The organism is Rhizobium sp. PP-CC-3G-465, from assembly GCF_004343445.1.
In the GTDB taxonomy this organism is placed as follows: Bacteria; Pseudomonadota; Alphaproteobacteria; order Rhizobiales; family Rhizobiaceae; genus Ferranicluibacter; species Ferranicluibacter rubi.
Genome location: NZ_SLYH01000001.1, coordinates 624,187 through 681,058 on the forward strand (window position 1 = coordinate 624,187; position 56,872 = coordinate 681,058).

51 protein-coding genes and 1 riboswitch (1 of these 52 cut by a window edge) are annotated in these 56,872 nt (G+C 64.3%); of the genes, 34 read left to right on the top strand and 17 right to left on the bottom strand.

The annotated features are described in order from the left end of the window. Positions 1-408: 408 nt before the first annotated feature. Together C8J33_RS02830 and C8J33_RS02835 are read right to left on the bottom strand one after the other, a co-directional pair. Complete coding sequence (locus tag C8J33_RS02830) at positions 409-615, bottom strand: hypothetical protein (protein ID WP_110799113.1); 207 nt, start codon at positions 613-615, stop codon at positions 409-411. Positions 616-718: 103 nt separating this feature from the next. Next, a complete protein-coding gene (locus C8J33_RS02835; protein ID WP_110799112.1) occupies positions 719-940 on the bottom strand; it encodes a hypothetical protein in 222 nt (73 codons plus the stop codon). A 106-nt stretch (positions 941-1,046) separates the two neighbouring features. On the opposite strand from C8J33_RS02835, the gene C8J33_RS02840 reads away from it, so the two are divergent. Then, positions 1,047-1,931, top strand: coding sequence for a LysR family transcriptional regulator (locus C8J33_RS02840; protein WP_110799465.1), 885 nt, complete (start codon positions 1,047-1,049; stop codon positions 1,929-1,931). A 3-nt stretch (positions 1,932-1,934) separates the two neighbouring features. Here C8J33_RS02840 and C8J33_RS02845 read toward each other — a convergent pair whose 3' ends face one another. Further along, positions 1,935-3,080, bottom strand: a complete 1,146-nt coding sequence (locus C8J33_RS02845) for a DNA topoisomerase IB (protein WP_110799111.1) — start codon at positions 3,078-3,080, stop codon at positions 1,935-1,937. A 127-nt stretch (positions 3,081-3,207) separates the two neighbouring features. Between C8J33_RS02845 and C8J33_RS02850 the strand changes: the two genes are divergently transcribed. Further along, complete coding sequence (locus C8J33_RS02850) at positions 3,208-3,366, top strand: entericidin (protein WP_110728095.1); 159 nt, start codon at positions 3,208-3,210, stop codon at positions 3,364-3,366. Between the two features lie 85 nt (positions 3,367-3,451). Then, on the top strand, positions 3,452-4,228 hold the full coding sequence (locus C8J33_RS02855; protein WP_132664426.1) for a phosphodiester glycosidase family protein: 777 nt from the start codon (positions 3,452-3,454) through the stop codon (positions 4,226-4,228). A gap of 3 nt (positions 4,229-4,231) precedes the next feature. On the opposite strand, the gene C8J33_RS02860 is transcribed toward C8J33_RS02855, so the two are convergent. Beyond that, on the bottom strand, positions 4,232-4,600 hold the full coding sequence (locus tag C8J33_RS02860) for a hypothetical protein (RefSeq protein ID WP_245419858.1): 369 nt from the start codon (positions 4,598-4,600) through the stop codon (positions 4,232-4,234). Between the two features lie 90 nt (positions 4,601-4,690). Then, positions 4,691-5,716, bottom strand: coding sequence for a glycine betaine ABC transporter substrate-binding protein (locus C8J33_RS02865; RefSeq protein WP_132664427.1), 1,026 nt, complete (start codon positions 5,714-5,716; stop codon positions 4,691-4,693). Between the two features lie 565 nt (positions 5,717-6,281). On the opposite strand from C8J33_RS02865, the gene C8J33_RS02870 reads away from it, so the two are divergent. Next, the gene (locus C8J33_RS02870; protein ID WP_132663076.1) at positions 6,282-7,739 is read left to right on the top strand and encodes a cobyric acid synthase; all 1,458 of its coding nucleotides are present in this window, start codon (positions 6,282-6,284) and stop codon (positions 7,737-7,739) included. Between the two features lie 30 nt (positions 7,740-7,769). On the opposite strand, the gene C8J33_RS02875 is transcribed toward C8J33_RS02870, so the two are convergent. Next, positions 7,770-9,575 carry a chloride channel protein gene (locus C8J33_RS02875; protein WP_132663077.1) on the bottom strand — a complete coding sequence of 602 codons (1,806 nt, stop codon included), beginning with the start codon at positions 9,573-9,575 and terminating at the stop codon, positions 7,770-7,772. 107 nt (positions 9,576-9,682) lie between these two features. Beyond that, a riboswitch (cobalamin riboswitch) is annotated at positions 9,683-10,082 on the top strand. A gap of 186 nt (positions 10,083-10,268) precedes the next feature. Here C8J33_RS02875 and cobU point away from each other — a divergent pair. The 4 genes from cobU to cobO are packed head-to-tail and all read left to right on the top strand — an operon-like array spanning position 10,269 to position 16,310. Further along, complete coding sequence (gene cobU, locus C8J33_RS02880; protein WP_110799108.1) at positions 10,269-10,793, top strand: bifunctional adenosylcobinamide kinase/adenosylcobinamide-phosphate guanylyltransferase; 525 nt, start codon at positions 10,269-10,271, stop codon at positions 10,791-10,793. Positions 10,794-10,796: 3 nt separating this feature from the next. Continuing rightward, positions 10,797-11,879, top strand: coding sequence for a cobalamin biosynthesis protein CobW (cobW, locus tag C8J33_RS02885; protein ID WP_110799107.1), 1,083 nt, complete (start codon positions 10,797-10,799; stop codon positions 11,877-11,879). A gap of 21 nt (positions 11,880-11,900) precedes the next feature. Then, a complete protein-coding gene (cobN, locus tag C8J33_RS02890; protein ID WP_132663078.1) occupies positions 11,901-15,662 on the top strand; it encodes a cobaltochelatase subunit CobN in 3,762 nt (1,253 codons plus the stop codon). 18 nt (positions 15,663-15,680) lie between these two features. After that, complete coding sequence (gene cobO, locus C8J33_RS02895) at positions 15,681-16,310, top strand: cob(I)yrinic acid a,c-diamide adenosyltransferase (RefSeq protein WP_132663079.1); 630 nt, start codon at positions 15,681-15,683, stop codon at positions 16,308-16,310. Here cobO and C8J33_RS02900 read toward each other — a convergent pair. Then, positions 16,307-17,092, bottom strand: coding sequence for a TSUP family transporter (locus tag C8J33_RS02900; RefSeq protein WP_132663080.1), 786 nt, complete (start codon positions 17,090-17,092; stop codon positions 16,307-16,309). The genes cobO and C8J33_RS02900 overlap by 4 nt on opposite strands. A gap of 456 nt (positions 17,093-17,548) precedes the next feature. On the opposite strand from C8J33_RS02900, the gene C8J33_RS02905 reads away from it, so the two are divergent. The 13 genes from C8J33_RS02905 (at position 17,549) to C8J33_RS02965 (ending at position 29,296) form a co-directional block, all read left to right on the top strand. Continuing rightward, a complete protein-coding gene (locus C8J33_RS02905; protein ID WP_132663081.1) occupies positions 17,549-18,046 on the top strand; it encodes a cobalamin biosynthesis protein in 498 nt (165 codons plus the stop codon). Beyond that, positions 18,043-18,864 carry a uroporphyrinogen-III C-methyltransferase gene (cobA, locus tag C8J33_RS02910; RefSeq protein WP_132663082.1) on the top strand — a complete coding sequence of 274 codons (822 nt, stop codon included), beginning with the start codon at positions 18,043-18,045 and terminating at the stop codon, positions 18,862-18,864. The genes C8J33_RS02905 and cobA overlap by 4 nt, the downstream gene beginning before the upstream one ends. Next, complete coding sequence (locus tag C8J33_RS02915; RefSeq protein ID WP_132663083.1) at positions 18,861-20,186, top strand: cobyrinate a,c-diamide synthase; 1,326 nt, start codon at positions 18,861-18,863, stop codon at positions 20,184-20,186. Before cobA ends, C8J33_RS02915 begins: the two co-directional genes overlap by 4 nt. Continuing rightward, complete coding sequence (gene cobD / locus C8J33_RS02920; RefSeq protein ID WP_132663084.1) at positions 20,183-21,184, top strand: threonine-phosphate decarboxylase CobD; 1,002 nt, start codon at positions 20,183-20,185, stop codon at positions 21,182-21,184. Before C8J33_RS02915 ends, cobD begins: the two co-directional genes overlap by 4 nt. After that, the gene (cbiB, locus tag C8J33_RS02925) at positions 21,184-22,158 is read left to right on the top strand and encodes an adenosylcobinamide-phosphate synthase CbiB (protein ID WP_132663085.1); all 975 of its coding nucleotides are present in this window, start codon (positions 21,184-21,186) and stop codon (positions 22,156-22,158) included. Before cobD ends, cbiB begins: the two co-directional genes overlap by 1 nt. Before the next feature lie 100 nt (positions 22,159-22,258). Next, positions 22,259-22,699 (top strand): L,D-transpeptidase, encoded by a 441-nt coding sequence (locus C8J33_RS02930; protein ID WP_132663086.1) that lies wholly within the window; start codon positions 22,259-22,261, stop codon positions 22,697-22,699. A gap of 150 nt (positions 22,700-22,849) precedes the next feature. Further along, on the top strand, positions 22,850-23,128 hold the full coding sequence (locus C8J33_RS02935) for an acyl carrier protein (protein ID WP_110728080.1): 279 nt from the start codon (positions 22,850-22,852) through the stop codon (positions 23,126-23,128). A gap of 187 nt (positions 23,129-23,315) precedes the next feature. Next, positions 23,316-23,822: a 3-hydroxyacyl-ACP dehydratase FabZ family protein gene (locus C8J33_RS02940; RefSeq protein ID WP_110799097.1), complete on the top strand. Its 507-nt coding sequence runs from the start codon at positions 23,316-23,318 to the stop codon at positions 23,820-23,822. Between the two features lie 4 nt (positions 23,823-23,826). Beyond that, positions 23,827-25,044, top strand: a complete 1,218-nt coding sequence (locus C8J33_RS02945) for a beta-ketoacyl-ACP synthase (RefSeq protein WP_132663087.1) — start codon at positions 23,827-23,829, stop codon at positions 25,042-25,044. Beyond that, positions 25,041-26,324, top strand: a complete 1,284-nt coding sequence (locus C8J33_RS02950; RefSeq protein ID WP_110799095.1) for a beta-ketoacyl-ACP synthase — start codon at positions 25,041-25,043, stop codon at positions 26,322-26,324. The genes C8J33_RS02945 and C8J33_RS02950 overlap by 4 nt, the downstream gene beginning before the upstream one ends. Before the next feature lie 45 nt (positions 26,325-26,369). Beyond that, positions 26,370-27,398 (top strand): zinc-binding dehydrogenase, encoded by a 1,029-nt coding sequence (locus C8J33_RS02955; RefSeq protein ID WP_110799094.1) that lies wholly within the window; start codon positions 26,370-26,372, stop codon positions 27,396-27,398. A 10-nt stretch (positions 27,399-27,408) separates the two neighbouring features. Then, positions 27,409-28,362, top strand: coding sequence for a lipid A biosynthesis lauroyl acyltransferase (locus C8J33_RS02960; RefSeq protein ID WP_132664428.1), 954 nt, complete (start codon positions 27,409-27,411; stop codon positions 28,360-28,362). A gap of 214 nt (positions 28,363-28,576) precedes the next feature. Further along, positions 28,577-29,296 (top strand): PAS domain-containing protein, encoded by a 720-nt coding sequence (locus tag C8J33_RS02965; protein WP_132663088.1) that lies wholly within the window; start codon positions 28,577-28,579, stop codon positions 29,294-29,296. Positions 29,297-29,316: 20 nt separating this feature from the next. Here C8J33_RS02965 and C8J33_RS02970 read toward each other — a convergent pair whose 3' ends face one another. Beyond that, the gene (locus C8J33_RS02970) at positions 29,317-29,730 is read right to left on the bottom strand and encodes an SRPBCC family protein (RefSeq protein ID WP_132663089.1); all 414 of its coding nucleotides are present in this window, start codon (positions 29,728-29,730) and stop codon (positions 29,317-29,319) included. A gap of 281 nt (positions 29,731-30,011) precedes the next feature. On the opposite strand from C8J33_RS02970, the gene gndA reads away from it, so the two are divergent. Continuing rightward, positions 30,012-31,451, top strand: a complete 1,440-nt coding sequence (gndA, locus tag C8J33_RS02975) for an NADP-dependent phosphogluconate dehydrogenase (RefSeq protein ID WP_132663090.1) — start codon at positions 30,012-30,014, stop codon at positions 31,449-31,451. 82 nt (positions 31,452-31,533) lie between these two features. On the opposite strand, the gene C8J33_RS02980 is transcribed toward gndA, so the two are convergent. After that, positions 31,534-32,616, bottom strand: a complete 1,083-nt coding sequence (locus C8J33_RS02980) for a LacI family transcriptional regulator (protein ID WP_132663091.1) — start codon at positions 32,614-32,616, stop codon at positions 31,534-31,536. Positions 32,617-33,070: 454 nt separating this feature from the next. Between C8J33_RS02980 and C8J33_RS02985 the strand changes: the two genes are divergently transcribed. From C8J33_RS02985 to mgrA, 8 genes are all read left to right on the top strand, one after another. After that, a complete protein-coding gene (locus tag C8J33_RS02985) occupies positions 33,071-34,306 on the top strand; it encodes an ABC transporter substrate-binding protein (protein WP_132663092.1) in 1,236 nt (411 codons plus the stop codon). Positions 34,307-34,462: 156 nt separating this feature from the next. Beyond that, entirely contained in the window at positions 34,463-35,389 is a 927-nt protein-coding gene (locus tag C8J33_RS02990) for a carbohydrate ABC transporter permease (RefSeq protein ID WP_110799089.1), read from the top strand. Further along, positions 35,382-36,326 (top strand): carbohydrate ABC transporter permease, encoded by a 945-nt coding sequence (locus tag C8J33_RS02995; protein WP_132663093.1) that lies wholly within the window; start codon positions 35,382-35,384, stop codon positions 36,324-36,326. Before C8J33_RS02990 ends, C8J33_RS02995 begins: the two co-directional genes overlap by 8 nt. 5 nt (positions 36,327-36,331) lie before the next feature. Then, on the top strand, positions 36,332-37,420 hold the full coding sequence (locus C8J33_RS03000; RefSeq protein WP_110799087.1) for an ABC transporter ATP-binding protein: 1,089 nt from the start codon (positions 36,332-36,334) through the stop codon (positions 37,418-37,420). Positions 37,421-37,616: 196 nt separating this feature from the next. After that, positions 37,617-40,085 (top strand): glycoside hydrolase family 2 protein, encoded by a 2,469-nt coding sequence (locus C8J33_RS03005; protein WP_245507046.1) that lies wholly within the window; start codon positions 37,617-37,619, stop codon positions 40,083-40,085. Between the two features lie 53 nt (positions 40,086-40,138). Next, positions 40,139-40,900: a sugar phosphate isomerase/epimerase family protein gene (locus C8J33_RS03010; RefSeq protein WP_132663094.1), complete on the top strand. Its 762-nt coding sequence runs from the start codon at positions 40,139-40,141 to the stop codon at positions 40,898-40,900. Between the two features lie 30 nt (positions 40,901-40,930). Then, on the top strand, positions 40,931-42,064 hold the full coding sequence (locus C8J33_RS03015) for a Gfo/Idh/MocA family protein (RefSeq protein ID WP_132663095.1): 1,134 nt from the start codon (positions 40,931-40,933) through the stop codon (positions 42,062-42,064). Between the two features lie 255 nt (positions 42,065-42,319). Beyond that, positions 42,320-43,351, top strand: coding sequence for an L-glyceraldehyde 3-phosphate reductase (gene mgrA, locus C8J33_RS03020; protein ID WP_110799084.1), 1,032 nt, complete (start codon positions 42,320-42,322; stop codon positions 43,349-43,351). Positions 43,352-43,403: 52 nt separating this feature from the next. On the opposite strand, the gene C8J33_RS03025 is transcribed toward mgrA, so the two are convergent. The 4 genes from C8J33_RS03025 to C8J33_RS03040 form a co-directional block, all read right to left on the bottom strand. Beyond that, positions 43,404-44,432: a sulfate/molybdate ABC transporter ATP-binding protein gene (locus C8J33_RS03025; protein ID WP_132663096.1), complete on the bottom strand. Its 1,029-nt coding sequence runs from the start codon at positions 44,430-44,432 to the stop codon at positions 43,404-43,406. After that, on the bottom strand, positions 44,429-45,331 hold the full coding sequence (gene cysW / locus C8J33_RS03030) for a sulfate ABC transporter permease subunit CysW (RefSeq protein ID WP_165929715.1): 903 nt from the start codon (positions 45,329-45,331) through the stop codon (positions 44,429-44,431). Before cysW ends, C8J33_RS03025 begins: the two co-directional genes overlap by 4 nt. Before the next feature lie 2 nt (positions 45,332-45,333). Next, entirely contained in the window at positions 45,334-46,155 is an 822-nt protein-coding gene (gene cysT, locus C8J33_RS03035; protein ID WP_132663098.1) for a sulfate ABC transporter permease subunit CysT, read from the bottom strand. A 173-nt stretch (positions 46,156-46,328) separates the two neighbouring features. Further along, complete coding sequence (locus tag C8J33_RS03040; protein ID WP_132663099.1) at positions 46,329-47,306, bottom strand: sulfate ABC transporter substrate-binding protein; 978 nt, start codon at positions 47,304-47,306, stop codon at positions 46,329-46,331. Positions 47,307-47,647: 341 nt separating this feature from the next. Here C8J33_RS03040 and C8J33_RS03045 point away from each other — a divergent pair, with 341 nt between their 5' ends. Further along, positions 47,648-48,754, top strand: coding sequence for a TRAP transporter substrate-binding protein (locus C8J33_RS03045; RefSeq protein WP_110799080.1), 1,107 nt, complete (start codon positions 47,648-47,650; stop codon positions 48,752-48,754). A gap of 132 nt (positions 48,755-48,886) precedes the next feature. Here C8J33_RS03045 and C8J33_RS03050 read toward each other — a convergent pair whose 3' ends face one another. Then, positions 48,887-50,632, bottom strand: a complete 1,746-nt coding sequence (locus C8J33_RS03050; protein ID WP_132663100.1) for a TRAP transporter large permease — start codon at positions 50,630-50,632, stop codon at positions 48,887-48,889. After that, positions 50,629-51,213: a TRAP transporter small permease subunit gene (locus C8J33_RS03055; RefSeq protein WP_132663101.1), complete on the bottom strand. Its 585-nt coding sequence runs from the start codon at positions 51,211-51,213 to the stop codon at positions 50,629-50,631. The genes C8J33_RS03050 and C8J33_RS03055 overlap by 4 nt, the downstream gene beginning before the upstream one ends. A 418-nt stretch (positions 51,214-51,631) precedes the next feature. Between C8J33_RS03055 and C8J33_RS03060 the strand changes: the two genes are divergently transcribed. Beyond that, positions 51,632-51,967, top strand: coding sequence for an RcnB family protein (locus C8J33_RS03060; protein ID WP_132663102.1), 336 nt, complete (start codon positions 51,632-51,634; stop codon positions 51,965-51,967). A 45-nt stretch (positions 51,968-52,012) separates the two neighbouring features. Here the strand turns inward: C8J33_RS03060 and C8J33_RS03065 are convergent, their stop codons facing one another. Both C8J33_RS03065 and znuA read right to left on the bottom strand, forming a co-directional pair. After that, the gene (locus C8J33_RS03065; RefSeq protein ID WP_165929716.1) at positions 52,013-53,929 is read right to left on the bottom strand and encodes a glycosyl transferase; all 1,917 of its coding nucleotides are present in this window, start codon (positions 53,927-53,929) and stop codon (positions 52,013-52,015) included. Positions 53,930-53,990: 61 nt separating this feature from the next. After that, on the bottom strand, positions 53,991-54,965 hold the full coding sequence (znuA, locus tag C8J33_RS03070; protein ID WP_132663104.1) for a zinc ABC transporter substrate-binding protein ZnuA: 975 nt from the start codon (positions 54,963-54,965) through the stop codon (positions 53,991-53,993). A gap of 222 nt (positions 54,966-55,187) precedes the next feature. Here znuA and C8J33_RS03075 point away from each other — a divergent pair, with 222 nt between their 5' ends. Together C8J33_RS03075 and C8J33_RS03080 are read left to right on the top strand one after the other, a co-directional pair. After that, positions 55,188-56,162 (top strand): metal ABC transporter ATP-binding protein, encoded by a 975-nt coding sequence (locus C8J33_RS03075; RefSeq protein ID WP_132663105.1) that lies wholly within the window; start codon positions 55,188-55,190, stop codon positions 56,160-56,162. Continuing rightward, on the top strand, positions 56,155-56,872 hold the 5' portion of the coding sequence (locus C8J33_RS03080) for an iron chelate uptake ABC transporter family permease subunit (protein ID WP_110728054.1). 113 nt of this gene lie beyond the right edge of the window; only the first 718 of its 831 coding nucleotides appear in the window; its start codon is at positions 56,155-56,157; its stop codon lies off the right edge, out of view. The genes C8J33_RS03075 and C8J33_RS03080 overlap by 8 nt, the downstream gene beginning before the upstream one ends.

Genomic DNA, 56,872 nt, shown 5'->3' on the forward strand with positions numbered 1-56,872 from the left:
ATCTCCATGCAGGGCAGATGGCTATTCGTCGCTTGGGCACGGCCGACGAGCTTGCCTGAATGCGACACTGGCATGGATGGTCGCGACTGCCAAGGAACAAAATTTGCGACATCCCGCACCGTGCCTGAAAAAGCATCTGCCGATGGTGCAAACGCCCAATTATGTTGCTTTGCAGCATATGGGCTTGAGGGTGGAGCGAGCGATGCGGGCTCGGTCTCTGTTTTGACTGATCTGTTTGCGACGCTCGGGCATGCGGTGGCCTTGTCGGAAACAGGAGGTTCGAAGGTCATCTCGTCCGGGTTTGAACACGGCACAAAAAAGGGCGTCCTGCCGGTCGGCAAAACGCCCTTTTGTCATAACCGCGGCGGGGACACGGCGGGTCGTCTGTGGTGTCTTTGGCGGATGGGATCATTGCGCAGGCGTGTTCCGGCTGTCGGTGGATGCGGGAAAGCCGATGTCCTTGAGCGTGTCATAGGACAGCGATGCCAGAGCGCGTTCCGAGCGCCTGTCCTGCCATGTCTTGACGATGCGATGTGCGAGCGACGTGGCGCCGGCAAGCGCACGCGATCCGAATGACGGGGTTGAGGGTGAACTCGAGAGGCTGAAGGTAGACATTGCACTGGTTCCTTTTGATGGGGTTCTTCAAAAGGTCGCGACCATGAGGGCATCATGTCGCAACCCGGTCTATCAATCCAACGAATAGAATTGATGCGTCAGTTCAGTATTCTTGATGATCATTGACATCGGACACGCCGATGTCGCGGCGGACCACCGTGGGAAGATTCTGCAGTTGCCGGCGCGTGATACGGCGTGTGGCCGAAAGCTTTTGCCGGTCGATGATCGCCCTCACGATGCGAATGATCGCGCTGACGGGATGGCGAGCCAGTTCCGCTGGCTCTAAGATTGTTCTCGTCTTGAAGGGAATGATGTTGCTGTTCATGGCCGGCGTCTCCGTTGCCCGTGCCTTGACAATGCGCGTCGGTCGATGTTCAATCAAACGAAATGAACTCATGGTATCGTTCAGTTTTTCTGATGATGGATCCGACATGAACATGATGATGCGGCACGCGCTGCCGATGCTCGAAATCGACGTGCTCAAGACCTTCGTGGCCATTGCCGAGACCGGCAATTTCACCACGGCGGCCGAGGCCGTCTACCGCACGCCATCGGCCGTCTCGATGCAGATCAAGAAGATGGAAGAGCTTCTCGGTTGCGCGCTGTTCCTGCGCGATGCGCGCTCGGTGTCGCTGACGCCGAAGGGGGAGGTGCTGCTGGGCTTCGCCCGGCGCATGCTGGCGCTCAACAATGAAGCGGTTACGCGCTTCCTCATGCCGGATATGCACGGCGTGGTGCGCCTCGGCGCGCCGGAAGATCTTGGCGAACGTATCCTTCCCGACGTTCTCAAGCGGTTCGGGGAGACCTTTCCGAACGTCACGGTCGATGTCACCATCGGTCAGAGCAACGTCATGCGCAAACGCGTCGAAGAACGGCGCATGGACATCGTCATTTACAACAGCTTCCCGAGCGAGACGCTGCGCGACGGCGAGATCCTCATGGAGGAACGGCTCGTCTGGGCAGGTACAAGGTGCGGCACCGCCCATCTGCGCGAGCCGCTGCCCGTCTCGATGTGGGAAGATGGCTGCGTCTGGCGGGCCGATGCGATCGACAAGCTGAACAAGTCAGGGCGTGCCCATCGTGTGGCGTTTCTCAGCGCACACACGACCGGCCAGAAAGCGGCGATCCTCGCGGACCTCGCGATTGCACCTCTGCCCCGCTATCTCGTTCAGGGCGATCTCGTGGAGCTTGGACCGGCGGAAGGTCTGCCGGATCTCGGAACCTACAATATCGGCATCCAGACGATCGATGATGCCTCGGCGCCCGTACTGGCCGTCGCCGAACACGTGCGCGCCGCCTGCATCGCGCTCGTCTGATCGTCAGGCGCTGTCGGTGGTCTTCTTCAGCCAGCGCAGTACGCGGATTTCGTCGTCATTCATCCAGCGTGTCATCTTTTCGCTGGTGCTCTTGCGCTGCGCGCGCAGCGTGCGCAACTCGCCATTTTCGAAATCCTCGAACACCTTGGGATGGATGTAGGAGCTCCGGCATACGGCGCGTGTGTTGACCAGTGCGGCCGCGATGCCATCCACCGCTTCGTTGATCTGGCGCTTGCGCTGCCGCTCGCTTGTTGCCGGCTCCACGGTCGAAAGCGCCGTCGCCGCCATCTGCGTTGCGCCCCAGGTGCGGAACTGGCGCGAGGAGAACTCACCGCCGGTCGCCTCTCGGATGTAGGCGTTCACATCCTGTGAGCGGATCTGGTGGCGCTCGCCATCCTCATCGAGATACTGGAACAGATGCTGGCCCGGCAGCTCCTGCAGCGAGCGGATGATGCGGGTGATCCGGCGGTCATTGTGGCTGAGGCGCCATTCCTTGCCCGATTTTCCCTTGAACTGGAAGTGCACGCTCGAACCGGACACTTTCACATGCCGGTTCTTTAGCGTCGTCAGGCCGTAGGAGCCGTTCTCCTCGGCATAAACCGTGTTGCCGACGCGGATGAAGAGGTTGTCGAGCAGCCAGACGATGGTGGCGAGCGCCTTTTCCATGCCCGGCGTGCGCATGCGCAGATCATGATCGACGCGCTCGCGGATTCGCGGCAGGCGTGACGCGAAGGACGGCAGCAGCGCGAACTTTGCCTTGCCGCGCTCGGCGTGCCAGTCGGCATGGTAGCGATATTGCTTGCGGCCGCGTGCGTCCTTGCCGATCGCCTGCAGATGCGTCTGCGGATCCGGCGAAATCAGAACCTCGGTATAGGCGGGAGGTATGGCGAGCGCTGCGATGCGCTCGACTTCGCCCGGATCGGAGATGCGCTGGCCGTCTGGCCCATAATAGAGGAAGCCGTTCTTCCCCTGCTTGCGGGTGATACCGTCTTCGAGGCGCGAGAGATAGACGAGTTCGGGCGCCGGCGTATCGCCGTCTTGGCCGGCGTCGCTTTTCTTGCCGACCGAAGCGGCTATGGAGGCTGTGATCTGGTCCACGGCCGTAAGAACTTTATCGTCAAGCGGAAGTTCCGGTGCGAGGCGTTTCATCGCGCAGATTTTTCGACAACGGCATGACGATTTTTGTCACGAACATGTGAACCTTTTTGAAGCTCCAGCGTTATGTGGCCGAAGACACATGTCTTTCTTCCACTGGCGTTATTCAAGGACCCAAGCCATGACCGCAAAGACCATCGCTACCGTCGGCATCGTACTCGTCTCTCTCGTTTCGCTTTCCGCTTGCGGTAACACGATCCGCGGCGTGGGCCGGGACACGGCAAACACCGTCAACGCCACGCAGGATGCAGGCCGCAGCGTCGAACGCGCCGCCAACTGATCCGACCCGATTTTGCAAAGCGCCGGCGACCGTGGGTCTGCCGGCGTTTTCGTGTCTGGCAACAGGGCGCCGGTCGCCTATGATGATGCCCATGTTCGCGAAGCTTCTCCTGGCGCTGGTCCTGATGGTCTCTCTTTCTCCCGACGCCCGTGCCGCCTGCCGGATCGTTCGGCACCTTGGGGCCGACTACGCCGTATGCGACGTCGATCCGGCGACGGCCTCTCTCACGATCTTCCATGCGGACGAGGCGGGCCGGCCCTATGGCGGCTTCACCGCTTTGAAGACCGATCTTCTTCGCGATCAGACACGGCTCGATTTCGCGATGAATGGCGGCATGTACGAGAAGGACCTCTCACCCGTCGGGCTTCTGGTCCTCGACGGCGTCGAGCGCAAGCCGATCGCGACCGGCGAGGGCTGGGGTAATTTCTATCTGCTTCCGAATGGTGTCTTCGCCCTGTCGAACGGCAAGGCTATCGTCAGGGAAACGGAGGCCTACCGGCGTTCGGTAGTGGCCACGCCCGATGTCGCGACACAATCCGGGCCGATGCTCGTCATCGACGGCGCGCTCCACCCTGCGTTCAAGCCGCAAAGCGACAGTCTGCAGATCCGCAACGGTGTCGGCGTCGATGAGAAGGGCCTCGTGCATTTTGCCGTCGCGCTATCGCCGGTGCGCTTTCACGATTTCGCGACGCTCTATCGCGACGCGCTCGGCTGTCCGAATGCGCTGTTTCTTGACGGACACATTTCCAGTCTCTACGCGCCCGACCTCGGCCGCATCGACGAGACCTATCCGATGGGGCCGATCATCGCGGTGACGACGCCGATGTGGCACGGCGCCGTTCTTCCCAAGCCCGCTCCGTAGAGCCTACGCTTTCGGAAACGCCCGCTCCAGTCCGCCCGACTTGGTGAGCCCGGTGCGGAAAGCCTGATAGGCCGCATGCTGCGATGAGCGTGCCGCTTCGGTCAGGCGAATCTGCAGCCGGGCAGGGGCGACATTGCCGAGCCAGAAGCCGCGCTGCTCCAGCTTCAGCGTGTGCAGGAAGCGTGCGCCGGCCGAACGGTCGAGGAAGCGGTGCAGCCCGTCGATCAGCGCGTCGTCCTGTTGCGGATTGTCCATCATCAGCGACAGAAAGGCCGTGTCCGCCGTCTGGAAGCGCTCGATGACGTCGGCAACCGCATCGCGGTCCGTCGGCGTCGGCTGCTGCATGGGGCTGATCGTCGTGTGCGTGTTCATGGGGTCCCTCAAGCCGGTGTCTGCGTTCTCGCGCCGTCATGCCATACGAGGCTGAAGCCGGACTGGAGTGCTGCACTGTGAAGGGAACCGTCAGAGGGCGGCCTTGACCTTCGCGGCGATGTCGGCGGGCAGCCAGGCGGTCCAGACAGGCTCGAATGTCTTGAGGAAATAGAGCGCCGCATCCTCGCGGCTGCCGTTGGTCTGGTCCATATGGGCCAGCACGCTGTTGACCGTCTGATTGTCCCACTGCCGTTTCGAGACGTAGGCGAGGGCCTCGGGACCGGCCTTTTCGGAGAAGCCGCGGGTGACGATCGTATAGACATCGGTGGTGGGATAGCCGTTGACGACGGGCGCGCTGCAGTCGGGCACCGCCGTGCAGTTGTTCCACTCGGCCCGGTCGTGGGTGACGCCGAAGGAGAGTTTGACCATCTCGTATTTGCCGAGGATTGCGGTGGGCGCCCAGTAATAGCCGAGCCAGCCCTTCTTCTCCTCGAAGGCCCGGGCGATCGAGCCGTCGAGATCGGCCGCCGATCCGGAATTGATCAGCTGGAACCCGGCGTCGTTGCCCTTCAAGGCCCGGTAGAGGTTGGATGTCGGGATCTGGCAGTTCCAGTCCGAGGGACAGTTGTGGATCGCACCCTTCGTGGCGTCCTGCGGCGAGGGGAAGAGTTCCGGGTGCTTCAGCGCATCCTGCACCGTCTTGATGTCGGGATGGGCATCGCTGATGTAGCGGGGGATCCACCAGCCTTCGACACCGCCATCCGTGAGAACATGCGCCGCTTCGACCAGCCGGCCATCGCGCAGCGCATCGGTGAGCGGTGCCTGCAGCGAGGCCGCCCAGATCTCCGGCGCCATGTCGGGCCGCCCCTCCGCATTCATCGAGGCGAAGGTCGGCATGGTGTCGCCGGGCACGAGCTGGACCGTGCAGCCATAGCCCTTCTCCAGAATGAACCTGTCGATATGGGCCGTGATGGCGGCCGATCCCCAGGTCATTTCGGCAATCGAAAGCGTGTCGCAGCCTGCGGCCCGGGCGGGCGTGCCCGACAGCAGGAGGACGCTGCCGGCGAGAAGGCCGAGCGCGGTCGCAAGAGCCGGGCCGACGGCGGCCTTCGTCATCTTTTCGCAGACGTCGCGAATGTTCTTCATCAGACCGACGCCTCCGGTGCGAACGCACGATGTCCCGCGATCATGTGTTGCCGATATTTTTCCGTCCGGACAGCCTAGAAGCTCTGGGACAGAAATCAACCGCTGTTCTCGGCCGCGTCGAATCGGAACCGCCGCGCAAGCCATTGAATTTCATCTCTTTCGAATGTTCGGCTCCGTGAGCGCTCTGACCCCAAGCGCGTCATCCCGGCAGACGCGTCGATCAAGGCCGGTTCATTCGAGATGACGTGATTGTGACGAAAACGGAGACCGAGCCCTGCGGGTAACTCTCTGGTAACTCTCACGGCCTAAGGATGGTGCCGTGGCTGGTCACAGCTGCTCTGCCGGATCAGGTTTTGCGTCCCGGCAATCTGCCAGCCTCGTGGCATCCGTTCGATGCCTCCGCTTGCCCGCCCCGCACCGTGCGTTTTTCGGTGTCGAGGGCGGAAAACCGCAGGGCTCCGGCTGCTGCGGTTTTTGCGCGGGATCATCCCGGCCTGTCCATGGCGTCCACCGTTCCCCGGTGATATCAGGCCGTATGGCAAAATCGATCATGCTTCAGGGGACGGGTTCGGATGTCGGCAAGACCGTGCTCGTCGCCGGTCTCTGCCGGCTCGCCTCCAATCGCGGATTCCGCGTCGCGCCCTTCAAGCCGCAAAACATGTCCAACAACGCGGCCGTCTCCGCCGATGGCGGTGAGATCGGCCGGGCGCAATGGCTGCAATCGCTCGCCGCCCGCATCCCGTCCTCGATCCACATGAACCCGGTGCTCCTGAAGCCGCAGTCGGAAACCGGCAGCCAGGTCGTGGTGCAGGGCAAGGTCGTCGGGCAGGCGCGGGGGCGCGACTATCAGGCGATGAAGCCGAAGCTGCTCGGTGCGGTGCTGGAAAGCTTCGAGACGATCCGCGCCGGACGCGACCTCGTGATTGTCGAGGGCGCGGGCTCGCCGGCCGAGATCAACCTGCGGGCGGGCGACATCGCCAATATGGGGTTTGCGACGCGCGCGGGCGTGCCCGTGGTGCTGGTCGGCGACATCGACCGCGGCGGCGTCATCGCCTCGCTTGTGGGAACGCATGCGGTGCTCATGCCCGAGGACAGGGCCATGGTCACGGGATACCTGATCAACAAGTTTCGGGGCGATGTGTCGCTGTTCGACGATGGGCTCACCGCTATACGCGGATTCACCGGCTGGCCCTGTTTCGGCGTGGTGCCCTGGCTGAAGGCCGCGCGCCAGCTTCCGGCGGAGGATTCCGTCGTTCTCGAACGCCTGTCGCGGGGAACGGCGCGGGCGCTGACGATCGCCGTGCCCGTGCTGCCGCGCATTGCCAATTTCGACGATCTCGATCCGCTCGCCGCCGAACCGTCCGTGGACCTCCGCTTCATCCAGCCCGGCGACCGCCTGCCGGAGGATGCAGCGCTCGTCATTCTCCCCGGTTCGAAAGCGACGATCTCGGATCTCGCGGCCCTCAGGGCTGCGGGCTGGGACAAGGATCTTGAGCGTCACCTGCGACGTGGCGGACGGGTGATCGGACTTTGCGGCGGCTACCAGATGCTCGGGCGCCGAATCTCCGATCCGCTCGGTATCGAAGGCGGAACCGCCGAGATCGATGGCCTCGGCCTGCTCGACGTGGAAACCGAGATGGCGCGCGAAAAGGTGGTGCGCAACAGCGGCGCCCGTTCCACGGAACACGATGTCGCGCTGGAGGGCTACGAGATCCACCTCGGCAAGACCACCGGGCCCGACTGCGCCCGACCGCCCGTTGTCATCGAGGACCGCCCGGACGGTGCGCTCTCGCCTGACGGTCGTATTATGGGGACCTATCTCCACGGTCTGTTCACCAGCGACGCCTACCGCGCGGCCCTCCTGCGCAGCTTCGGCATCGATGCGGAGGCCTTCGATTATCGCGGTTCCGTCGATGCGGCGCTCGATGCAGTCGCCGGGGAACTGGAGGCCGTGCTCGATCCGCGCTGGCTCGACGGGCTCATGGGTCGCTAGAGCGTCGTCGCCTGTGCCGCTGAAATCGCTCTAGAATTCGCCGGATGCCTCGCGGCGGCGGCGGTCGAGTTCCTCGCTGTAGCGGCGCAGGGTGTAGCTCTCGGTGAGCACCCCGACGATGCGTCGCTCGATCAGATTGTTACAAACGGCGAGCGCGTCGCTCTCGGTCTTGTCGAACAGGGTCGCTGCCTGCCGGGCGTTCATGTTCGGCTGCAGGAAGTCGTTCGGCAGCTTGATGTAGTCTTCGATTCCCTTGCCGGCGGCATCCTTTTCCACAGGGCTCGCATAGACCTCGGGAATGAGGATGACGCCGCCATAGCGGTTGGTGTCGTCGACGACGATGGCGCGCTGGGCCGAGCCGAGCGGGAATTCGGCTTTCAACTCGTCCAGTGTCGCCTGGGCGTTGATGGTGCGGACATCGGGCCGCATCAGCCGTCCCACGGTCAGGTTGCGGATCCAGCCGACATCATGGGCGCTGCGAATGCTTTCGCCGCGCAGATGGAAGCGCCATGTGGCAAACGAGTAGCCGAAGGTGGTGCGCACGACCAGCGATGAGGTGATGACGGCCGCCAGCACGAGCGTGGTGATGGGAAAGTCGCCGGTGATCTCCAGCGCGAGGAAGGTCATCGTCAGCGGCCCGCCGATGATGGCCACCGCAAGCGAGCTCATGCCGACCACGGCATAGATGACCGGCGTCAGCGTGGTGTCGCCGAAGACGTAAGGAACGACGCCGGCAAAGACCTTGCCGAGCAATGCGCCCATGAACAGCGAGGCAAAGAACAGCCCGCCGCGAAAGCCCGAGCCGATCGACACCGCGGTCGCGACCGACTTCATCAGGAACAGGCCGATCAGCATGGCGATGGGCGTGGCGTGCGCGAGGTTCAGATGCAGGGCGCCGTGGCCGCCCGAAAGAACCTGCGGCGAGATGGTCGCCAGCAGCCCGACCACGACGCCGCCGATAGCCGGGCGCAGCGGCGCGGGGATGTCGCTCTTGCGCGCGACCTCCTCCGTCAGCGAGACGCCTTTCATGATGAGGATGGCGACGCCGGCGCAAAGCGCGCCGAGGAGGATGGCCGGCACGTAGTCTCCGGGGACGACGTCGCCGAATGCGCCGATATCGATGGTGAACTCCTCGCCCCAGAGCAGGCGCGTCACGAGGTTGGCGACCAGCGCGGAGACGACGACCGGGGTCAGCGAGGCGATGGTGTAGGAGCCGATGATCAGCTCGAAGGCGTAAAAGGCGCCGGTCAGCGGCGCGTTGAAGGCCGCCGCGATGGCGCCGGCCGCGCCGCAGCCGAGCAGCGTGCGCAGATCGTTGCGCCGAAGCTTTAGTTTCACGCCGATCTTCGAGGCGAGGCCGGAGGCGAGCTGGGTGTAGCCGGCCTCCAGGCCGACGGAGGCGCCGAAACCGTTGGAAACGAGGTTCTGCACGGCGACCACGATGCTGTCGGTCAACGACATCCGGCCGCCATGCAGCGCATTCGCCTCGATCGGGTCGACCATCGCTTTCTTGCGCCAGAGTGCGAGGCCCATCATGAGCAGCCCCAGCAGCAGCCCACCGACGATCGGCGCCATGAGAATGGCAATCTGCCCCTTGAGGTCGGCGGAGCTGACGCGCTCGTATTCGGAGATGCCGAAGATCAGCTTGTGGAGCTGCAGCGAGATGAAGCTCATGGCGATGACGGCGAGCCCCGAGGTGAGACCGACGACGATGCCCGCCACCAGAAGCCCGATCTCGCTGCGCCGGGCGAAGATGCGCCATTCCGAAAAGGTGACGGATTTCCGGGCCAGGCGCTTCACGCGGGCAAGAGTCAGGGACTTCAGGACGTCGGGCATGAGAGGCTCGATCTCGTCGGGCGTCTCCGCTAGGAAACGCGCTTAAGCTTCGGGTCGGGCGAAGTGCGGACATAGCGCGGAAGATTGACTTGATCCAGCGACGCGCCTAATCTTGGCGTATGGATGGTTCCCGTGCGGCGCGTGTCGTTCGGGAGTAAATGGGAATGCGAAGGGATGGACCCACACAGGGCATCCTCATCGCAGCCGACCCCGCGACTGTAGAACGGTCAGGGTTCGCCATCCGGTCTCGCCTCATGGGCGACGGACCATGCCGCGTGGTGCGGCTGGCGTCACCTGAAGGGCAGGGCCGGAAAAGCCACTGAAGCAGCGATGCGAGCAACCGGGGTCGGACGCCTCCTTATCTACGAATCGTCCACCTCTTCGACATCGACCCGGCCGTTAAACGCCAGGCAAACTGTTTCGGGAAGGCGAGGTGAACCCGTTCTCAGGGTTTTGACCCTGCGTGACGCCGTGAGCCAGGAGACCTGCCAGCCACACCGCGCCGCATCCTCGTGATGCAGCGTCCAGCGCCAGCACGGAGGTTGTCGTGGCACACGAGACGTTCGCCCACCGGGTCTCCCGGGCCGGCGATTTTTACGCATGCGATTTCGGTTCATGCCCGGCAGGCGCTTGCAGAACCCGCGGATCGCGTTGGCTTTTACGTTATGGGAGCAGCGGGATAGCCGCGCGATCATGACATCCCCCCTTCATGGTACCACGCTCGTGCTCGGCGGCGCACGCTCCGGCAAGTCGAATTTTGCTGAACGGCTGGCCGTGGAAACGGGCCTTGTCCGGCATTACATCGCCACCGGCCGCGCCTTCGACGACGAGATGCGGACGCGGATCGACACGCACCGCACGTCGCGCGGCGATCTCTGGACAACGCATGAAGAGCCGCTCGATCTCGTCGGTCGGCTGTCCGCCATCGACGCGGTCGGCTGTGTCGTTCTTGTGGATTGCCTGACGCTGTGGGTCACCAATCTCATGCTGGAGGAGCGCGATATCGCGGCGGAGTCGGCGCGTCTTGTCGACAGCCTTTCGGCGCTTCGCGCCTCCGTTATTTTCGTTTCCAACGAGGTGGGTCTGGGGATCGTGCCCGACAACCGCATGGCGCGGGACTTCCGCGATCATGCCGGCCGGCTCCACCAGCAGGTCGCGGCACAGGCGCGCGACGTTTATTTCGTGGCAGCAGGTCTGCCGCTCAAGATGAAAGGTTAATCCATGACATTTTCCAACACCGGCGACCGGAAAACACCCGGCGCCAAGATCCCCGCGACCGTCATCACCGGCTTTCTCGGTGCGGGCAAGACGACGATGATCCGCAACATTCTGGAAAACGCCGATGGCCGGCGGATCGCGCTGATCATTAACGAGTTCGGCGATCTCGGCGTCGATGGCGACGTCCTGAAGGGCTGCGGGGCCGAGGCCTGCAGCGAGGACGATATCATCGAGCTCACCAATGGCTGCATCTGCTGCACCGTGGCCGACGATTTCATTCCCACGATGACGCGCCTTCTGGAGCGGGAGGGCCGCCCCGACCATATCGTCATTGAGACCTCCGGTCTGGCGCTGCCGCAGCCGCTGATCGCCGCGTTCAACTGGCCGGATATCCGCACGCAGGTGACGGTGGACGGCGTGATCACCGTGGTGGACAGCGCCGCCGTCGCAGCCGGTCGCTTCGCCGACGATCATGACAAGGTGGATGCCGCCCGCGCCGAGGACGACAATCTCGACCACGAGAGCCCGATCGAGGAGCTGTTCGAAGACCAGCTGACCGCCGCCGACCTCATCGTTCTCAACAAGACCGACCTGCTGGATGCCGCCGGTATCGAAGCCGTTCGGCGCGAGGTCGCCTCGCGGACGACGCGCAAGCCGATGATGATCGAGGCCGCCAACGGTGCGGTGCCGGCCTCTGTTCTGCTTGGCCTCGGCGTCGGCACGGAAGACGATATCGCCAACCGCAAGTCCCATCACGAGATGGAGCACGAGGCGGGCGAGGAGCACGACCATGACGAGTTTGCGAGCTTCGTGGTCGAACTCGGCCCGATCGCCGATACCACCGCTTTCGTATCGCGACTGAAGGAGATCGTCTCCGCCCATGATGTCCTTCGGCTGAAGGGCTTTGCGGATGTTCCCGGCAAGCCGATGCGGCTTCTGATCCAGGCCGTGGGAACGCGGATCGATCCCTATTTCGACCGCGCCTGGGCGGCCGGTGAAGCGCGTCGTACGCGCCTTGTCGTCATCGGGCTGCACGATCTGGACGAGGCTGCGGTGCGCGCTGCCATCGTCGCGGCAGCGGCGTAAAACAGGCAGGATCAGCGGCGAATGCATCTTCTTCTTGCGCAGAAAGGCACGATCTCGGACGGGGACGAGGCCATCGACCTCGGCCAGTCGCCGGGCGAGATCCTGTTTCTGTCCGCCGCCGATACGGAGCTTTCCGCCATCGCCGCGGCCTGCAAGACCGCACCCGGTAGGCGAACCCTGCGGGCGGCAAGCCTGCTCTCGCTCAAGCATCCGATGTCGGTCGATACCTATGTCGAGCGCACCGCGCGGCATGCAAAACTGATCGTCGTGCGGGCGCTCGGCGGTGCGTCCTACTTCAGTTACGTGCTGGAAGCGCTCCACGCCACGGCCGTCACCCATCGTGCCAAGATCGCCGTTCTTCCGGGCTACGACAAGCCCGATCCCGCGCTCGACGCCTATTCCACCGTGTCTGCCGAGGATCGGGCGGCGATGCTCGCCTACTTCACCGAAGGCGGTCCCGACAACATGCAGCGGTTCCTCGCCTATGCCGGCGCGGTCGTCGATGACGGCGAACGGCCGCCGGCGGCAACGCCGTTGCTGCGGGCCGGCATCTGGTCGCCGGAAGAGGGCATCATCGGTGCTGCGGATTGGGGACGCGCGCATGCAGGGCAGCAGCCGATCGTGGCGCTCTGCTTTTATCGGGCGCTCGTCCAGTCCGGCGAGACACGACCGGTGGCCGCACTGGTCGAGGCTCTTGTCGCCAAGGGAATGCGGGTCCTCCCGGTCTTCGTCTCCAGCCTGAAGGATGGCCTGTCCGTCGGCACGGTCGAGGCGATCTTCGCGCGGTTCACGCCGGATGTCGTCCTCAACGCCACGAGCTTTGCGGTGTCCGCACCGGGCGGCGATCACAAGGGCACCGTGCTCGACGCCGGTGGCGCGCCGGTGCTGCAGGTGCTGTTCTCCGCCTCGACGCGCGAGGCCTGGGAAAGCTCCTCGCAAGGCCTGATGGCGCGCGATCTCGCGATGAACGTCGCGCTTCCCGAGGTGGACGGACGCATTCTCTCCCGTGCGGTCTCCTTCAAGGCGGCCGCGATCTATGACGAGGCGGTGGAGACGAACATCGTCGGGCATGCGCCTCTCCCGGATCGGGTCGCCTTCGTGGCGAAACTGGCGGCGAACTGGGCGCGCCTGCGCCACACGCCGCCCGCCGACCGCAAGATCGCCATCGTGCTCGCCAATTATCCGAACCGCGACGGGCGGCTCGGCAACGGCGTCGGGCTGGATACGCCGGCCGGCACGATCGAGGTGCTGCGCGCCATGGCCAAGGCGGGGTATCCCGCGACCGATCTGCCCGCAGACGGCGACGCGCTGATCCGGCATCTCATGGAAGGCCCTACCAACGCAGCCCGCGATGGGCGGCATATCCGCGAGACCTTATCGTTCAAGGATTACAACGCGTTCTTCGCAACGCTTCCCGAACGGATTCAAGCCGAGGTCACGGCACGCTGGGGAGGTCCCTCGCGCGATCCTTACGCAGATGGCGACCGTTTCGCGCTTCCGCTCGCGCGGCTTGGCGGCGTGCTTATCGGTATTCAACCGGCACGCGGCTACAATATCGACCCGAAGGAAACCTACCATTCGCCGGACCTCGTGCCGCCGCATGGCTATTTCGCCTTCTATGCTTTCCTCCGCCGCGCCTTCGGAGCGCATGCGGTCATCCACATGGGCAAGCACGGCAATCTCGAATGGCTGCCGGGCAAGGCCTTGGCGCTGTCGGAGACCTGCTACCCGGAAGCCGTGTTCGGCCCGCTGCCGCATCTCTATCCGTTCATCGTCAACGATCCCGGCGAGGGAACCCAAGCCAAGCGCCGGACCAGCGCCGTCATCATCGATCACCTCACACCGCCACTGACGCGCGCCGAGACCTACGGCGCGTTGCGCGACCTCGAAGGTCTGGTCGATGAGTATTACGACGCGGCCGGTGGCGATCCGCGGCGCTTGCGATTGCTCTCCAGCCAGATCCTGCACCTCGTGCGCGATATCGGGCTCGATGCGGATGCGGGCATCGCCGAGACGGATGGCGAGGATACGGCGCTCCAGAAGCTCGACGCCTATCTCTGCGACCTGAAGGAGATGCAGATCCGCGACGGTCTCCACGTCTTCGGCGTCTCGCCCGAAGAACGGCTCCTGACCGACCTGACGCTGGCGCTCGCCCGCGTCCCGCGTGGCACCGGTGAGGGTGGAGATGCGAGCCTGCAGCGGGCGATTTCGCGGGATTGCGCGCTGGTCAACGGGGAGGGCACGGACATGCCGGTGTTCGATCCGCTGGATTGCGCACCCGCCACGCTCTGGCAGGGGTCGCGCCCGGCAATGCTCTTGGCCGTCAGTGACGACCCGTGGCGCAGCGAAGGCGACACCGTCGAGCGCATCGAGTTGCTTGCGGCAAAGCTTATCGGCGGTGACGTCGCATGTCCCGTGGGCTGGCCGGCGACGCGCGCCGTTCTCGATGCCGTCGAGGCACGACTGAAACCATCGCTGACCGCCTGCGGACCGGCGGAGATCGCCGGCCTGCTGGCCGGTCTCGACGGCCGGTTCGTCACCCCCGGACCCTCCGGCGCGCCGACGCGCGGACGGCCGGACGTGCTGCCGACAGGGCGCAACTTCTACTCCGTCGATAGCCGCGCCGTGCCCACACCCGCGGCGTTTGAGCTCGGCAAGAAATCGGCCGATCTCCTCATCCGGCGCTACCTGCAGGATCATGGCGAGTGGCCAACGGCGCTCGGCCTCACCGCCTGGGGCACCTCCAACATGCGCACCGGCGGCGACGACATCGCGCAGGCGCTGGCTCTCATCGGCGCAAAGCCGCTCTGGGACCCGATGTCGCGGCGGGTCACGGGCTACGAGATCGTGCCGCCTGCGCTTCTCGGCCGCCCGCGCGTCGATGTCACCCTGCGCGTCTCTGGCTTCTTCCGCGATGCCTTCCCCGAGCAGATCGCGCTGTTCGACAGCGCGGTCCGTGCGATCGGCGCGCTGGAGGAGGACGACGAGGACAATGCCATCGCCGCCCGCATCCGCCGCGAGAGCGCGGAATGGCGCGAGAAGGGGCTGAGTGCGGCGGATGCCGAACGCCGCGCCTCCTACCGTGTCTTCGGCTCCAAGCCCGGCTCCTACGGCGCCGGCCTGCAGGCGCTGATGGACGAGAAGCGCGGACCCGAACGCTCCGAGCTTGCCGACGCCTATCTCACCTGGGGCGGCTATGCCTATGGCGCGCATGCGGAGGGCCGCGACGAGCGTGAGGTGCTGGAAACACGCCTCGCCGGCGTGCAGGCGGTGGTTCAGAATCAGGACAATCGCGAGCACGATCTTCTCGACAGCGACGACTATTACCAGTTCGAAGGCGGCATGAGTGCGGCCATCGAGCACCTCTCTGGCACCCGGCCCGTGATCTACCACAACGACCATTCCCGGCCGGAAAAGCCGGTGATCCGGTCGCTTGAGGAGGAGATCGGCCGCGTGGTGCGGGGCCGCGTGGTCAATCCAAAATGGATCGCCGGCATGATGCGGCACGGCTACAAGGGAGCCTTCGAGATGGCGGCGACCGTCGATTATCTCTTCGCCTTCGCCGCCACTACGGGTGCCGTCCGCAGCCAGCATTTCGAGGCGGTCTACCAGGCTTTCGTGCTCGATGATGCGGTGCGCGCCTTCATGGAGGCGGCCAACCGCCATGCCTTCCGTGACCTGGCAGCCCGGCTGACCGACGCCATCGACCGGGGATACTGGCAGCCGCGCTCCAACTCAGCGCGCTTCGAGCTTTCCAACAGCCTGACGCTCAGGGCGTCGTGAGAACCCAAAGGGACTGATATGACCGAGGAAACACCAGCCGCCGACGTCGATCTGGAGCGCCACGCCATGAAGATGGCGAAGAAGAAGGTCGCGCGCGAAAAGATCATGGCGACGAAGACCGACGGCAAGGGCCTCATCATGGTCCATACCGGCAAGGGCAAGGGCAAGACCACCGCCGGCTTCGGCATGATCTTCCGCCACATCGCCCACGGCATGCCGTCCGCCGTCGTGCAGTACATCAAGGGCGGCTGGGAGACGGGCGAGCGCACGCTGATCGAGACGCATTTCCAGCATCTCTGCCGTTTCTATACGCTCGGTGAAGGCTTTACCTGGGAAACGCAGGACCGTGCCCGCGATGTGGCGATGGCGCAGAAGGCCTGGAAAACCTCGAAAGAGCTGATCCGCGATCCCGCCAACTCGATGGTGCTGCTGGACGAGATCAACATCGCGCTGCGCTACGATTATATCGACATCCACGAGGTCGTGCGGTTCCTCAGCGAGGAGAAACCGCCGATGACCCATGTGGTGCTGACCGGCCGCAATGCCCGCGAGGAACTGATCGAGATCGCCGACCTCGTGACCGAGATGGAGCTCGTCAAGCACCCGTTCCGCTCGGGCATCAAGGCGCAGGTAGGGGTGGAGTACTAAAACCCGAACCAGACCCTGACCGGATTCGCCGGATCGGCGAGCAGGCGGATGGCGAGCGCGATGCAGGTGACGACCAGCAGCGGTTTGATGATCTTGGCGCCGCGCTTCATGGCAAAGCGCGAGCCGACCTGCGCACCCGCGAACTGCCCGACGCCCATCATCAGCCCGACCTTCCACAGCACGACGCCATACCAGGCGAGTACAAGGAAGCCGCCGAGATTGGAGCCGAAATTGAGGAGCTTGGTATGCGCCGTCGCCTTGAGCACGCCGAAGCCGGCAAGGGCGATGAAGGCCAGCATGAAGAAGGAGCCGGTGCCCGGCCCGAAGATGCCGTCGTAGAAGCCGATGGCGGGGACGATGGTGAGGCCGAAGACGAAGGGCGTGATGCGCTGGGCGCGATCGAGATCGGCGACGTTCGGCTTCAACGCGAAGTAGAGAGCGATGCCGATCAGCAGGAAGGGAAGCACGGCGCGCAGCACATCGCCCGGCACGACGGTCGCCACCATGGCGCCGATCGCGCCGCCGGCCAGCGACAGGAGCGCCATGGGCAGCTGGCTTTTCAGGTCCACATGGCCGGCTTTCGCATAGGCAAGGCTGGCCGAACCCGAGCCGAACAGCGATTGCAGCTTGTTGGTGCCGAGCGTTTCCAGCGGCGGAATACCGGCGAGCAGCATGGCCGGCACGGTGATCATGCCGCCGCCGCCGGCAATGCTGTCGATGAAGCCGGCGATGAACGCGGCAAGGAAAAGGAAAAGGAGCAGATGAAGGGCGAGATCGTGCACGATGGACCTTGGGCCGTGACGCCGGCAGCGGGATATCTAGGGGTGCGCGCGCTCGGCGCGCAGACGCGCACGCTCTTTGGCAGAGCCGGCGGGGAAAAGGAAGGGCTTGCCGAGGCGCAGGATGTTGCCGACCGACCGCTACCGTCAAACCCGGCTTCGCCGATTCTGCCGTGGAATCGTCATCATCCATTCCGGTTCGCACAAATCTCTTGTAAGACACGCTTCATGCGACGGCGCCCGGTTCGGGCTGAAAACGCGTCCGGTGCGGCCGACCCTGATCGGGGGCTCATGCCGGAGCTGTCGAGGCCTCGACCGGGGAGAGATCCCCGGCCGCCTGGCGTCTGCGCGACTGTAGCCTGTGGTGTCGTCATCGACCGTCACATCGCTGCCGGATCTGAAACGCGGCTTCCTGTTCGGCCCCTTCGGGCACAGGCGGCATGCAGCGGAGAGCGTGGAATGACCATGAGCGGTGAGACGACGGAGCGCGGGCTCGTTCTCGGCCTCGGCTGCCGGCCTGGTGCAGCCGTCGCCGACATCCTCGATCTCGCTTGCGCCGTGCTGGCAGATGCCGGCTACCCCAAGCTGCCGCTTCACGCCATCGCCTCGCTTAACGCTCGCGCCACCGAGCCGGCCATTCTCGCTCTTGCCCATCATTTCGCCGTTCCGCTCCTGACATTCGACGCCGCCCGACTGGAGGCGGAGACGCCGCGCATCGCGACGCCATCGCCGGACGTCTTTCGCCTGACCGGATGCCATAGCGTCGCGGAGGCATCGGCCCTTGCCACTGCCGGGCTCGGTGGACGGCTGGTGGTGGAAAAGCGTGCCTCCCGCCAGGCGACCGCTGCCGTGGTGGAAGCCGAGTCGAAACAGGTGCTTGCCGCGATGTCTTCGACTTGTTTGGCCGCATCCTCCCAGATGGAATCATGCTCTCCCGCCCTGGAGCTGGTGGGATGAGCGTTTTCCCCTTCGAAGGCCTGCCGCTGATGGCGCCGGGCGCGGTCTGGCTCGTCGGTGCCGGCCCGGGCGATCCCGGCCTGCTGACGCTGCATGCGGTCAACGCCCTGCGACAGGCGGATGTCATCGTTCATGACGCGCTGGTGGATGCCGCCTGCCTGTCGCTCGCGCGGCCCGATGCCGTGCTGGAGTTCGCCGGCAAGCGCGGCGGCAAGCCCTCGCCGAAGCAGCTGGATATCTCTTTGCGCCTTGTCGCGCTCGCCCGGGAGGGCAAGCGGGTGCTGCGGCTGAAGGGTGGCGATCCCTTCGTTTTTGGTCGTGGTGGCGAAGAGGCTCTGGTGCTGGTCGAGCACGGCATTCCCTTCCGGGTCGTGCCCGGCATCACCGCGGGTATCGGCGGTCTCGCCTATGCAGGCATTCCGGTCACCCATCGCGACATCACCCATGTCGTCACCTTCCTCACGGGGCATGATTCCTCAGGCCTCGTGCCGGATCGCGTCGATTGGGCGAGCGTCGCCAAAGGCTCACCCGTCATCGTCATGTATATGGCCATGAAGCATATCAGCGAGATCACCGCGAACCTCCTGGCCGCCGGCCGCGCGCCGGACGAGCCTCTCGCCTTCGTCAGCAATGCGGCAACATCCCGCCAGTCGGTTCTCGAAACGACGCTGGGGCAGGCCGCCGCCGATGCCGCCTCCGCCGGCGTCTCGCCACCGGCCATCGTCGTGCTCGGCGAGGTCGTGCGGCTGCGCTCCGTGCTCGACTGGCTCGGCTCCGCGCAGGCCGATGCGGCAGTGGCGAGGGAACGCACGGCATGAGCGGCATCCTGATCGCCGCCCCGTCTTCCGGCTCCGGCAAGACCACCATCACGCTCGGTCTTTTGCGTGCCCTCAGCCGGTGCGGCGTCGCGGTATCTCCCGGCAAGGCGGGCCCGGATTATATCGATCCCGCTTTCCATACGGCGGCCTGCGGCATCGCCTGCGTCAACTACGATCCCTGGGCCATGCGTCCTGCCTTGCTCGACGCGCAGGCATCCCGCGCGCGGGACGAGGGCCGCCTTCTGGTGATCGAGGCGATGATGGGCCTTTTCGATGCGGCGATGGACGGCACCGGCGCGCCGGCCGATCTTGCCGCGTCTCTGGGTCTGCCGGTCGTGCTCGTGGTCGATTGCGGCCGCATGGCGCAGTCGGTGGCGGCGCTGGTGTCCGGCTACGCCCGCTTCCGCGCCGACGTGCAACTTGCCGGCGTCATCCTCAACAAGGTCGGTAGTCCCAAGCACGAGGCCATGCTGCGCGGCGCGCTTGATGCCATCGATATGCCGGTGCTCGGCGTCATCGGCCGCGATCCGGGCCTTGCCTTGCCCGAGCGGCATCTCGGCCTCGTGCAGGCCGGCGAGCATGGCGGGCTCGATCTCTTCATCGACCACGCCGCCGATGCCGTCGAGGCGGGCTGCGATCTCGACGCGCTGGTGGCGCTCGGACGTCACGCCCGTCCCGTGCAGCCTGCAACGGACCACGTCGTCGCCATGGACCCGCTCGGATCGCGAATCGCGGTCGCGCGCGACGTTGCGTTTGCCTTCGCCTATCAGCACTTGCTGGCGGGGTGGCACGCAGCGGGCGCGAGTCTCTCCTTCTTCTCTCCGCTCGCAGACGAGGCGCCGGCAGACGATGCCGATGCCGTCTATCTCCCCGGCGGCTATCCGGAACTGTATGCGGGTACGTTGTCGGCCGCCGAAACCTTCCGCGCGGGCATGCGGGCTGCGGCTCTGCGCGATGCCCGTGTCTTCGGCGAGTGCGGCGGCTACATGACGCTTGGCGAGGGGCTTGTCGATGCGTTGGGCACGCGCTACCCGATGCTCGGCCTCCTGCCGCTGACCACCAGCTTTGCCGAACGACGCCGGCATCTCGGTTACCGCCGCATCCGGCCGCTGGATGAAACGGGATTCTTCAAGCCGATGATGGCGCATGAATTTCATTATGCGACGATCGTGTCGGAAGGTGACGCCGCGCCGCTGTTCGCGGTCGAGGATGCCGCAGGCACCTCGCTCGGCACCGCCGGCCTTCGCGCCGGAACGGTTGCCGGCTCCTTCATGCACCTGATCGACCGCGCGCCCGAACACACCGCGGCGGAGCCGGCATGACAGCGCCGATCCAGCACGGCGGCGGCCTCTCGCGGGCAATCGCGCAATATGGCGGCACCGCGGAGGACTGGCTGGACCTCTCCACCGGCATCAATCCCTGCCCACCGCCGCTGCCGGACATTCCCGCATCCGCCTGGCACCGGCTGCCGGATGCGGATCTCGTGCACCGCACCGAAATGGCCGCTGCCGCATTCTACGGCACCGGGGAGCACCGTCCGCTGGCCGTGCCGGGCACGCAGTCCGTTATCCAGCAATTGCCGGCTTTTGCACCGGCGGGCCGTCCGGTCGCAATCCTTGGGCCGACCTATGGCGAGTATCATCGGGTCTTGTCGCTGTCGGGTCTCCCCGTCGATCTGATCTCGGATATCAGCGAGCTTCGCCCCGATCACGGTCTCGCCATCGTCGTCAATCCGAACAACCCGACCGGCCGCCTTCTGCCGCGAGACACGCTGCTCGATATCGCCGACCGCATGACCGCGCAGGGCGGACGGCTGGTCGTGGACGAAGCTTTCGGCGACGGGGTGTCGGGAAACAGCGTTGCCGCCGAGGCGTTCGCGCATCCCGGTCTTATCGTCTTCCGCTCCTTCGGCAAGGTCTTCGGCCATGCCGGCATCCGCCTCGGCTTCGTCATGGCCGTGCCCGACGTGCTCGAGGCACTGGCCGCAGCACTCGGCCCCTGGGCCGTCTCCGGGCCGGCACTGGCTGTTGCTGAACAGCTTTTGCACGGCGATATCGAAGGCCTTCGGTTGCGAATCGCCGAGCGGAAGGCCGGGCTGGACGAGGTTTTGTCAAAAGCTGGCCTCCGCACGATCGGGGGCACGCATCTGTTCTCGCTTATCGAGGTCGCCGATGGCGCTGCCTTGCAGCACGCGCTTTGTGAGCGGCATATCCTCACGCGCAGCTTCGATTACGCTCCCGGCTGGGTGCGAATTGGCCTGACGCCCGATCCGGCATCCGACCTCCGGCTTCTCGACGCCCTTCGCAAGGTTGCTGCCTGATGCGCCTTCTCATTCTCGCGGCCGGGCTTGCAATCGATCGCGTCGTCGGCGATCCCGATTGGCTGTGGCGCCGCCTGCCGCATCCCGTCGTGCTGTTCGGCACGGCAATCGCCGCCTGCGAACGCCGGATGAACCTGCCGCATCTCAGCGACGAGCAGCTTCGCAGACGCGGCGTGGTGGCGATATCAGGGCTCCTTCTCCTGTCCGCTGTAATCGGCCTTCTCATCCACCTCGCGCTGTCGTCGCTCGGTCTTGCCGGCGCCGCGATCGAGGCCCTGACCGTCGCGATCTTCCTCGCGCAGAAGAGCCTGTCCGATCACGTCCTGCGCGTGGCCGCCGGCCTTCGGGAGGGCGGTCTTGCTGGTGGAAGGCAGGCGGTCGCGATGATCGTCGGGCGCGATCCCGAGAGCCTCGACGAAGCCGGCGTCTGCCGGGCCGCCATCGAGAGCCTTGCCGAGAACTTCTCGGACGGAGTCGTGGCGCCCCTCTTCTGGTATGCGATCTGCGGTCTCCCCGGATTACTCGCGTACAAAATGCTGAACACCGCCGATTCGATGATCGGTCATAAGACCGAGCGCTATCTCCACTTCGGCCGGGCGTCGGCACGATTGGACGATCTCGCAAATCTCCCGGCTGCGCGGCTGTCGATGCTTCTCATTGCGGGTGGAGCGTGGTGGCGGCTTGGCCAGCGGGCAGGGCGGGATGCGCTGTCCGTCGCCCTGCGCGATCAGGGGCTTCACCGGTCGCCCAATTCCGGCTGGCCGGAGGCGGCGATGGCGGGAGCGCTCAATCGTCAGCTCGCCGGCCCCCGCCTTTACGCCGGTGGCCGGGTCGAGGAGCCGATGATGAACGCTGCCGGACGGCCGGTCGCCACGGCAGACGACATTTTGCGCGGCGTCAGTGTCTTCCACGCCGCCTGCACGCTGGCGCTGGCTGCGGTGGTCTCCGCAGCCGTATTTCAGGATCTATTTTAACGCTCTGTTTCCACTGCTGTTTAAGTCTTTCTCCGTCCTCCTCCGGTAGTATGATCCGCAGTGGGGACATCGTGCCGTTGCGGTACGCTAGGGGGATCGGATGCGTCGTTTTTTTCTCGCCGCTGTGGCGGTATCGTGCATGACCATGGCAACCGCTGTCATGCCGGACACGGCAAGTGCGGCGACGCTCGTCGCCCGCATCAGCCTTGCCAGCCAGACGATGACGGTCACCGAAAACGGGATCGTCCTGCATCAATGGCAGGTTTCCACGGCGCGCCGGGGCTATGTCACGCCGCAGGGCAGCTGGAGTGCTAAGTGGCTCTCCCGCGATCACCGCTCGCGGAAATACAACGACGCGCCCATGCCCTTCGCCGTCTTCTTCAACGGCGGCTATGCCGTGCACGCCACCTTTGATCTGAAGCGCCTGGGCCGGCCGGCGTCGCATGGCTGCGTACGGCTGCATCCGCGGAACGCGGCGGCGTTTTTCTCGCTGGCGAGCCAGGCCGGATTGAGGAACACGCGCATCATCATCGCCGACTGAAGATCGCCCCCGGAGGTCGCCCATGCTGCAACGCGGTCCTTTCGGCAACAGGGCCGCGCAAAAATCCCGGCACGGCCGGAAGGCCATTGGCTTTTCCTGCGCAGTTACCCTATAGCTTCGGCAAAACTTGCCACTCAAAGAGGTCCGCGCGTGACAGCCACATTCGACAAGGTCGCCGATATCATTGCAGAAACCAGCGAGATCGATCGCGAGACGATTACGCCGGAAAGCCACACGATCGACGATCTGGGCATCGACAGCCTCGATTTCCTCGACATCGTGTTTGCGATCGACAAGGAATTCGGCATCAAGATTCCGCTGGAAAAGTGGACGCAGGACGTCAACGAAGGCAAGGCGACGACCGAGGAATACTTCGTTCTGAAGAACCTCTGTGCCAAGATCGACGAACTGCGCGCTGCCAAGGCCTGATCGGCCTTTCCACCTGCACCCGTTCCGCGATGCCGCCTGACGCCGCTCTTGCGCGCTTGACAGGCGGCATCGCCGTTTCTACCTGACGGCCTCGAACGCAATGTCCGGGTGCCGCCGTCACCGGTCCCTCGATGCCTGTTGCGGATCTCCCGTCATGGGTTTGAAACTGGTCAGCGGATGATGTCTTATGCTGCTTGAATATTTCCAGATGATCGACCGTGTCGAGGCCGTCGACATGACGGCAAAGACGTTGCGCGCCCGCTCCGTCGTGCCGGCCCAGAGCCCGGTCTTCGAGGGGCATTTCCCGGGCTATCCGCTCGTCCCCGGCGTCCTCCTCATCGAGACGATGGCGCAGGCCTCCGGCTTTCTCGTGCTGGCCGTGACCGATTTCGCCGCGATGCCGTTTTTGATGACCGTGGATGGCGCCAAGATGCGTTCCTTCGTCGAGCCGGAAGCTGTGCTCGACATCGAGGTCGTGCTGGAGCATGACGGCTCGGGCTTTGCGGTCACGAAGGCGAAGATCTCGTCCGCGGGAAAGCGGATTGCCGATGCCCAGCTGAAATTGAGGACCGTCCCGTTCGACCAGCTGCCGCTTGGACCCCTCGTTCGCAAGCGGGCGGAAGAGGTCGGGCTCATGGCGGCGCTGGCCGCCCAGCTATCCCCGGAAACGCCCCCAGAATCGCTCAAGGAGTGACCGCATGAAGGCCGCCAACGACGTCGTGATCACCGGGGTGGGGATCGTCACCAGCCAGGGCGTGGGTGTCGCGCCGCATGTCGCCATGCTCACGGCGGGCGAGGCGCCTGCGGTTGTGGTGGAGACGGAGCGCTTCGCACCCTATCCCGTCCACCCGCTGCCGGCCATCGACTGGTCGGCCCAGATCGCCAAGCGCGGCGACCAGCGGCAGATGGAGAACTGGCAGCGCCTCGGCGTGTTCAGCGCGGGCCTCGCGCTCGACGATGCCGGGCTGAAGGACGACACGGACGCTTGCGGCACCATGGACATGATCGTCGCGGCCGGCGGCGGCGAGCGCGACATTGCGGTCGACAGCCTGATCGTGGATGAGGGTCTGAAGCGCAACGACCGCGAACATCTGCTGAATGAAAAGCTGACGACCGAACTGCGCCCGACGCTGTTCCTCGCGCAGCTCTCCAACCTGATGGCCGGCAATATTTCCATCGTCCACAAGGTCACGGGCTCCTCGCGCACCTTCATGGGCGAAGAGGCCGCCGGCATTTCCGCGGTCGAAACGGCTTTCGCCCGCATCAAAGCGGGCCAGTCCAGCCATACGCTGGTCGGCGGCGCGCTGTCGGCCGAGCGGCTCGATATCATCCTGCTCGTGGAAGCGCTTCAGGCGCACGCGATCGGTCCATGGCGTCCATTGTGGTCGCGCGCGGACGGTGAGGGCGGCGGCATCATTCTCGGCTCGGTCGGCGCTTTCCTGGTGCTCGAATCGCGCGAACATGCCGAAGGCCGCGGCGCGCGGATCTATGCGACCATCGATGCCGTCGGCGGCGACCGCGGCAAGCGCGATGGTGGCGGGCTGGAACGCCGGCTCGATCAGTTGAGCGAGGCCGCACCGGGCGAGGACACGATCGTGTTCTCCGGCGCCAGCGGTCTTGCCGGTCTCGCGGCGCAGGAACGGAGCTGGCTGGACAAACGCTTCCCCAATGCGCCGGTGCGCGGCTATAGCGGCGCCGTCGGGCACGGGATCGAGGCGCAGTTTCCGCTGGGTCTTGCCTTGGCCGCGCTTGCGCTCGATGCCGGGGCCGTCGTACCGCCGTTCGATCCCTCCGAACCGTTGATGACGCGCGCCCCGAAGCACGCCATCGTCACGACGCTCGGCCACGGCAGAGGCGAGGGGATCGCCGTACTCACAGCGCATGCCAGCGCGGGCGCAGAGGAGCTTTCGTCATGACCAATGCCTATAAGGACCATCTGGGCCGCCCGCTGATCGCCGTTACCGGCATGGGCGTCATCACGTCGCTCGGCCAGGGTCTTGAGGACAACTGGGCCGCGCTGACTGGCGGCGTGTCCGGCATCCACAAGATCACCCGCTTCCCGACCGACGGACTGTCGACGCGGATCTGCGGAACGGTCGATTTCATCGATGTTCCCAACGAAAACTCCGTCGAGCGGTCCTACGCCATGGCGCGGGAGACCACGCTGGAAGCGCTGGCGCAAGCCGGCATTTCCGGCGATTTCGACGGCCCCCTCTTTCTCGCTGCGCCGCCGATCGAGCCGGAATGGAGCGCACGCTTTGCGCTCGCCGACCGCTCGCCGCCGTCGGAAAAGCCGGCCGATGCCTATAACCGCTTTCTCGCCGCCATGCGCGAAAAGGCCGATCCGGTGTTCTACGAGGCCGCCCTGTTTGGCGCGATCTCCGAGCGTCTGTCCGACCGGTTCGGAACGCGCGGGCTCCCGGTGACCTTATCCACCGCCTGCGCCTCGGGTGCCACAGCGATCCAGCTCGGCGTCGAGGCCATCCGCCAGGGTCGCACGACCCGCGCGCTGACCGTCGCAACGGACGGCTCGGTGAGCGCGGAAGCGTTGATCCGCTTCTCGCTGCTCTCGGCCCTCTCCACCCAGAACGACCCGCCGGAAAAGGCTTCAAAGCCGTTCACGCGCGATCGTGACGGTTTCGTCATCGCCGAGGGTGCCGCCACGCTGGTGCTCGAATCGCTCGAAGCCGCCGTCGCCCGGGGCGCAAAGGTTCTGGGCATCTTGAAGGGCTGCGGCGAAAAAGCCGATCTCTTCCACCGCACGCGCTCCTCGCCGGATGGCGGGCCTGCCATCGCCTCGATCCGTGCGGCGCTGGCCGATGCCGGCATTGCCGAGAGCGATGTCGGCTATGTCAACGCGCACGGCACCTCGACGCCCGAGAACGACAAGATGGAATATGGCGCGATGTCCGCCGTCTTCGGCGAAGGGCTTGCCCGCATCCCGGTCTCCTCGAACAAGTCGATGATCGGCCACACGCTGACCGCGGCCGGCGCCGTCGAGGCGGTATTTTCTTTGCAGACGATTCTCACGGGCACGCTGCCCCCGACCATCAACTACCAGAACCCCGATCCGGCCATTGCCCTGGATGTGGTGCCGAACGTCAAGCGCGATGCGCAGGTGACAGCCGTGCTCTCCAACTCCTTCGGCTTCGGCGGACAGAATGCCAGCCTGGTCATGACGGCGGAACCGGCCTGAGGCCGGCGGCATTGACGACCTCGCGGAAACGATAAGGAAAAGACCATGCGCGCGCTGCAACTGATCGACGACCGGAAGCTCGAAGTCACCGACCTGCCGGAGCCGGACGCACCCGGTCCGGGCGAAGTGACGCTGCGCGTCAAGGCCGTGGCGCTCAACCATATCGACGTTTGGGGTTGGCGCGGCATGGCGTTCGCCAAGCGCAAGATGCCCCTCGTCATCGGCGCTGAGGCTGCCGGCGTGGTCGAGACCATCGGGCCGGGCGTTGCCAACGTCCTGCCGGGTCAGCTCGTGTCGATCTACGGCGCCCGCACCTGCGGCCTCTGCCGTCCCTGCCGCGAGGGCCGCGACAATCTCTGCGAACATGTGAGCGGCGTTCACGGCTTCCACCTCGATGGTTTCGCGCAGGAGAAGGTCAATCTTCCCGCCCGCCTTCTCGTGCCGGCACCGCCCGGCATCGATGCCGTTGCCGCAGCGCTTGCGCCCGTTACCTTCGGCACGGTGGAGCACATGCTGTTCGACAATGCGAAGCTCGAGCCGGGCGAGACGATCCTCATCCATGCCGGCGGGTCCGGCATCGGCTCGGCGGCGATCCAGCTCGCCAAGAAGATCGGCTGCACCGTCATCACCACCGTCGGCTCCGACGACAAGATCGAGAAAGCCAAGGCGCTCGGCGCCGATCACGTCATCAACTACCGCACCGACCGTTTCGAAGGCGTGGTGCGCAAGCTGACAAAAAAGAAGGGCGTCGATGTCGTGTTCGAGCATGTCGGCAAGGACACCTGGGCCGGCTCCATGCTCTGCATGAAGCGGGGCGGGCGCCTCGTCACCTGCGGCTCCACCTCGGGCGTTTCCGCGGACATGAACCTCATGATGCTCTTCCAGCAGCAGCTGAAGCTTATCGGCTCGTTCGGCTGCCGGATGGAGAACATGGCGAATGCCATGCAGAAGATGGCGCGCGGCCTCGTTCATCCCGTCATCGATACGGAAGTGACCTTCGAAAACATCGATCGCGCGCTGGAGCGCATGGAAGGCCGTCAGGTGTTCGGCAAGATCGTCCTGCGGCTGGATTGATCCGGTGCGCATTCTGATCACGCGGCTCGTTCTCTTCTACAGGCACGCGAGCGACTGGATCGTGGCGCAGCTGGCCTTCCTGCCGCTGATGCTGCTGAAACTGCTTCCACCGGATACGGCACTCAATTTCATGGACCGCGTGGCGCGGCTTGCCGGCCCGCGCTTCATGCGGGGCCGTCATCTGTTGACGCTCGCCAACCTGCGCGCCGCCTTCCCGGAGAAGAGCGAGAGCGAGATCGAAGCGATCGCGCTGGAAAGCTGGGGCTCCATCGGCCGGCTTGCCGCCGAATACGTCTTTCTCGACCGGTTGTTCGACTACGATCCGGCACGCGGCACGCCAGGCCGGGTGGAGGTGGTCGGCGCGCCGATCTTCCTCGACCTGCGCGACAACCCGCGTCCCTTCATCGTCTTCACCGGCCATACCGGCAGTTTCGAGATGTTGCCGGTTGCAGGATCGGCGTTCGGTCTCGACGTCACCGTGCTCTTCCGCCCGCCGAACAATGCAACCATGGCGAAGAAGGTCTATGATTTTCGTGCCAAGCGCATGGGAACTCTGGTGCCGTCCCACGCCGGATCGTCCTTCACGCTGGCGCGCAAGCTGGACGAAGGGCAGGGGATCGGCGTTCTGGTCGATCAGAAGTTCAAGAAGGGCTTGAGCACCACGTTTTTCGGACAGCCGGTCAAGACCAATCCGCTGCTCGCCAAGCTCGTGCGTCAGTTCGGCTGCGAGGTTTACCCGGCGCGCTGCATCCGCTTGCCCGGCAATCGATTCCGCTTGGAGATCGAGCCCGCCGTCGCGATTCCCCGCAAGGAGGGCGGCAGCGTCGATGTCGAGGCGACGGCGCAGCTTCTGAACGACACGGTGGAGCGCTGGGTACGGGAATATCCCGGCCAATGGCTGTGGTATCATGATCGCTGGCAGGTGAAGCGCAAGCTGGCCCGCGAGACGAATACGAAAATGTAGACGGAGAAGCCTTCGGTTGGCTTTCTCAGCGTCGGCGTGCCTTATAAAAAAGGCATATGAAATTCGTGATATCGCGAAGGATCGGTTGAACGACGTCGTCGCCTGTGTAGAGTGAAACCGCGCATTTTCAGGCGTTTCGTTAACATGGTGTCATGCGGTCGGAATAGACATTTCCTGTCTGTTTGCGGTGACGCATGGGTGTGGGGATAAAGTCGTGAAGACGCTGATCGATTTGTTCTGGGTGAAATACAGCCAGATCCAGCAGGCAGTGACCGGCGGGGAAACCTTGCTGATCGACGTCCTCGACAGAGAGATCGAACCCCTTTTGAAGGCGATCGAGAGCGAACGTGCAAAGACGGTCGCTGATGCTCGCCTGCAGTTCCAGTTTCTGCTGGATCTCCTGAAGAAGGAGGCCGACGACTGCTCCAATGTCATGCGACACAGCAATGTGCTGTCGGATCTTGCCGAGCGCTATTTCGTCGAGTCGGAAACCGGAAATCTGATGGTGCGGTACCCAGGCATCGCCCCGGAACGGACTGCACTGCTTCCGAAGGTCCGGGCGGATGAGGGGCTGTTGAACGAGGCCATTCTCGACAGTCTGCCGGACCGTGTCTGTGTCGTCACGCCCGATTACCGCTATCTCTATGCGAATGTCCTTCACGCACAGCATGTCCATCAAACCCCGCTGTCCCTGATCGGGCGGACGATTCTGGAATTCGCCGGGCTTCAGTTCTTCGAGGACAACCTGAAACCCCGCCTCGACCGCTGCTTTGGCGGCGAGACGGTGGATACGACCTATGCCCGCGAAATCGGTGGCCGGACGATCGTGATCCGGTCCCGCATGACACCGTGCCGCACATCGACAGGGCAGATCATCGGCGCCATCATCGTCTATCAGGAACTCGCCAACCGTCGTCGCGCCATCGCGGCCTGAGTGAGCGGCCGCCGGCAAATTCAGGCCGTCGCGTCTCCTTCGCCCTCCAGAAGAGCCTTGAGCCGGGTCAGATCTTTCCGCACCCACGCGATATCGCGTGCGAAGCTGTCCTCACTCGTATCGGCCTGCTGCAACAGTGTGAACACGACCACGGCTCCCGAGCCGTTCGGTGTCACGCGGAAAGCGTTGTAGGTTGTCACGCCTGTTTCCTCGACGACCGTATGGTCCATCACGCCGAGATCGTTCGCAGGCGTGAAGAATATCCTGACGGTTCCGAGTGGCCCGCTCGCAACCCAGTGATCGCCGGCAGGCTGGAGCCCGCTTGCAAGCCCCGATGCCCAGAGTGGCATCGTCTCGGGGCGGCTCGCATAGGCATAGACCGTGCCCGCATCCCGCTCGATGACGACCTCGATGGTTCGCACGTTCATCGTCATTTCGCTCTCTCCCTCTCCTCTTCGAGCATTCGCGGCGGTGCAGGCGCGGACACCTTTGCAGGACGTCCTCGCGCTGCTGCGACATCTGTCGGCATCGGAGAGGAAATGTAGCTTCGAACGTCAACAATGTCTTGTGGTTCACGCTTTCCGGTGCCAAAACTTGCCGCGTTCACCCATTCGGCAACCGGCTGCAACGGTCGGCACTGCGGGTACGACACATCAATGGAACGCCCGCCGATGACCGGCATCCCCGCGTTCCAGGATCTAATGGAGGCATACACGTGGCACAGGCGGAAATCGGCCTAATCGGGCTCGGCGTCATGGGGTCCAACCTCGCGCTCAACATTGCCGAGAAGGGCAACACGATCGCAGTGTTCAACCGCACGGTCGAGCGTACGAGAGAGTTCTACGAAGAGGCAGGCGATCTCAAGGATCGCATCATCCCCTGCGAGACGATCGAAGAGTTCGTTGCGGCGATCAAGCCGCCGCGGCCGATCATCATCATGATCAAGGCCGGCGAAGCGGTCGACCAGCAGATGGAAATCCTGAAGCCGCACCTCGAGGCGCACGACATCATGATCGATGCCGGCAACGCCAATTTCCGCGATACGATGCGCCGCTTCGACACCCTGAAGGATAGCGGCCTGACCTTTATCGGCATGGGCGTCTCCGGTGGTGAGGAAGGTGCACGCCATGGTCCCTCGATCATGGTCGGTGGCCTGGAAGAAAGCTGGACGCGCGTCGAAAAGGTCCTGACCTCGATTGCTGCCCGCTATGAAGGTGACCCTTGCGTGGCGTGGCTCGGCGAGAACGGTGCCGGACACTTCGTCAAGACCATCCATAACGGCATCGAATATGCTGACATGCAGATGATCGCCGAAATCTACGGCATCCTGCGCGACGGGCTGAAGATGAGCGCGACCGAGATCGCCGAGGTTTTCGCGACCTGGAACAAGGGCCGCCTCAATTCCTTCCTGATCGAGATTTCCGAAATCGTGCTCCGCGCAGACGACCAGCTCGGTTCCGGTCCGCTCGTCGATGTCATCCTCGACAAGGCGGGCCAGAAGGGCACCGGCAAGTGGTCGGTGATCGAGGCGCAGAACATGGGCGTGCCGGCCACCGGCATCGAAGCGGCCGTCGCTGCCCGTAGCCTGTCGTCGATGAAGACCGAGCGTGAGGCTGCCGAGAAGATCCTCGGACTGCCGGACGTGCCGCCACTGTCGATCGGCGACAAGGCCGCCTTCCTTGCCGATCTCGAAAATGCCCTGCTTGCGGCAAAGATCGGCGCCTATGCGCAGGGCTTCGCCGTCATGGCCGCGGCCTCCCGCGAGTTCGGCTGGAACCTGCCGATGCCGACCATCGCCCGCATCTGGCGTGCCGGTTGCATCATCCGCTCGCAGTTCCTCGACGAGATCACCAAGGCGTTCACCGAATCGCCGGATGCCGCGAACCTCATCGTCACCCCGGCCTTTGCCGCCATGGTCAAGGAAACCGACGGTCCGCTTCGCCGCGTGGTCTCCACCGCCGTTCTCGGCGGTCTCCCGGTCCCGGCACTCGCCTCGGCGCTCGGCTACTTCGACAGCTACCGCCGCGCCCGCGGCACGGCCAACATGATCCAGGCCCAGCGCGATTATTTCGGCGCCCATGGCTATGACCGCACGGACGGCAAGGACTCGCATCACGGCCCGTGGGGCAGCGGCCTCGTCGCCGAACGCTCCTGATCTGAAGGGTCGAACGACCTGACGAAGAAAGGCCGCGCGGCGTATGTCGCGCGGCCTTCTTGCTGTTCTGAGAGAGGCGTCGTCAGCTCTTCGATCTGTCGAGGCCGCTCAGACTCTGAAGCTCTTCCGGCGGTCGGCCGGCGATGCGGGCGAGGACCGCCTTGGCGAGCTCGTGGCCGGCGTGGCGGATATCTTCCTTCATGGTGATGACCTCCGGGCGCAGCCAGCCGAGGAAATCGCTCGGCACCTTTGAGACGACGTCGATGTCGGCGCCGATCTTGCGGCCGGTCGCTTCGATGGCGGCGATCAGGGCGATGGTTCCCGCACCGCTCCCCGAGACGATGCCATCCGGTACCGCTCCGCCGCGCAGCAGGGTTTCGAATGCGGTGCGGATGTCGATCAGCGAATGGTCGATATCGACGGTGTCGAACGGGATGGTCTCGACGCCGAAGTCGCGTACCGCGCGGTCGAACCCGTTGCGCATGTGCCGGTGATAGGTGAGGTGCGGCGGCGGCTGCAGCAGCGTGAGGCGACGGCGCCCGCGCTCCACCAGCGCCCGCACGGCGGCATAGGCGAAGCCCTCATTGTCATAGTCGTGATAGGGATGTGCCAGCCCCATATCGGTGCGTCCATGGGTGGCGAATGGGAAGTTTCGTTCCAGCATCAGCGCCACGCGGGCGTCCTTCGGCTCCGTGCGCGAGATGATGACGCCATCGGCGGCACCCGTGTCCAGCACGTAGCGAACCGGCGCAAGGGCGTCCCGCGAGGGGCTGTAGGGTGTGACGACGAGGTGGTAGGGCGTGGCCGCCAGCACTTCGGAAATGCCGACGACGATCGGGCTGGTGAGACCCATGATCTCCTCCTCCAGCGACAGGACGAGGCTGATGACGTTGGTCTTGCCGGTCCGCAGTCTCACGCCTGCGCGGTTCGGCTGGTAGCCGACCTGGCGCGCGACGAGGCGCACGCGCTCCTTCGTTTCCGCGCCGATATCGGGCGCGTCCTTCAATGCGCGCGATACGGTGGTGATGCCGAGCCCGGTCATGAAGGCGATCGTCTTCAGCGTCGGGCGGTCGTTGCCGGGGAGGTGGAGTTGCGCGCCGCCGGTCTGCGGGCCGGCCTGCGCCGCCGTTTGTGGCAAACCATCGGTTTTCGTCGTCTCGTCCATCGATGCCTGCCCTTCCATCCGGTCCATGCAACCGGTGTGCCGCCGATCATCCTAGCCGGTTCGACGCGGCTTGACCAATTTCACCCATGCCGTGCCTACACGAAAAATCTGTAACGATACAGTTGATCGTGACGATCTTTTGTAGCTCTCGGATCAGGTTGCAATCTTCGGACGATGCTGGAGCGACGCAAAAATGATTGTTGCACTGCAAATCGGCATGGTGCGAGGAATGAAAGCAATGATGGCGAATACGACGCCTATTCAATGATCTTATTGCACCTCAATCCATATGCTGCACCGCATTTTGGTGGAGAATACGACCTTGCTGTCATGACGAGAATTCGCCTTTAGGTGGAATTACAGGACTCTCAGAAAATTTAACGGTTGCTCTGTTGCGTGCTTGGAGCACATCCGCTACGTTTTTACGGCAACGTTACAGTGAGGGAGGATACTCATGATGACACGCTTTCGCGCAGCAATTCTGGCTGCCGGTGTGGTACTGCCGCTCGGTGCGGCTCATGCCACGGATCTGGAAGTAACGCATTGGTGGACGTCCGGCGGGGAGGCTGCGGCGGTCGCGGAATTGGCCAAGGCGTTCGATGCGACCGGCAACAAATGGGTGGACGGCGCGATTGCCGGTTCGGGCGGCACGGCACGCCCCATCATGATCAGCCGCATCACCGGCGGCGACCCCATGGGCGCCACACAGTTCAACCATGGCCGACAGGCCGAGGAGCTGGTGCAGGCCGGCCTGATGCGCGACCTGACCGATGTCGCCACCGCTGAAAAGTGGAAAGAGGTCATCCGGCCGGCGAGCCTGCTCGACGCCTGCACGATCGACGGCAAGATCTATTGCGCACCCGTCAACATCCACTCCTGGCAGTGGCTGTGGCTCTCCAACGCGGCCTTCAAGACGGCCGGCGTCGAAGTGCCGAAGACCTGGGACGAATATGTCGCGGCGGCCCCCGCGCTGGAGAAGGCCGGCATCGTTCCGCTGGCACTCGGCGGTCAGGCCTGGCAGTCTGCCGGTCTGTTCGATGTTCTTCTTCTGTCGCTCGGCGGCAAGGACGTTTACTTCAAGGCTTATGGCGACAAGGACGAGGCTACGCTGACGGGGCCTGATATGGCCAAGATCTTCAAGGCGGCGGATGACGCTCGGCGCATGGCCAAGGGTTCGAACGTTCAGGACTGGAATCAGGCGACCAACCTCGTCATCACCGGCAAGGCCGGCGGGCAGGTCATGGGCGACTGGGCGCAGGGCGAGTTCCAGATCGCCAACCAAAAGGCAGGCACCGACTATTCCTGCCTCCCCGGTCTCGGCGTCAATGCCATGATCTCGACCAACGGCGACGCTTTCTATTTCCCGTTGCTCACCGACGCGGCGAAAAGCGAGGCGCAGGGCGTTCTTGCCAAAACCATCATCGATCCCGCCACGCAGGTCGCGTTCAACCTCAAGAAGGGCTCGCTGCCCGTTCGCGGGGATGTCGATATGTCGGCAACGAACGACTGCATGAAAAAGGGTCTCGATATCCTCGCCAAGGGCGACGTGGTCAAGAGCGCGGACGAGTTGCTTTCGGCCGACATCCAGAAGCAGAAGGAGGACCTGTTCTCCGAATTCTTCGCGAGCACGACAATGACGGCCGAGGACGCGCAAAAGCGCCTTGCCGGCATCATCGCCTCCGCCGAGTGATGAAGCGGTGGCGGCCTATCGCCGTCACCATCCCCAACCAGCGATCACCCTCCGCATTCACCACCCGGGCCTCGACGAGGCCCGGGACCGCCCCGCCCTAGTTTCATGTTTGCCGCGCTCCGCCCTTCAGGGAGAGCTACGAGGAGGCGCCTGCCGATGACGGTTCCAGCGACGACAGCTGCCCCACCGGCCCGGAAATCCACCCGGCCGAACCAGTATTTCCGCAATATGAGCGCGAAGATCGCGTCCATCCCGATGATCCTCACCGCCGTCGTCATCTTCGCGGGCGGCACGCTCTGGACGGTGCTCTATTCCTTTACCAACTCGCGTTTGCTGCCACGCATGAGCTTCGTCGGCCTCGACCAGTACGAGCGCCTGTGGGCAGCACCGCGCTGGACGATGTCGATCATCAATCTCGGGATCTACGGCATCTTCTCGCTGATCTTCAGCCTGTTGATCGGCTTTCTGCTCGCCGCGCTGATGGACCAGAAGATCCGGTTCGAAAACACCTTCCGTACGATCTTCCTCTATCCCTTCGCTCTCTCCTTCATCGTCACCGGTCTCGTCTGGCAGTGGATCCTCAATCCGGAGTTCGGCATCCAGTCGGTCATCCGCTCGCTCGGCTGGACGTCCTTCCGCTTCGATCCGCTCTACGATCCCGCTCTGGTCATGTACGGCATCCTGATCGCAGCGCTCTGGCAGGGAACGGGCCTCGTCATGTGCCTGATGCTGGCCGGGCTGCGCGGCATCGACGGGGAGATCTGGAAGGCTTCGCGCATCGACGGCATTCCCGCCTGGAAGACCTATCTCTTCATCGTCATCCCCATGATGCGGCCGGTCTTCATCACCACGCTCGTCATCATCGCCTCCGGCATCGTCAAGGTCTACGACCTCGTGGTGGCGCAGACCAGCGGCGGCCCGGGCATCGCATCCGAAGTGCCGGCGAAGTACGTCTACGACTACATGTTCCAGGCCCAGAACCTCGGCCAGGGCTTTGCAGCCTCCACCATGATGCTGCTGGCCGTCGCGATCATCATCATTCCCTGGGCCTATCTCGAATTCGGAGGACGCAAGCGTGGCTGATATCGCCTCCCTCAACACCACCGCCGTCGCCATCGACGCCACCAAACCGCAATTGGCCGCCGGGCCCCGCGGCAAGCGCCCGGCGCGCGCCTTTTCCGGCACCAACATCATGGTCTACGGCACGCTGCTGGTGTTTGCCTGCTACTACCTGCTGCCGCTCTACGTGATGGTCGTGACCTCGCTGAAGGGCATGCCCGAGATCCGGCTTGGGAACATCTTCTCGCCCCCGGTCGAGATCACCTTCGAGCCCTGGGTGAAGGCCTGGTCGAGCGCCTGCACCGGCCTCAATTGCGATGGCCTGTCGCGCGGTTTCTGGAATTCGGTGCGCATCACGGTACCCTCGACCATCGCCTCCATCGCGCTCGCCTCGATCAATGGCTATGCGCTGGCCAACTGGCGCTTCAAGGGGTCCGAGACCTTCTTCATCGTCCTGATCATCGGGGCGTTCATTCCCTATCAGGTCATGATCTACCCGCTCGTCATCATCCTGCGCGAACTCGGCATCTACGGCTCGCTCACCGGCCTCATCATCGTCCATTCGATCTTCGGCATGCCGATCCTGACGCTGCTCTTCCGCAATTACTTCGTCTCGCTGCCGGAGGAGCTGTTCAAGGCGGGGCGCATCGACGGGGCAGGGTTCTGGATGATCTATTTCCGGATCATGTTGCCGATGTCGCTGCCGATTTTCGTGGTCGCCATGATCCTGCAGATCACCGGCATCTGGAACGACTTCCTGTTCGGCGTCGTGTTCACCCGCCCCGAATATTATCCGATCACCGTCCAGCTCAACAACATCGTCAATTCGGTGCAGGGCGTGAAGGAATACAACGTCAACATGGCCGCCACGCTGCTGACCGGCGCCGTTCCCCTCATCGTCTATTTCGTTTCCGGGCGCCTGTTTGTCCGCGGCATCGCCGCCGGCGCCGTGAAAGGCTGATCCTCATGACGTCAAGCGTTTCCATCCAGGATCTGTCGCTGAGCTTCGGCGCAGTCACCGTTCTCGAAAACCTCAATCTCGATATCCGCGACGGCGAGTTCCTCGTGCTGCTCGGTTCGTCCGGCTGCGGAAAATCGACCCTGCTCAACTGCATCGCCGGGCTTCTGGAAATCTCCGACGGGCAGATCTTCATCAAGGGCAAGAACGTCACGTGGGAGGAGCCCAAGGACCGCGGCATCGGCATGGTGTTCCAGTCCTATGCGCTCTATCCGCAGATGACCGTCGAGAAGAACCTGTCCTTCGGGCTCAAGGTCGCCAAGATGCCGCAGCCGGAGATCGACAAGCGCGTGGCCCGCGCCGCCGAGATCCTGCAGATCCAGCCGCTTCTGAAGCGCAAGCCGGCCGAGCTTTCCGGCGGCCAGCGCCAGCGCGTCGCGATCGGGCGGGCTCTTGTGCGTGATGTCGATGTCTTCCTGTTCGACGAGCCGCTGTCGAACCTCGACGCGAAACTGCGCTCCGAACTGCGCGTCGAGATCAAGCGGCTGCACCAGTCGCTGAAGAACACGATGATCTACGTAACGCACGACCAGATCGAGGCGCTGACGCTCGCCGACCGCATCGCCGTCATGAAGAGCGGCGTCATCCAGCAGCTTGCCGATCCGATGACGATCTACAACGCACCCGAGAACCTCTTCGTCGCCGGTTTCATCGGCTCGCCGTCGATGAACTTCTTTCGTGGCACGGTGGAGGAGAAGGGCGGCCGCAAGATCGTGCACGTCGGCGGCGTCGATTTCGCGATCGACGCCTATCCCGCCCGCGCGCCGATCCTCTCCGGCACCAACGTCGTGCTCGGCATCCGCCCGGAGCATGTGACGGTGGACGAGGTGCCGGCCGGCGGCGATGCGCATGCGGCGGTGGTCGATATCGAGGAGCCGATGGGCGCGGACAACCTTCTCTGGCTGAAGCTTGCCGGGCAGACCATGTCGGTGCGGATAGCCGGGTCGCGCCGATATGCTCCAGGGTCGCAGGTCCGCCTCGGCATCGACATGGGCATGGCCTCGATCTTCGATTCGGGCACGGAGCAGCGGTTGTGATGGCAAGTGCTTTGATGTGCCGCTGCCCCTCACCCTAGCCCTCTCCCCGCAGGTGGGCAGAGGGGACGTGCCTCAAGGCCGCTCCAAGTCCCTTCTCCCCGCCTGCGGGGAGAAGGTGGCGGCAGCCGGATGAGGGGCTGCAACCTCGCAGCGAGCTGAGGGATTGCGGCCGTATCGCAGAACGAACCGAGCAAACATGACCGAGCAGAGACCCGAAATGACCAACACCACCCACACCACCGATCTCTCCGGCACCTGGACCCTGTCGAGCCTCGACGCGAAACACACCCTCACCATGCCGGTCCCCGGCGATGTCCACAGCGCGCTGCTCGCAGCCGGCATCATCCCGGACCCCTATGTCGGCCGCAACGAGGCCGACGTGCAGTGGGTGGCCGAACAGGACTGGGTGCTGGAGCGGACCTTCGACATCACCGATGCCGCTTCTACTGACAGCTGGTATCTCGACCTCGCCGGGCTCGACACGGTGGTCGATGTCCACCTCAACGACGCCCTCGTGCTCGAAGCCGACAACAGCTTCCGCCGCTACCGGCCGGACGTGACCGGCAAGCTCGTCCCCGGCACCAACCGGCTGAAGCTGGTCATCAAATCCTCCGTGCGGGAGAGTGCCGAGCGGCAGGCCAGGCAACCGTTCTACATTCCCTATTCCACCGCCAATTCGCCCATTCCGAACGGCAGCATGCTGCGCAAGGTCCAGTGCCATTTCGGTTGGGACTGGAACATCGCCATCGCCCCCCTCGGCGTCTACGAGCCGCCGCTCCTCAAGCGGCTGGCGGAGGCGCGGGTCGAGCATGTGACGACCCGGCAGGACTGGCATGAGGACGGCTCTGTCGATCTCGTCGTCACCGCCGCTCTGTTCGCCACGAAAACCGGCCATGCCTCCGTCAGCTTCGATCTCGATGGCACTGTGCAGACGCTGGATGTCGATCTCGCCAGGGGCACGACCACCGTTGAGCATGTCTTCCCTGTCCGACAACCGAACCTCTGGTGGCCGGCCGGTAGCGGCGAGCAGGCGCTGTCGCGCCTCGTCGTTTCCGTCGGCGGCGACCGTGTCGAAAAGACCATCGGTTTTCGCAGAATCGAACTCCTGACCGATCCGGATGAGGCCGGCAGCCGCTTCGCCTTCCGGGTCAACGGCGTCGAGATCTTCTGCCGCGGAGCGAACTGGATCCCGGCCGATGCGCTGTTTTCGCGCGTCACGCAGGCCGGCGTCGAAGATCTGCTGCAGTCGGCGGTCGATGCGCATATGAACATGATCCGCGTTTGGGGCGGCGGCTTCTACGAGCCGGACTGGTTTTACGACCTCTGCGACCGGCTGGGTCTCATGGTCTGGCAGGACTTCATGTTCGCCTGCAATCTCTATCCCTCGACCACGGATTTCCTCGACAACGTCGCCGCCGAAGTGGAGGATCAGGTGCGCCGCCTGTCGTCGCATCCGTCGATCGCGCTCTGGTGCGGCGACAACGAGCTCGTCGGCGCGCTGACGTGGTTCGAGGAGAGCCGGAGGGATCGCGACCGCTATCTCGTCTCCTACGATCGCCTGAACCGGACCATCGAGACCACGATGAAGAAGGCCGCGCCGGACCTGATCTGGTGGCCATCGAGCCCGGCCGTCGGTCCGCTCAACTTCGGGGACGCCTGGCACGCCGATGGCGCGGGCGACATGCACTACTGGTCGGTCTGGCACGAGAACAAGTCGTTCGACAACTACCGCACCGTGCGCCCGCGCTTCTGCTCGGAGTTCGGTTTTCAGTCCTACACATCCATGCCGGTGATCCATCAATTCGCCGCCGCTAAGGACCTCAACATCGCCTCGCCGGTGATGGAGAGCCACCAGAAGAATGCCGGGGGCAACGAGCGGATTGCGGGCACCATGTTCCGCTACTTCCGCTTTCCCAAGGATTTTTCGAGCTTCGTCTATCTCAGCCAGATCCAGCAGGGCCTCGCCATCAAGACGGCCGTCGAGTTCTGGCGGTCGCTCAAACCCCATTGCATGGGCACGCTCTACTGGCAGCTGAACGACACCTGGCCGGTCGCATCCTGGTCGAGCCTCGACTATGGCGGCAGCTGGAAGGCCATGCATTACATGGTGCGCCGCTTCTTCCAGCCGGTCGCGGTCGCCGCCATCCCGTCGGACGATGGGAAGACCATTGCGCTGTCGATGGTCAACGACACGCGGGAAGCCGTCAGCATCGAGGTGCAGACGTTCCTCGTCTCGCTATCGGGGGAGCGCCGCCCGCTGATGGCGGCGAGCGGTACGTGCCCGGCCGATCGCGCCGCAACGCTCGTGGAGCTTTCCGCTGCCGACATCCCGGAAGGCATGCTGCTGTTCTGGACCTTCGAGGCCTCGGACGGCGCGCGAGGCGAGGGGCATTACGTTCCCGGAACCTACAAGGCGCTCGATCTCGAACCGTCCGGCCTGCACCTGACGACGGTCGCCCGAGATGGCGGCATCGACGTCACCGTTTCGGCAAAGGGCCTCGCCCTCCACGTCATGATCGAGGCCGATGTCGCCGGGCGCTTCAGCGACAACGCCTTCGACCTCACCGCGGGCACAAGTCGCACGGTTCGCTTCACACCATCGACGCCGGGCGAGGGCCCGTCGCCGGTCTTCACCGTCTACGACCTGCAATCCTCTGCCGGTTGACGCTCCCCGACGGAGCCGCAGACCGACCCGCATTTCTAAAAAAGGACAGTTCCATGAGACCGCTCAGCTTCCAGCTCTACTCCGCCCGCAACTTTCCGCCGCTGTCCGATGCCCTGCATATCGTGGCCAAGGCCGGCTATACACAGGTCGAAGGCTATGGCGCACTCTATGGCGATCACGACGACAGCGCGGTGAAGGCGCTGAAGGCCGATCTCGACCGCAACGGGCTGACGATGCCGACCGGGCATTTCAGCCTCGACATGCTGGAAAGCCATCCGGAACGGGCCATCGAGGTCGCGAAGATACTGGGCATCGAGACGATCTACTGCCCCTATGTCCTGCCGGAGAAACGTCCTACGGATGGCGCAGGCTGGAAGGCCTTCGGCGCCCGGCTGCAGAAGGCCGGAGAAACAGTCCGGGCCGCCGGGCTCGGCTTCGGCTGGCACAATCACGACTTCGAATTCGCAGCCTTGCCGGACGGCACGGTGCCGATGGACCTAATCTTCGAAGGCGGTCCGGATCTCGAATGGGAAGCCGACATCGCCTGGGTGATCCGCGGTGGCGCCGATCCGCTGGCTTGGATCGATCGCTATGCCGATCGCATCACCGCCGTCCACGTCAAGGACATCGCCCCGGCCGGCGAGAACACGGACGAGGATGGCTGGGCGGATGTCGGGCATGGAACGGTTGACTGGAAGGGCCTCTATGCCCGTCTCGCCTCGACGCCGGCCAAGACCTACATCGTCGAGCACGACAATCCGAGCGATCTCGCCCGCCTTGCCGAACGCTCCATCGCCTCCATCAAGACCTTCTGACAGCACGACCTTTTCAAAGGAGCATACGTCATGACACAGGATCTCGGCGTCGGCATCATCGGATGCGGCAATATTTCCACCACCTATTTCCGGCTCGCGCCCTTGTTCAAGGGCATCGAAATCCGTGCCTGCGCGGACATCAATCCGGCTGCTGCCGAAGCGCGGGCCGGCGAGTACGGCGTCAAGGCGCAGTCGATCGACGAGCTGCTCGCCAACCCGGATATCGACATCGTCGTCAACCTGACCGTTCCGGATGCGCATTTTCCCGTCTCCAAGCAGATCCTGGAAGCCGGCAAACACGTCTACTCCGAAAAGCCGCTCGTGCTAACGCTGGAGCAGGGCGAGGCGCTTCGCGCCCTTGCGACATCGAAGGGCCTCACCGTCTGCTGCGCGCCGGATACGTTCCTTGGCGGCGCGCATCAGCTGGCCCGTGCCCAGGTCGATAGCGGCCGCATCGGCCGCGTCACCTCCGGCACCTGCCACGTCATGAGCCCCGGCATGGAGATGTGGCATCCCAACCCGGACTTCTTCTTTCTGCCGGGTGCAGGGCCGGTGCTCGATCTCGGACCCTATTACGTGGCCAACCTCGTCAACCTCATCGGCCCGGTGAAGCGCGTCGCGGCTCTGGCATCCAAGGCGGCGAAGACCCGCACCATCTCGAGCGAGCCCCGCAAGGGCCAGGTCATCCCGGTGAAGACACCGACGAACATTCACGCGCTTCTCGAATTCCACAGCGGCGCAACCGTGACGCTGACGGCGAGCTGGGATGTCTGGTCGCATCGTCACGGAAATATGGAGCTCTACGGCACCGAGGGCTCGCTCTATGTGCCGGACCCCAATTTCTTCGGCGGCAAGGTCGAGGTCAGCGGCAAGGGCAAGGAAATCTCGCCGCTCGAGCGCTGGGATCACCCGTTCTCCGTGGAGAATCAGGAGCACCCACAGGGTCCGCTCGCCAATTATCGCACAGCCGGTCTCGCCGACATGGCGCAGGCCATCACCGAAGGCCGTGACCCGCGTTGCTCGCTGGAGCGCACGCTCCACGGCGTCGATGTCATGGTTTCGATCCTGAAGTCGGGCGACGAGGGACGGTTCGTGGACCTCACCACCACCTGCACCCAGCCGGCCCCGCTCGGCATCGAGGCGGCGCGGGCGCTGCTGCGGTAGACGACGACGGTCAGGGCCGCCCCTCATCCCCCTGCCGGGACCTTCTCCCCACCAGGCGGGGCGAAGGGACTCGTGGCACCGCGTCCGCTCAATATGAAAACATCACGCATGGCACGTCCCCTCTCCCCGCAAGCGGGGAGAGGGTTAGGGTGAGGGGCTGGTTCACCCACGACGCAAACAAAATCCGCGTGACGGTTCCTGCCGCCGGCGTTCTGCGATAGACCACGCCGACACCGACGAACGGAGGACAAGACAATGACCTGGCATCCCGCCGACACCCGCTACGACACGATGATCTACAACCGCTGCGGCCGCTCCGGCCTCAAGCTGCCGGCGATCTCCTTCGGGCTGTGGCACACCTTCGGCGAAACCACGCCGCATGCGCTGAAGCGCGAGATGTGCCAGACCGCCTTCGATCTCGGCATCACCCATTTCGACCTCGCCAACAATTACGGCCCGCCCTACGGCGCTGCCGAAACGGCCTTCGGCGAGATCTTCAAACAGGACTTCAAGCCCTATCGCGACGAGATGATCATTTCGTCCAAGGCCGGCTACGACATGTGGCCGGGTCCTTACGGCGAATGGGGCAGCCGCAAGTACCTCATCGCGTCCTGCGACCAGAGCCTGAAGCGCATGGGCCTCGACTATGTCGATATCTTCTACTCGCACCGTTTCGATCCCGAGACGCCGCTGGAAGAGACCTGCGGCGCGCTGGACCATATCGTCCGGTCCGGCCGGGCGCTCTATGTCGGCATATCGTCCTACAACTCGCAGCGGACCCGCGAAGCGGCCGCGATCCTCAAGGACCTCGGCACGCCACTCCTGATCCACCAGCCGAGCTACTCGATGATCAACCGCTGGGTCGAGGACGACGGTCTTCTGGATACGGTCGAGGATCTCGGCGTCGGTTCCATCGTCTTCTCGCCGCTGGCACAGGGCATGCTGACGACGAAGTATCTCAACGGTATTCCCGGCGACAGCCGCGCCGCGCTGAACCACTATCTCAACCAGCGCCTCATCCGCCCCGAAGTCATCGACAACGTCCGCAAGCTCAACGAGATCGCCACCCGTCGCGGCCAGACGCTAGCACAGATGGCGCTTGCCTGGGTGCTGCGCGGCGGCCGCGTGACGTCGGCGCTGATTGGCGCCAGCAAGACGTCGCAGATCGTGGATTGCGTCAAGGCGATCGACAATCTGTCGTTCACGGCCGAGGAACTGGCCGAGATCGACACCTATGCCCGCGAGGCCGACATCAACCTCTGGGCCAAGTCGGCCGAACTGGCCTGACGTTCAACGCTCTGCAAGCCGGCGCAGTGCCGGCTTGCTACCTCTGCCCGGTTCAAGCCGGCGTTGTGGAAAATACGCGCGGACGCAGGATTTCCAGCGTTCCGCGTGCGGTCGTGCGGAAGGGGAACTCCGGCGCGGTGTCGAATTCGACATGCTGGCCGTCGGCGGTCACTGCCAGGATCCGCTTGGAATCCGGGCGGTCGATGACGCGCAGGATGACGGCGGGAATGCCGGCGCCGTCCTCGCGCCAGATGACGTCGGCCGGTCGGAAGAACAGTTCCGCCGGACCGTCGGGCACGCCCGCCGCATCGAACAGGATCTCGTTGACGCTGGCGCGGCCGGCCGTCACCGTCGCCCTCAAGCGGTTGGCATCACCGAGGAAATTCATCACGAAGGCATTTTCGGGCGCGCGGCAGACCTCTTCCGGCGTGCCGGTCTGCACGATCCGGCCCTTGTCGAGGATGACGACGCGATCGGCGAGATCGAGCGCTTCGGCCTGATCGTGGGTAACGAAGAGCGTCGTGATGCCCAGTTCCTCGTGGATCTTGCGCAGCCAGCGGCGAAGGTCGCGCCGCACATTGGCGTCCAGCGCGCCGAAGGGTTCGTCGAGCAGCAGCACCTTCGGATCGACCGCGAGCGCGCGCGCCAGTGCCACGCGCTGACGCTGGCCGCCGGAGATCTGCGCGGGGAAGCGATCCTTCAGCCCGTCGAGCTGCACCAGCTTGAGGAGGTCGGCCACGCGCTCCATGATCTCGGCCGTCGAGCGGCGGGTCTTGGAGACCTTCATGCCGAAAGCGATGTTCTCGCCGATCGTCATATGGGGGAAGAGCGCATAATGCTGGAACACGAAGCCGACGCCGCGGTTGCGGACCTCGATGTCGGTGGCGTTCTCCTCGCCAAAGAAGATCGCGCCCTCATCCGGATATTCGAGCCCTGCGACCATGCGCAGGATCGTCGTCTTGCCGGAGCCCGAGGGGCCGAGCAGGGCGACCAGTTCGCCGCTTTCGATCTCCAGCGAGACGCCATGCACGGCGCGGAAGGTGTCGAAGGTCTTGACGATCGTATCGAGGCGGATCTTCACGGCTTGGATATCCCCGGTTCAGTCGTTTCAAGGGTCGGACCCGCCAACGCGGGACGCCGGACGCGGCCGGCGCCGCGGCGCTCCAGCGCGACCTTGGCGATCAGCGTCACGATGGCGAGGCTTGCAAGGATCGAGGCGGCGGCAAAGGCGCCGACCGCGTTATAGTCGTGGTAGAGCAGTTCGATGTGCAGCGGCAGCGTGTTGGTCTGTCCACGGATATTGCCCGAGACGACCGAGACGGCGCCGAATTCTCCCATGACGCGGGAATTGCAGAGGATGACGCCGTAGAGCAGCGCCCATTTGATGTTGGGCAGCGTCACCGAGAAGAACGTCCGCCAGCCGCTGGCGCCAAGCGAGGTCGCGGCCTCCTCCAGATCCCGGCCCTGCGCCTGCATCAGCGGAATGAGTTCGCGGGCGACGAAGGGGGCGGTGACGAAGAGGCTGGCCAGCACGATGCCGGGCAGAGCGAAGAGGATCTTCATGTCGGCCGATTGCAGCGTTTCGCCGAACAGGCCCTGAAGGCCGTAGACGAAGAGATAGGCGACACCGGCGACGATGGGGGAGACCGAGAAGGGGATCTCGATGACGACGAGCAGCAGGCGGCGTCCGGGGAAGTCGAACTTGGTGATGGCCCAGGCGGCGGCAACGCCGAAGATCGTGTTGATGGGCACGGCGATGAGCGCCGTCAGCGCCGTCATCCAGATCGCATGCACGGTGTCGCGGTCGGTGATCGATTTTGCGAAGAATGCGGCACCCTTGGAGAACGCCTGCACGCCGATGATGACAAGCGGGGCGACGATGACCAGCGCCACCAGCAGGAGAACGACCGCGATGAGGCTGTTGCGGAAGACCGGCTTTTCGCCGATGCGCGGCGGGCGACGCGCTTTCTTGTTGGTCATGATCAGCCCTTCACCGTGTAGCGCAGGGCGCGGGTCTGCAGGATATTGGTGATCGCCAGCATCAGGAACGCGGCCATCAGCATGACGGAGGCGATGGCGGCGGAGGCGGGGTAGTCGTATTCCTCCAGCCGGATGAAGGCGAGGAGGGCGGTGATTTCCGTCTCATAGGGCTGGTTGCCGGCGATGAAGATGATGGCGCCGAACTCGCCGAGGCTGCGCGCAAAGGACAGCGACAGGCCGGCGAGGATGGCGGGGAAGAGCTGCGGCAGCAGCACCTTGGCGAAGATTTCGCTATCGCTCGCGCCCAGTGTTTGTGCTGCTTCTTCCAGCGCGCCGTCGAGCTCTTCCAGCACCGGCTGCACCGTGCGCACGATGAAGGGCAGGCTGGTGAAGGCCATGGCGATGATGATGCCGAGGGGTGTGTAGGCGACCTTGAGCCCAAGCGTCGACAGGGCGCCGCCGAACCAGCCATTGCTGGCAAACAGCGTCGTCAGGGCGATGCCCGCCACCGCCGTCGGCAGTGCGAAGGGAAGATCAACCAGCGCATCGACGATGCGGCGGCCGGGAAAGCGATAGCGCACGATGACCCAGGCGAGCGCCATGCCGAAGACGAGGTTGAAGGCGGTCGCGGCGGCAGCGCAGAGCAGCGTCACGCGATAGCTGGCGACGGCGCGGTCGGACGAGATGATCGTCCAGTAATCGCCCGGACCGAGGCTGGCCGCCTTGAAGATCAGCGCGCCGAGCGGCAGCACCACGATCACGGCGACATAGACCAGCGTGATGCCGAGGGTCAGCGGCAAGCCGGGAAGAATGCGCCGAGCCAAGGCCGGTCCTCTTTCTTGTCAGGTCGCGTGGGCGGCGAAGGCCGTCCTGCGGTCGTTCACGGGCCGCAGCTTGGTCCTCACCGGTGACGATGGGGCAAGCTGCAAACGGATGGAAGCCGCGGGGGACATCGTGTCCCGCCGCGGCTTCCGTTTTCCATAGATTGGCCCTGCGATCAACGGCTGCCGTAAAGTTTGTCGAGATGGCCGCCTTCGGCGAACTCTTCCTTCTTCACATTGGCCCACCCACCGAACACGTCTTCGACCTTGAGAAGGCGGATATCCGGGAACTGATCCTTGAATTTCGCCGCGACGGTTGCGTCGTTCACGCGGTTGCCGTTCTCGGCAAGAATGGTCTGGCCTTCGGGCGTGTAGAGGAAGTCGAGATAGGATTTCGCGAGATCGCGGGTCCCATGCTTGTCCACGACCTTGTCGACCACGGCGACCGGGAATTCCGCGAGCAGGCTGACGGAGGGAACGACGATGTCGAACTTGTCCTCGCCGAATTCCTTGGCGATGCCCTTGGTCTCCGCCTCGAAGGTGATCAGCACGTCGCCGGTCTCGCGCTCGACGAAGGTGGTGGTGGCGGCGCGGCCGCCCGTGTCGAAGACGGGAACGTTATCGAACAGCTTGGCGATGAAGGCATCCACCTTGGCTGGGTCGTCCTTGAAGGTCTCCTTGGCGAAGGCGAGGGCTGCCAGATAGGTGTAGCGCGCATTGCCGGAGGTCTTGGGGTTGGGGAAGATGACCTTCACGTCGTCGCGAACGAGATCGTTCCAGTCCTTGATGCCCTTCGGGTTGCCCTCGCGCACGAGGAAGGCCGGGAAGGAATAATAGGGAGACGCGTTGTTCGGGAAATCCGTCTTCCAGTCGTCGGTGACGAAGCCGCCCTTCACCAAGGCGTCGATGTCGATGACCTGGTTGAACGTCACGACATCGGCTTCCAGACCTTCCAGAACGGCGCGCGCCTGCTTGGATGATCCACCATGCGACTGATCGACCGTGACGCCGGGGTGCTTGGCGACGAAGGCTTCGTTGACCTTCTCGAACAGCTCGCGCGAAATATCGTAGGACGCGTTGAGCAGCTTGTCGTCGGCATGGGCGGAAGCGTTCAATGCGGCCAGGGCGGCACCGATCAGAAGGAAGCGTTTCATTCAAGTCTCCGGTAGGTTGATGGCGGCATCATAGGGTGGTGTCGCCGTGTGTCCGAGGTCGGCTATCTCAGGTTGTTCGATCATCCGGGAAAATTATTGCCGGGATGAGGGTCGGGGCAGAAAACCTGTCGTCGTCATTGGCATCTCTCCCTTTGCGGCGAAAGTCGAAGACCCCGGTCGCCGCCTCTGCTGGACACGGTGACCGGGGCGTGTAATCTGCCCTTTGGGCAAGCGGTTTTCGGCAAGGAAACCGCTTTTGGGATCCGGCGCCTGCAAGGGCGCCCGCAGGGAGGACAGACCGGCATTCTACCGGCTGACTGCGACAGGAGGAGAGACAGACCATGGATCGTCGTTCATTTATTCGTCGAGCAGGACTTAGTGGCGCAGGAGCCGCCGCTGCGACCGTGCTGGCAGCACCCGCCATCGCCCAGACGACGCCGAAAGTCTCGTGGCGACTGACCTCGTCCTTCCCGAAATCGCTCGACACGATCTATGGCGGCGCCGAGGTCATTGCGAAATATGTGTCCGAGGCGACGGACGGCAATTTCCAGATCCAGGTTTTTGCGGCCGGCGAAATCGTTCCCGGCCTGCAGGCGGCAGATGCCGCGTCATCCGGCACGGTCGAGGCCTGCCACACCGTTTCCTATTACTATTGGGGAAAGGACCCGGTTTGGGCGCTGGGCGCCGCCGTTCCCTTCGCGCTGAACGCCCGTGGCCATAATGCCTGGCAGTATCACGGCGGCGGCATCGACATGTTCAACGAGTTTCTCGCGCCGCAGGGTCTGGTCGCCTATCCCGGCGGCAATACCGGCGTGCAGATGGGTGGCTGGTTCCGCAAGGAAATCAAGACCGTTGCCGACCTGCAAGGCCTGAAGATGCGTGTCGGCGGCTTTGCCGGCAAGGTCATGCAGACCCTCGGCGTCGTGCCGCAGCAGATTGCCGGCGGGGACATCTATCCCTCGCTCGAAAAGGGCACGATCGACGCGGCGGAATGGGTCGGTCCCTATGACGACGAGAAGCTCGGCTTCTACAAGGTCGCGCCCTATTACTACTATCCCGGCTGGTGGGAAGGCGGCCCGACCGTCCATGCCATGTTCAACAAGACGGCCTTCGACGGCCTGCCGAAGGCCTACCAGTCGCTGCTGCGCACGGCCTGCCAGGCGGCGGATGCCAATATGCTGCAGAAGTACGACTACCTGAACCCTGCCGCGATCAAGCGGCTTGTCGCGTCCGGTGCGAAGCTCAGCCCGTTTAGCGCCGAAATCCTGTCCGCCTGCTTCGACGCCTCCAACAAGGTCTATGCCGACATGGAAGCGACCAACCCGGCCTTCAAGAAGATCTGGGGCTCGATCAAGGCTTTTCGCGCCGAGTTCTACCTCAACGCGCAGATCGCCGAATACAATTACGACACGTTCATGATGATCCAGCAGCGCAACGGTAAGCTCTGATCCTTTTCACCGTTTCAAAGACCGCCGCCGGAGCCCGTTCTCAACCACGGGCTCCGGCGGTTTTCGTTTGTCGTTTTACCACATGAAAAACGGCCGGGGATGAGCCCGGCCGTTCTGTCGTTTCGCCCAAGCCTATTTGAACGACGGCGGAGCGCGGAGGTCGTTGGCGGGCGGTGCCGCGGGGTCGGCGGGTTTCGTGCCGTCCAGCGGGTTTCCGGGCGGAAGTTGCAGGCCGCCGGGGAGGCTCAAGCCCCCGCCATTGGTAGCGAAACCGGGCACCTCGATCTTGATCGTGTTCGGGTCCACGACGGTGCCGTCACCCTTGTAATGCATGACCATCTGCGGGAACATGATCGTCAGCGCGACCATGAGGATCTGGATGCAGACGAAGGGCACGGCACCCCAGTAGATCTGCCCGGTCGTCACCGGCGGTGTCATCTTGCCGGTGAGGCGGTCGAGATAGGGGATCTTCGGGGCGACCGAGCGCAGGTAGAACAGCGCGAAGCCGAAGGGCGGGTGCATGAAGCTCGTCTGCATGTTGATGCCGAGCAGCACGCCGAACCAGATCAGGTCGATGCCGAGCTTGTCCGCCGCCGGCGCCAGCAGGGGCACGATGATGAAGGCGAGCTCGAAGAAATCGAGGAAGAAGGCGAGGAAGAAGACGAGGGCGTTGACCGCGATCAGGAACCCGGTTTTCCCGCCCGGCATGCCCGTCAGCAGGTGTTCGACCCAGATGTGGCCGTTGACGCCGTAGAAGGTGAGCGAGAAGACGCGGGCGCCGATGAGGATGAAGAGGACGAAGGCCGACAGGCGTGTCGTGGCGGTCAGCGCCGAGCGGATCACCTCCATCGACAGGCGGCCCTTGGCGCCGGCCATGATGAGCGCGCCGACCGCGCCCATGGCGCCGCCTTCCGTCGGCGTTGCGATGCCGAGGAAGATGGTGCCGAGCACGAGGAAGATCAGCGCCAGCGGCGGGATGAGGACGATGATGACCTGCTGGGCCAGCCGCGACATCATGTTGAGCTTGGTCGTGCGGTCGATGAGGGCGACGACGTAGATGAAGGCCACGCCGCAGGTGCCGCCGAGAATGTCGGCATCCGCCCCGTAGGTCGGCGACAGCATGACGTGGGCGGCATAGGCGAAGGCGAAGGCGACAACGAGCGCGACGATGAGCGAGGTGACGCCCGAGCCGAGGGTGCGCGCCTCGAGCGGCAAAGCCGGCATGGCCTCGCGCTTCAGGAACGACATCAGCAGGATATAGCCCATGTAGAGGCCGGTAAGGACGAGGCCGGGGATGAGCGCGCCGGCATACATGTCGCCGACCGAGCGGCCGAGCTGGTCGGCCAGGACGATGAGGACCAGCGAGGGCGGGATGATCTGCGCCAGGGTGCCGGATGCGGCGATGACGCCGGAGGCGAGGCTGCGGTCGTAGCCGTAGCGCAGCATGATCGGCAGGGAGATGAGGCCCATGGCGATGACCGAGGCCGCGACGACGCCGGTGGTGGCGGCCAGCAGCGCGCCGACGAAGATGACCGCATAGGCGAGGCCGCCGCGGACGGGGCCGAACAGCTGGCCGATCGTATCGAGCAGATCCTCCGCCATGCCGGATTTCTCCAGCACGATGCCCATGAAGGTGAAGAAGGGGATGGCGAGCAGCGTGTCGTTCGACATCACCCCCCAGAAGCGGTCCGGCAGGGCGTTGAGCAGCGGCCAGGACAGGTTGATGCTGTCCGAATAGGGGGCGAGTTCGACGCCGATGATGAAGAACAGGAGGCCGTTCGCGGCCAGCGAAAAGGCGACGGGGTAGCCGATCAGCATGAAGACGATCAGCGAGAGGAACATGATGGGCGCGAGGTTTTCGGCGATGAACTCGATCACGGGCGCACCTCCGGAGCGACATTGGACGGCGCGGTTTCCAGCGGCGCATGTGTCGGCACGTAAGGCGCGGGATCGTCGATGACGCCGCGCATGATGGCGATCTTCTTGATGATCTCGGAAACGCCCTGGAAGGCCAGCAGGACGAAGCCCGCGAGCAGGATGGCCTTCGCCGGCCAGAGGATGAGACCGCCGGCGCTGGAGGACATCTCGCCGGAGACATAGCTCATGCGGACATAGGGGATGAGGTAGACGATCATCACGAGCACGAAGGGCATCAGGAACAGCAGGTGGCCGAGCAGGTCGATCCAGTGCTGTACCCGGCGCGAGAAGTTGCCGTAGACGACGTCGATGCGGATGTGCTCGTTCTGCTTCAGCGTGTAGGCGGCAGCCAGCATGAAGGCGGCGCCGAAGAGGTACCATTGGGCCTCGAGCCAGGCATTGGACGACATGTTGAAGGCTTTGCGGATGATCGCGTTGCCGGCGCTGACGAGCACGGCGACGAGGATGAGCCACGTCACGGACTTGCCGATGAACTCCGTCGTCGCATCGATCAGGCGGCTGAGGCCCAGCAATGGTGTCATGTCGATCTCCCCCTCTTAAAGCGTGTCGCGATTGCTCCGTACGCTTTAAGCTCCTGTTTTTTCGCATGTCGTTATCGCAAAACCGCTGCACACTTTTGCGCGACATGCTTCAGCCGCTCTCCCCAGCGGCCTTCCCTCGGCCACAGTGCCGATTTCGGTCTTGCATTCAAGCGGTTTGGGCTGTTTTCGGCGTGGTTTGGCCATGATGCGACCAAAGTCGCAGATGCGGCATTGGCGGCATCTGGAGGTCTCAAGTGCCAGCCTCTGTGCGGGAGGCTGCCCTAAAATTTCATGCGTTTGATGATGAATGACTTATAATATGCTGATATAGTTACGGAAATGTAATGTGCATCTTCATTTCCCGTTCATCATCCCGGGCCTAGTTTCCGGCTGTCTCGAAACACGAAGGACATGCCTCATGAAACGTCTCATCATCACCCTGCTCGCCACATCCTTCCTTGCCGCGCCCGGCGCCTTCGCCGCGCCGCAGGACCGGAACGACGGTGGCCGGGGCCGGACGGTCGAGCGGCATTCGACCACGACGATCAAGAAGACGGAGGTGCGCAAGAACCGCTGGGCCCGCGGCCACCGTCTGTCGGCCGCCGAGCGCCGCCGCACCGCCGAGGTCCGCGACTACCGCCGCTACCGCCTGAACGCCCCGCCGCGTGGTCAGCGCTGGGTCAAGGTCGACAACGACTTCCTGCTCATCAGCGTCGCCACCGGCGTCATCGTTGGCCTCGCTTCCAGCCGGTAAGCCATGTTCGCCGCAGCGCCCCTTGTGGGGCTGCGGCGTTCCCTTTCAACGAAAACGCCCCTTCCGTTCGGGCAGCGCCGGCACATCGAACGATGCCGGCGGCAGCCTTAGTCTCGCCCTGTCGGCCATTCTCTCATACGCGGCTTCGAGGTGGAGACAGAATCGCTCGGCGTCGAACAAGGGCGCGGTGTCCCGGTTTGCGATCAGCCGCTGCTTGAGGTCCGCAATCTCTTCCGGATGTCTTGCAAGGGCGACCGCGCGATCGATCAGGGCCTGTTTATCCGGCAGGACGAGGTCGGGTAGGCCGATCGCCGTCAGCAGGCTTTCGGAGACCCGCGACGCGAAATTTCTTCCCCGCAGGGTGATGACCGGAAGACCCGCCCACAGCTGGTCGGATGTCGTCGTATGTCCGTTATAGGGGAAGGTATCGAGCCCGAGGTCGGCTGCCTGCAGCCGGGCGATATGGCTCTCGTAATGCGCCTTGCCTGCAAAGACGATCTGCGTCTCCGCAACGCCCCGCGCCGCCATGGCCCGGGCGAAATTTTCGCGTGCGACACTGCCATCGACGAGGACCCAGAGGAGGGCGTCCTGCACCTGGCGAAGGATGTCGGCCCAGATGTCGATCGTCTCGATCGTCATCTTCCGGGTCACGTTGAAGGCGGCGAAGACGAAGCGGTCTTCGGGAAGGCCGAGTTCGGCGCGCGGTGTTGGCTGCGGGAGGGCGCGGTGGAGCGGGTCGTTCGGCTGGTAGGTCTCGGGAAGGCGGCAGATGCGCTCGTGATAGAAGGGTGCGGACGATGGCGGCGTGACGATCGGGTCGCCGATGACGTAATCGCAATCGATGTTGGTGTTGCTGCCGGGGAAGCCGAGCCAGGACACCTGCACCGGCGCCACGTTTTCGTTGAGGATGGTGTTTCGGTTGCCGGCGGTCGAGCCCTTGAGATCGACCAGGATGTCGATGCCGTCGGCGCGAATTTTCTTCGCAGCTTGCTCGTCGCTCATGGCGTGGATGGGAACGATGCGTCCCCAGAGCGTGCGATCGCAGGTCTCGGCGGTCGTGAATTGGTCGTGCGTATGGCAGTAGAGCGTGACGTCGAAGCGGTTGCGGTCGTGCAGGGTGAGGACGGCCTGCAGCAGGCGCATGGTGGCGTGACCGCTCCAGAAGTCGCTGGAGAGGTAGCCGATCCGCAGCGGTTGCGTGCCGCGTTTCCGGCTCATGCGGGGGCGGGCGGCAAAGGCGGGTTTGGAGCGGTTGCGGGCCGGGGTGCCGTTGGTCGCAAGCCGGTTCAGGCGTTCGTTGTCGCAATGGAGCAGGTTGGCGTAGGGCGTTTCGCCCTGGAGGAGCGGCGGTGTCGAGGTTGCCGTGTCCCAGGAGGCCTTCTCCCAGCGGCTTTCCAGATCGGCCAGGGCCTCGTAATCGCAGAAGTCCCGTGCGATCGCCATATAGGTTGCCTGCGCGTAGGGATCATCTGCCTTCAGGTTCGCCAGCTTGCGAAAGACGGTGAGCACGGCGGGGTCGCGGTCTTCGCCGGCATAGAGGTTTGCGGCGAGATGGATGTGGGCGGGGTCGTCGCTCTCGACCAGAGCCGCCCGGACGAGGTTCGCCGATTCGGGATCGCCGGAGCGGACGAAGGCGGAGGCGACGAGGGCTGCGACATTCGCGTTGTCAGGCTGCAGCAGGAACAGCCGCATTCCGTAGAGCAGGGCTCGTGCATCATCCCCCGCGGCGACGGCCGAGGCGGCGGCACGCTTCAGGGCTTCGGGCGTCGGATCGAGATCGACGGCGCGACCGAAGAGATCGAGCGCATCCTTTTCCAGGCCGAGCTTCTGGAAGGTCTGGCCAAGAAGGGTCAGCACGCCGGCATCCGCGCCGTCATCGACCATGCTGTTCAAAAGCGTGAGAGCGGCGATGTAGTCGCCGCTCTCGTAAGCCTTGGTCGCGGTCGCCAATCGTCCCGTCATAGCATCACGCCTGTCTGTCATTGATACCGGGATGATGGCGAAGCGAGCTTGTGCGAAGCCATCAGCCCTGCTGGGACAGGCAGCTTGCGAGCGACTGGGCGATGCCGTTCATCAGCTGGAAGTAGAGGTCCGGGCCGGCGGTCAGCGTGCCGGCTTCGGGGTCCAGGGTGCCGGATTTGGCAGTCGTGCCTTCCAGCACGACGTTGACCAGCTTCGGCTCGAACTGGGGTTCGGCGAAGACGCAGGTGGCGCCGAGCTTTTCGATCTTGGCATGGATTTCCTTCAGGCGCTGGGCGCCCGGTGCCGTTTCCGGGCTGACCGTGATCGAGCCGGCAACCGTGACGCCGTAGCGGTTTTCGAAATACTGGTAGGCATCGTGGAAGACGATGAAGGGGCGATCCTTGATCGGGGCGAGGGTGGCGGCAATCGCGAGATCCAGGGCGTCGATGCGGGCGTCGAGGGTCTCGCGGTTGGTGCGGTAGGTCGCGGCATGTTCGGGATCGGCCTTCGCCAGCACCGTTTCGATCTCGGCGGCCATGGCCTTGGCGTTGCGCGGATCGAGCCAGGAATGCATGTCGAACTCGCCGTCATCGTGAGCATGCTTGGCGTCATGAGCGTCGGCGGAATCGTGGTCATGAGCGGCTTCGGCCTCGTCGCCATCGTCATGCGGCTCGAACGGGCCGCCTTCGCGCTGCGGCAGCTTTTCGACGCCCGGCGCTTCTTCGAGCGCGACGATGGTGGCTTTGGAGCCCAGCGTTTCCAGCGGCTTCTCCAGAAAATGCTCCATGCCTTCGCCCATCCAGAAGACGACATTGGCCTTCTGGAGCGCCGAAGCATTGGAGGGCTTCATGTTGTAGGTGTGGGGGGAGGCAGCGCCTTCCACGATCAGCTTCGGCTCGCCGACGCCGGCCATGATGGAGGCGACGAGCGAGTGGATCGGCTTGATGGAGACCACCACATCGGGTGTCTGGGCGTGGGCCGTGCCGGCTGCGAGGAATGCGGTGGCGGCGAGGATCAGCGAGGCGCGAGGGGACATGGAGAAGCTCCTGTAGGGTTCATGCGGGGTCCAATCGTCTCACGAGCGACGAAGACGTCGCGGCTGGCGGGGCGGTCGGGCCGTTTGTTCGGGCAAGACGTCGGCGGTGGTCAGGGAGGATACCGGCGGCTTGTATTCTCAATGTTATGTTATTACATCAATTGCGTTATGCTATAACGTGTGGCATAGCCGCTGGCAACAGGGTCCTCCGGGAAATTTCCGATGTCCGAAACCGACGCTCATTCGCACACCGCGCCTGCCGTATCCCGTACGGGTGCGCCCGCGCGTACTGCTAACGACGCGCTCGTGACGCTGCGCGAGGTGGGCATTCGCCGGAGCGGGCGGTGGCTGGTGCGGGGCGTCGATTTTTCCGTCTCGCGCGGCGAGATCGTGACGCTGATCGGGCCGAACGGCTCGGGGAAATCCACCACCGCGAAGACGGCGATCGGCGTGATGAAGCCGGACGAGGGGCGCGTGGAGAAGATCGGCGGCCTGAAGGTCGGCTATGTCCCGCAGAAACTTTCCATCGACTGGACGCTGCCGCTGACCGTGGAGCGGCTGATGACGCTGACCGGGCCGCTGAAAAGCGCCGAGATTGCCGAGGCGCTGTCGTCCACGGGTATCCTGCATCTGGCGCGGGCGGAGGTGCAGCATCTCTCCGGCGGCGAGTTTCAGCGGGCGCTGCTGGCACGGGCCATCGCCCGCCGGCCGGACCTGCTGGTGCTGGACGAACCGGTGCAGGGCGTGGATTTTTCCGGCGAGATCGCGCTCTACGATCTGATCAAGACCATTCGCAATAGAACCGGCTGCGGCATTCTGCTGATTTCGCACGACCTGCATGTGGTTATGGCGGAAACGGACACGGTGATCTGCCTCAACGGGCATGTCTGCTGCCGCGGCACGCCGCAGGCGGTGAGCCAGAGCCCGGAATATCAGCGCCTGTTCGGCGTAAAAGCTGCACAAACTCTTGCTGTCTACAATCACGATCATGACCACACCCATCTGCCCGACGGCCGCGTCCTGCATGCGGACGGAAGCCTGACGGACCATTGCCATCCGGATGACGGCCATCACAGGGACGACCATCACGTGGATGATACGGCCGTTCCGGACCACGTGCATGACGAAAGCTGCGGATGCGGCCACAGCCAGATCCGCCTGAAGCGGCTCGAACCGGGGAAGCGCGACCGTGCTTGACGATTTCTTCATCCGCGCCCTCATTGCCGGCGTCGGCCTGGCCATCACGGTCGGGCCGCTCGGCTGCTTCGTGGTCTGGCGCCGCATGGCCTATTTCGGCGACACCATGGCGCATTCCGCGCTGCTCGGCGTTGCGCTCTCTTTGCTGCTTGACCTGAACCTGATGGTCAGCGTGTTCATCGTTGCGGCGATGGTCTCGCTGCTGCTGCTGGCGCTGCAGAAGCGCGGCGGGCTTTCGACCGATGCGCTGCTCGGCATTCTCTCGCATTCCTCGCTGTCGATCGGCCTGGTCATCGTCGCCTTCATGACCTGGGTGCGGATCGACCTCGTCGGGTTCCTGTTCGGCGATATTCTCGCCGTGTCGGAAGCCGATATCGACATCGTCTGGGGCGGGGGCATTCTCGTGCTGATGGCGCTGGTCATGCTCTGGCGGCCGCTGCTTGCCGCGACGGTCAATCCGGAGATCGCGGAGGCCGAGGGGCTGCATCCGGAGCGGTCGCGGCTGTTCTTCATGCTGCTGATGGCGCTGGTCATCGCCATTGCCATGAAGATCGTCGGCATTCTGCTGATCACCTCGCTGCTCATCATTCCCGCCGCCACGGCGCGCCGCTTTTCGGCCTCGCCCGAGATCATGGCGGTGTTCGCCTCGCTGATCGGCGCGGTGGCGGTGGTCGGCGGGCTGTTCGGCTCGCTGCATTTCGATACGCCGT

Bases quoted from the DNA above. Each gene is read 5' to 3' on its own strand.
- C8J33_RS02830 (WP_110799113.1), bottom strand. From the start codon at position 615: ATGTCTACCTTCAGCCTCTCGAGTTCACCCTCAACCCCGTCATTCGGA.
- C8J33_RS02835 (WP_110799112.1), bottom strand. From the start codon at position 940: ATGAACAGCAACATCATTCCCTTCAAGACGAGAACAATCTTAGAGCCA.
- C8J33_RS02840 (WP_110799465.1), top strand. From the start codon at position 1,047: ATGAACATGATGATGCGGCACGCGCTGCCGATGCTCGAAATCGACGTG.
- C8J33_RS02845 (WP_110799111.1), bottom strand. From the start codon at position 3,080: ATGAAACGCCTCGCACCGGAACTTCCGCTTGACGATAAAGTTCTTACG.
- C8J33_RS02850 (WP_110728095.1), top strand. From the start codon at position 3,208: ATGACCGCAAAGACCATCGCTACCGTCGGCATCGTACTCGTCTCTCTC.
- C8J33_RS02855 (WP_132664426.1), top strand. From the start codon at position 3,452: ATGCCCATGTTCGCGAAGCTTCTCCTGGCGCTGGTCCTGATGGTCTCT.
- C8J33_RS02860 (WP_245419858.1), bottom strand. From the start codon at position 4,600: ATGAACACGCACACGACGATCAGCCCCATGCAGCAGCCGACGCCGACG.
- C8J33_RS02865 (WP_132664427.1), bottom strand. From the start codon at position 5,716: ATGACGAAGGCCGCCGTCGGCCCGGCTCTTGCGACCGCGCTCGGCCTT.
- C8J33_RS02870 (WP_132663076.1), top strand. From the start codon at position 6,282: ATGGCAAAATCGATCATGCTTCAGGGGACGGGTTCGGATGTCGGCAAG.
- C8J33_RS02875 (WP_132663077.1), bottom strand. From the start codon at position 9,575: ATGCCCGACGTCCTGAAGTCCCTGACTCTTGCCCGCGTGAAGCGCCTG.
- cobU (WP_110799108.1), top strand. From the start codon at position 10,269: ATGACATCCCCCCTTCATGGTACCACGCTCGTGCTCGGCGGCGCACGC.
- cobW (WP_110799107.1), top strand. From the start codon at position 10,797: ATGACATTTTCCAACACCGGCGACCGGAAAACACCCGGCGCCAAGATC.
- cobN (WP_132663078.1), top strand. From the start codon at position 11,901: ATGCATCTTCTTCTTGCGCAGAAAGGCACGATCTCGGACGGGGACGAG.
- cobO (WP_132663079.1), top strand. From the start codon at position 15,681: ATGACCGAGGAAACACCAGCCGCCGACGTCGATCTGGAGCGCCACGCC.
- C8J33_RS02905 (WP_132663081.1), top strand. From the start codon at position 17,549: ATGACCATGAGCGGTGAGACGACGGAGCGCGGGCTCGTTCTCGGCCTC.
- cobA (WP_132663082.1), top strand. From the start codon at position 18,043: ATGAGCGTTTTCCCCTTCGAAGGCCTGCCGCTGATGGCGCCGGGCGCG.
- C8J33_RS02915 (WP_132663083.1), top strand. From the start codon at position 18,861: ATGAGCGGCATCCTGATCGCCGCCCCGTCTTCCGGCTCCGGCAAGACC.
- cobD (WP_132663084.1), top strand. From the start codon at position 20,183: ATGACAGCGCCGATCCAGCACGGCGGCGGCCTCTCGCGGGCAATCGCG.
- cbiB (WP_132663085.1), top strand. From the start codon at position 21,184: ATGCGCCTTCTCATTCTCGCGGCCGGGCTTGCAATCGATCGCGTCGTC.
- C8J33_RS02930 (WP_132663086.1), top strand. From the start codon at position 22,259: ATGCGTCGTTTTTTTCTCGCCGCTGTGGCGGTATCGTGCATGACCATG.
- C8J33_RS02940 (WP_110799097.1), top strand. From the start codon at position 23,316: ATGCTGCTTGAATATTTCCAGATGATCGACCGTGTCGAGGCCGTCGAC.
- C8J33_RS02945 (WP_132663087.1), top strand. From the start codon at position 23,827: ATGAAGGCCGCCAACGACGTCGTGATCACCGGGGTGGGGATCGTCACC.
- C8J33_RS02950 (WP_110799095.1), top strand. From the start codon at position 25,041: ATGACCAATGCCTATAAGGACCATCTGGGCCGCCCGCTGATCGCCGTT.
- C8J33_RS02955 (WP_110799094.1), top strand. From the start codon at position 26,370: ATGCGCGCGCTGCAACTGATCGACGACCGGAAGCTCGAAGTCACCGAC.
- C8J33_RS02970 (WP_132663089.1), bottom strand. From the start codon at position 29,730: ATGACGATGAACGTGCGAACCATCGAGGTCGTCATCGAGCGGGATGCG.
- C8J33_RS02980 (WP_132663091.1), bottom strand. From the start codon at position 32,616: ATGGACGAGACGACGAAAACCGATGGTTTGCCACAAACGGCGGCGCAG.
- C8J33_RS02985 (WP_132663092.1), top strand. From the start codon at position 33,071: ATGATGACACGCTTTCGCGCAGCAATTCTGGCTGCCGGTGTGGTACTG.
- C8J33_RS02990 (WP_110799089.1), top strand. From the start codon at position 34,463: ATGACGGTTCCAGCGACGACAGCTGCCCCACCGGCCCGGAAATCCACC.
- C8J33_RS03000 (WP_110799087.1), top strand. From the start codon at position 36,332: ATGACGTCAAGCGTTTCCATCCAGGATCTGTCGCTGAGCTTCGGCGCA.
- C8J33_RS03005 (WP_245507046.1), top strand. From the start codon at position 37,617: ATGACCGAGCAGAGACCCGAAATGACCAACACCACCCACACCACCGAT.
- C8J33_RS03010 (WP_132663094.1), top strand. From the start codon at position 40,139: ATGAGACCGCTCAGCTTCCAGCTCTACTCCGCCCGCAACTTTCCGCCG.
- C8J33_RS03015 (WP_132663095.1), top strand. From the start codon at position 40,931: ATGACACAGGATCTCGGCGTCGGCATCATCGGATGCGGCAATATTTCC.
- mgrA (WP_110799084.1), top strand. From the start codon at position 42,320: ATGACCTGGCATCCCGCCGACACCCGCTACGACACGATGATCTACAAC.
- cysW (WP_165929715.1), bottom strand. From the start codon at position 45,331: ATGACCAACAAGAAAGCGCGTCGCCCGCCGCGCATCGGCGAAAAGCCG.
- C8J33_RS03040 (WP_132663099.1), bottom strand. From the start codon at position 47,306: ATGAAACGCTTCCTTCTGATCGGTGCCGCCCTGGCCGCATTGAACGCT.
- C8J33_RS03045 (WP_110799080.1), top strand. From the start codon at position 47,648: ATGGATCGTCGTTCATTTATTCGTCGAGCAGGACTTAGTGGCGCAGGA.
- C8J33_RS03055 (WP_132663101.1), bottom strand. From the start codon at position 51,213: ATGACACCATTGCTGGGCCTCAGCCGCCTGATCGATGCGACGACGGAG.
- C8J33_RS03060 (WP_132663102.1), top strand. From the start codon at position 51,632: ATGAAACGTCTCATCATCACCCTGCTCGCCACATCCTTCCTTGCCGCG.
- C8J33_RS03065 (WP_165929716.1), bottom strand. From the start codon at position 53,929: ATGACGGGACGATTGGCGACCGCGACCAAGGCTTACGAGAGCGGCGAC.
- znuA (WP_132663104.1), bottom strand. From the start codon at position 54,965: ATGTCCCCTCGCGCCTCGCTGATCCTCGCCGCCACCGCATTCCTCGCA.
- C8J33_RS03075 (WP_132663105.1), top strand. From the start codon at position 55,188: ATGTCCGAAACCGACGCTCATTCGCACACCGCGCCTGCCGTATCCCGT.